Origin of the sequence: Corynebacterium sp. CCM 9203, from assembly GCF_041357675.1 — a bacterium.
In the GTDB taxonomy this organism is placed as follows: Bacteria; Actinomycetota; Actinomycetes; order Mycobacteriales; family Mycobacteriaceae; genus Corynebacterium.
In genome coordinates, this window is record NZ_JAUERY010000003.1 from 460,638 (window position 1) to 518,308 (window position 57,671).

At 63.4% G+C, this 57,671-nt stretch carries 45 protein-coding genes and 1 tRNA gene (2 of these 46 cut by a window edge); 24 read left to right on the forward strand and 22 right to left on the reverse strand.

The genetic code is table 11. From position 1 onward, the window contains the following. Positions 1-1,012: the start of a UvrD-helicase domain-containing protein gene (locus QWU44_RS08805; RefSeq protein ID WP_370915299.1), read on the reverse strand. It extends 1,487 nt beyond the left edge of the window; only the first 1,012 of its 2,499 coding nucleotides appear in the window; its start codon is at positions 1,010-1,012; the stop codon falls past the left edge of the window. Between the two features lie 123 nt (positions 1,013-1,135). Between QWU44_RS08805 and QWU44_RS08810 the strand changes: the two genes are divergently transcribed. Continuing rightward, positions 1,136-1,441: a chorismate mutase gene (locus QWU44_RS08810; RefSeq protein WP_370915300.1), complete on the forward strand. Its 306-nt coding sequence runs from the start codon at positions 1,136-1,138 to the stop codon at positions 1,439-1,441. Between the two features lie 27 nt (positions 1,442-1,468). On the opposite strand, the gene QWU44_RS08815 is transcribed toward QWU44_RS08810, so the two are convergent. After that, positions 1,469-1,741, reverse strand: coding sequence for a hypothetical protein (locus tag QWU44_RS08815; RefSeq protein WP_370915301.1), 273 nt, complete (start codon positions 1,739-1,741; stop codon positions 1,469-1,471). A 573-nt stretch (positions 1,742-2,314) separates the two neighbouring features. Here QWU44_RS08815 and QWU44_RS08820 point away from each other — a divergent pair. Next, entirely contained in the window at positions 2,315-3,088 is a 774-nt protein-coding gene (locus tag QWU44_RS08820) for a YsnF/AvaK domain-containing protein (RefSeq protein WP_370915303.1), read from the forward strand. Between the two features lie 103 nt (positions 3,089-3,191). On the opposite strand, the gene QWU44_RS08825 is transcribed toward QWU44_RS08820, so the two are convergent. Beyond that, positions 3,192-4,673, reverse strand: a complete 1,482-nt coding sequence (locus QWU44_RS08825) for an NAD-dependent succinate-semialdehyde dehydrogenase (protein ID WP_370915304.1) — start codon at positions 4,671-4,673, stop codon at positions 3,192-3,194. Positions 4,674-4,954: 281 nt separating this feature from the next. On the opposite strand from QWU44_RS08825, the gene pgi reads away from it, so the two are divergent. Beyond that, positions 4,955-6,595 (forward strand): glucose-6-phosphate isomerase, encoded by a 1,641-nt coding sequence (gene pgi / locus QWU44_RS08830; protein WP_370915305.1) that lies wholly within the window; start codon positions 4,955-4,957, stop codon positions 6,593-6,595. Between the two features lie 147 nt (positions 6,596-6,742). Here the strand turns inward: pgi and QWU44_RS08835 are convergent, their stop codons facing one another. The 4 genes from QWU44_RS08835 to QWU44_RS08850 all read right to left on the reverse strand — a co-directional run bounded on the left by QWU44_RS08835 (position 6,743) and on the right by QWU44_RS08850 (position 18,557). After that, positions 6,743-16,120, reverse strand: coding sequence for a fatty acid synthase subunit beta domain-containing protein (locus QWU44_RS08835; RefSeq protein WP_370915306.1), 9,378 nt, complete (start codon positions 16,118-16,120; stop codon positions 6,743-6,745). Positions 16,121-16,419: 299 nt separating this feature from the next. Continuing rightward, positions 16,420-17,130 carry a TetR/AcrR family transcriptional regulator gene (locus QWU44_RS08840; RefSeq protein WP_370915307.1) on the reverse strand — a complete coding sequence of 237 codons (711 nt, stop codon included), beginning with the start codon at positions 17,128-17,130 and terminating at the stop codon, positions 16,420-16,422. Between the two features lie 102 nt (positions 17,131-17,232). Next, entirely contained in the window at positions 17,233-17,646 is a 414-nt protein-coding gene (locus QWU44_RS08845; RefSeq protein ID WP_370915308.1) for a YccF domain-containing protein, read from the reverse strand. Between the two features lie 62 nt (positions 17,647-17,708). Then, on the reverse strand, positions 17,709-18,557 hold the full coding sequence (locus QWU44_RS08850; RefSeq protein WP_370915309.1) for a DNA-formamidopyrimidine glycosylase family protein: 849 nt from the start codon (positions 18,555-18,557) through the stop codon (positions 17,709-17,711). Between the two features lie 935 nt (positions 18,558-19,492). Between QWU44_RS08850 and QWU44_RS08855 the strand changes: the two genes are divergently transcribed. Next, positions 19,493-19,660: a hypothetical protein gene (locus QWU44_RS08855; protein ID WP_267173503.1), complete on the forward strand. Its 168-nt coding sequence runs from the start codon at positions 19,493-19,495 to the stop codon at positions 19,658-19,660. 76 nt (positions 19,661-19,736) lie between these two features. Here QWU44_RS08855 and QWU44_RS08860 read toward each other — a convergent pair whose 3' ends face one another. Then, a complete protein-coding gene (locus QWU44_RS08860) occupies positions 19,737-24,665 on the reverse strand; it encodes a DEAD/DEAH box helicase (RefSeq protein WP_370915310.1) in 4,929 nt (1,642 codons plus the stop codon). A gap of 143 nt (positions 24,666-24,808) precedes the next feature. Between QWU44_RS08860 and QWU44_RS08865 the strand changes: the two genes are divergently transcribed. The 4 genes from QWU44_RS08865 (at position 24,809) to QWU44_RS08880 (ending at position 27,277) form a co-directional block, all read left to right on the forward strand. Beyond that, positions 24,809-25,570 (forward strand): 3'(2'),5'-bisphosphate nucleotidase CysQ, encoded by a 762-nt coding sequence (locus QWU44_RS08865; protein WP_370915311.1) that lies wholly within the window; start codon positions 24,809-24,811, stop codon positions 25,568-25,570. A gap of 70 nt (positions 25,571-25,640) precedes the next feature. After that, positions 25,641-26,450, forward strand: coding sequence for a thymidylate synthase (locus QWU44_RS08870; RefSeq protein WP_370915312.1), 810 nt, complete (start codon positions 25,641-25,643; stop codon positions 26,448-26,450). A 3-nt stretch (positions 26,451-26,453) separates the two neighbouring features. After that, the gene (locus QWU44_RS08875; RefSeq protein ID WP_370915313.1) at positions 26,454-26,993 is read left to right on the forward strand and encodes a dihydrofolate reductase; all 540 of its coding nucleotides are present in this window, start codon (positions 26,454-26,456) and stop codon (positions 26,991-26,993) included. 29 nt (positions 26,994-27,022) lie between these two features. Then, complete coding sequence (locus QWU44_RS08880) at positions 27,023-27,277, forward strand: mycoredoxin (RefSeq protein ID WP_370915314.1); 255 nt, start codon at positions 27,023-27,025, stop codon at positions 27,275-27,277. Positions 27,278-27,352: 75 nt separating this feature from the next. Here the strand turns inward: QWU44_RS08880 and QWU44_RS08885 are convergent, their stop codons facing one another. From QWU44_RS08885 to QWU44_RS08895, 3 genes are all read right to left on the reverse strand, one after another. Next, entirely contained in the window at positions 27,353-27,736 is a 384-nt protein-coding gene (locus QWU44_RS08885; protein ID WP_370915315.1) for a hypothetical protein, read from the reverse strand. A 125-nt stretch (positions 27,737-27,861) separates the two neighbouring features. After that, positions 27,862-28,620 carry a precorrin-6A synthase (deacetylating) gene (gene cobF / locus QWU44_RS08890; RefSeq protein ID WP_370915316.1) on the reverse strand — a complete coding sequence of 253 codons (759 nt, stop codon included), beginning with the start codon at positions 28,618-28,620 and terminating at the stop codon, positions 27,862-27,864. Between the two features lie 74 nt (positions 28,621-28,694). Further along, positions 28,695-28,964, reverse strand: coding sequence for a hypothetical protein (locus tag QWU44_RS08895; protein WP_370915317.1), 270 nt, complete (start codon positions 28,962-28,964; stop codon positions 28,695-28,697). Positions 28,965-29,176: 212 nt separating this feature from the next. Between QWU44_RS08895 and QWU44_RS08900 the strand changes: the two genes are divergently transcribed. From QWU44_RS08900 to QWU44_RS08910, 3 genes are all read left to right on the forward strand, one after another. Beyond that, positions 29,177-29,252 (forward strand) — tRNA-Arg (locus tag QWU44_RS08900). A gap of 151 nt (positions 29,253-29,403) precedes the next feature. Continuing rightward, positions 29,404-30,225 (forward strand): alpha/beta fold hydrolase, encoded by an 822-nt coding sequence (locus QWU44_RS08905; protein ID WP_370915318.1) that lies wholly within the window; start codon positions 29,404-29,406, stop codon positions 30,223-30,225. A gap of 102 nt (positions 30,226-30,327) precedes the next feature. Then, positions 30,328-31,194 (forward strand): DUF1906 domain-containing protein, encoded by an 867-nt coding sequence (locus QWU44_RS08910; RefSeq protein WP_370915319.1) that lies wholly within the window; start codon positions 30,328-30,330, stop codon positions 31,192-31,194. A gap of 15 nt (positions 31,195-31,209) precedes the next feature. Here the strand turns inward: QWU44_RS08910 and QWU44_RS08915 are convergent, their stop codons facing one another. From QWU44_RS08915 to QWU44_RS08940, 6 genes are all read right to left on the reverse strand, one after another. Beyond that, entirely contained in the window at positions 31,210-32,610 is a 1,401-nt protein-coding gene (locus QWU44_RS08915) for a cation:proton antiporter (RefSeq protein ID WP_370915320.1), read from the reverse strand. 87 nt (positions 32,611-32,697) lie between these two features. Then, complete coding sequence (locus QWU44_RS08920) at positions 32,698-33,600, reverse strand: hypothetical protein (protein ID WP_370915321.1); 903 nt, start codon at positions 33,598-33,600, stop codon at positions 32,698-32,700. Positions 33,601-33,754: 154 nt separating this feature from the next. After that, positions 33,755-35,407 carry a cation acetate symporter gene (locus tag QWU44_RS08925; protein ID WP_370915322.1) on the reverse strand — a complete coding sequence of 551 codons (1,653 nt, stop codon included), beginning with the start codon at positions 35,405-35,407 and terminating at the stop codon, positions 33,755-33,757. Positions 35,408-35,415: 8 nt separating this feature from the next. Then, positions 35,416-35,760, reverse strand: a complete 345-nt coding sequence (locus QWU44_RS08930; protein ID WP_370915323.1) for a DUF485 domain-containing protein — start codon at positions 35,758-35,760, stop codon at positions 35,416-35,418. Positions 35,761-36,152: 392 nt separating this feature from the next. Continuing rightward, positions 36,153-38,576, reverse strand: a complete 2,424-nt coding sequence (locus QWU44_RS08935) for an HAD-IC family P-type ATPase (RefSeq protein ID WP_370915324.1) — start codon at positions 38,574-38,576, stop codon at positions 36,153-36,155. 246 nt (positions 38,577-38,822) lie between these two features. Next, the gene (locus QWU44_RS08940; protein WP_370915325.1) at positions 38,823-39,683 is read right to left on the reverse strand and encodes an aldo/keto reductase; all 861 of its coding nucleotides are present in this window, start codon (positions 39,681-39,683) and stop codon (positions 38,823-38,825) included. A 136-nt stretch (positions 39,684-39,819) separates the two neighbouring features. Here QWU44_RS08940 and QWU44_RS08945 point away from each other — a divergent pair, with 136 nt between their 5' ends. Genes QWU44_RS08945 through QWU44_RS08970 form a run of 6 tightly spaced genes read left to right on the forward strand, consistent with a single transcriptional unit; the run spans position 39,820 to position 44,861 of the window. Beyond that, the gene (locus QWU44_RS08945; RefSeq protein WP_370915326.1) at positions 39,820-40,089 is read left to right on the forward strand and encodes a helix-turn-helix transcriptional regulator; all 270 of its coding nucleotides are present in this window, start codon (positions 39,820-39,822) and stop codon (positions 40,087-40,089) included. Positions 40,090-40,111: 22 nt separating this feature from the next. After that, the gene (locus QWU44_RS08950; protein ID WP_370915327.1) at positions 40,112-40,558 is read left to right on the forward strand and encodes a hypothetical protein; all 447 of its coding nucleotides are present in this window, start codon (positions 40,112-40,114) and stop codon (positions 40,556-40,558) included. Next, on the forward strand, positions 40,555-41,136 hold the full coding sequence (locus QWU44_RS08955) for a hypothetical protein (protein WP_370915328.1): 582 nt from the start codon (positions 40,555-40,557) through the stop codon (positions 41,134-41,136). Before QWU44_RS08950 ends, QWU44_RS08955 begins: the two co-directional genes overlap by 4 nt. Before the next feature lie 21 nt (positions 41,137-41,157). Beyond that, on the forward strand, positions 41,158-42,066 hold the full coding sequence (locus QWU44_RS08960; protein WP_370915329.1) for an ABC transporter ATP-binding protein: 909 nt from the start codon (positions 41,158-41,160) through the stop codon (positions 42,064-42,066). Beyond that, complete coding sequence (locus QWU44_RS08965) at positions 42,063-43,307, forward strand: ABC transporter permease (RefSeq protein WP_370915330.1); 1,245 nt, start codon at positions 42,063-42,065, stop codon at positions 43,305-43,307. Before QWU44_RS08960 ends, QWU44_RS08965 begins: the two co-directional genes overlap by 4 nt. A 51-nt stretch (positions 43,308-43,358) precedes the next feature. Continuing rightward, entirely contained in the window at positions 43,359-44,861 is a 1,503-nt protein-coding gene (locus QWU44_RS08970; RefSeq protein WP_370915331.1) for a carboxyl transferase domain-containing protein, read from the forward strand. Between the two features lie 71 nt (positions 44,862-44,932). Here QWU44_RS08970 and fkpA read toward each other — a convergent pair whose 3' ends face one another. Both fkpA and QWU44_RS08980 read right to left on the reverse strand, forming a co-directional pair. Then, positions 44,933-45,292, reverse strand: a complete 360-nt coding sequence (gene fkpA, locus QWU44_RS08975; RefSeq protein ID WP_370915332.1) for an FKBP-type peptidyl-prolyl cis-trans isomerase FkpA — start codon at positions 45,290-45,292, stop codon at positions 44,933-44,935. A gap of 203 nt (positions 45,293-45,495) precedes the next feature. Continuing rightward, positions 45,496-46,791 carry a citrate synthase gene (locus QWU44_RS08980; RefSeq protein WP_370915333.1) on the reverse strand — a complete coding sequence of 432 codons (1,296 nt, stop codon included), beginning with the start codon at positions 46,789-46,791 and terminating at the stop codon, positions 45,496-45,498. Positions 46,792-47,570: 779 nt separating this feature from the next. Between QWU44_RS08980 and serC the strand changes: the two genes are divergently transcribed. From serC to QWU44_RS08995, 3 genes are all read left to right on the forward strand, one after another. Beyond that, the gene (gene serC / locus QWU44_RS08985; protein WP_370915371.1) at positions 47,571-48,704 is read left to right on the forward strand and encodes a phosphoserine transaminase; all 1,134 of its coding nucleotides are present in this window, start codon (positions 47,571-47,573) and stop codon (positions 48,702-48,704) included. A gap of 167 nt (positions 48,705-48,871) precedes the next feature. Continuing rightward, positions 48,872-49,807 carry a septation protein SepH gene (gene sepH / locus QWU44_RS08990; protein ID WP_370915334.1) on the forward strand — a complete coding sequence of 312 codons (936 nt, stop codon included), beginning with the start codon at positions 48,872-48,874 and terminating at the stop codon, positions 49,805-49,807. A gap of 8 nt (positions 49,808-49,815) precedes the next feature. After that, a complete protein-coding gene (locus QWU44_RS08995; protein ID WP_370915335.1) occupies positions 49,816-50,706 on the forward strand; it encodes a hypothetical protein in 891 nt (296 codons plus the stop codon). Between the two features lie 7 nt (positions 50,707-50,713). Here QWU44_RS08995 and QWU44_RS09000 read toward each other — a convergent pair whose 3' ends face one another. Further along, the gene (locus QWU44_RS09000) at positions 50,714-51,565 is read right to left on the reverse strand and encodes a TrmH family RNA methyltransferase (RefSeq protein WP_370915336.1); all 852 of its coding nucleotides are present in this window, start codon (positions 51,563-51,565) and stop codon (positions 50,714-50,716) included. Positions 51,566-51,666: 101 nt separating this feature from the next. Then, a complete protein-coding gene (locus QWU44_RS09005; RefSeq protein WP_370915337.1) occupies positions 51,667-53,154 on the reverse strand; it encodes an NCS2 family permease in 1,488 nt (495 codons plus the stop codon). A gap of 220 nt (positions 53,155-53,374) precedes the next feature. On the opposite strand from QWU44_RS09005, the gene QWU44_RS09010 reads away from it, so the two are divergent. Further along, complete coding sequence (locus QWU44_RS09010; RefSeq protein ID WP_370915338.1) at positions 53,375-55,324, forward strand: chorismate-binding protein; 1,950 nt, start codon at positions 53,375-53,377, stop codon at positions 55,322-55,324. A gap of 110 nt (positions 55,325-55,434) precedes the next feature. Next, positions 55,435-56,025, forward strand: a complete 591-nt coding sequence (locus QWU44_RS09015; protein ID WP_370915339.1) for an aminotransferase class IV — start codon at positions 55,435-55,437, stop codon at positions 56,023-56,025. On the opposite strand, the gene QWU44_RS09020 is transcribed toward QWU44_RS09015, so the two are convergent. Next, a complete protein-coding gene (locus tag QWU44_RS09020) occupies positions 56,022-56,816 on the reverse strand; it encodes a DUF3027 domain-containing protein (protein ID WP_370915340.1) in 795 nt (264 codons plus the stop codon). The genes QWU44_RS09015 and QWU44_RS09020 overlap by 4 nt on opposite strands. A gap of 9 nt (positions 56,817-56,825) precedes the next feature. Here QWU44_RS09020 and QWU44_RS09025 point away from each other — a divergent pair, with 9 nt between their 5' ends. Together QWU44_RS09025 and QWU44_RS09030 are read left to right on the forward strand one after the other, a co-directional pair. Then, on the forward strand, positions 56,826-57,653 hold the full coding sequence (locus QWU44_RS09025) for a glutaminyl-peptide cyclotransferase (protein WP_370915341.1): 828 nt from the start codon (positions 56,826-56,828) through the stop codon (positions 57,651-57,653). Positions 57,654-57,662: 9 nt separating this feature from the next. Then, positions 57,663-57,671 carry the 5' end (the start) of a DUF2771 domain-containing protein gene (locus QWU44_RS09030; RefSeq protein WP_370915342.1) on the forward strand. 525 nt of this gene lie beyond the right edge of the window, so the window shows 9 of its 534 coding nt (coding positions 1-9); it begins with the start codon at positions 57,663-57,665; its stop codon lies off the right edge, out of view.

The following is a 57,671-nucleotide window of genomic DNA, read 5'->3' on the forward strand; positions in this document are numbered from 1 at the left end:
AGTTCTGCTCGAGAAGGATTGTCCGGGCCTCCGGATAGTCCCGCTCAAATTCCTCGATATTCCGGATCGTGGCCCCACGGAAGGCGTAGATGGACTGGTCCGCGTCACCGACGACGCACAGTTCACTCGGTGGAACCGAATGAGGCCCTTCCGCTTCCACCCGCCCGACAAGCTCGGAGACCAAGCGATACTGAGCATGGTTGGTGTCCTGGTACTCATCGATGAGCACGTGACGGAAGCGCCGACGGTAGTACTCGGCGACCTCCGGATGACTTGCGAGAAGCCCCACGACTTCACCGATGAGATCATCAAAATCAACGGCATTGGAGCGACGCAGCCGCGCCTGATACTCGGCATACACCTCTGCAACGGTCATACCGAAGCGATCAGCCGACTGTGACGCCTCTGCCGCGGCATCCGCAGGATCGACGAGTTCGTTCTTCAGACTGGAGATGGCGTTGGCCAGGGCGCGCGGGGCGAATTTTTTGGCGTCCAGACTCATGTCCTTCGCGATCATTCCGAGGAGCCTGCGAGAATCATCCGAATCGTAGATGCTGAAGTTGGTGTTGAGTCCGTCCACCAACGCCGCCTGCTGACGCAGGATACGCACACAGGTGGAATGGAACGTGGACACCCACATCCGCTCCGCGGAAGGCCCGACCAGTGCCCGGACACGCTCACGCATCTCGGTCGCAGCCTTGTTGGTGAAGGTGATGGCGAGGATCTGCCCCGGGTGCACCCCCCGATGGGCTAGGAGGTAGGCGATGCGTCGTGTGAGCACCGCGGTCTTCCCCGACCCTGCCCCCGCCACGATCAGTAACGGCGCCCCGACGTGCTCGACGGCGGCGCGCTGCTGATCGTTGAGACCTTCAACGAGATCCGTCGGTGAGCCGAAGGCATCGGCACCACTTCGACCGGAATGATGCCCCGGATCATCGCTGCCGGAGGCCGGTACCCCGGCACCGGAGTGAAACGGGGATAAGGACTGGGTTCCATCGGACTGGGTGCTCATAATTCCTCCAACTTACAGTCCGTACCGGACATCCCCGGAGACACCTCCACGACCGCCCTCCCGGACTCTCTCAGCGGCGGTGAAAAAGAACCCTTCCGGGAACCACGTGGCAGAATACGCACCATGAACACTGATGCCGAACGTTTCGAGATCCGCAGCCCCTCCGGGACCGACGACCCGCTCTCCGATGCCGAGATCCAGCGCTACCGGCAGGAAATCGACAGACTCGACAGCGAGATTATCGCGGCGGTGAAACGCCGCCGCGAAATCTCCCAGGCAATCGGCAAGACCAGGATGGGTTCAGGCGGAACCAGACTCGTGCACCGCCGCGAGGTCGCCATCATCAACCAGTTCCGCGATGAGATCGGTGAAGAAGGGCCCGCCCTCGCGGGAATTCTCCTGCGGATGGGGCGCGGAAAACTCGGCTGATCCCCTCCAGAACCAATCCGGAGGGGATCATGTCCCTTCCGTGGCGAGCTGGGGATCCTCATCCTCTCCACCACGTGCCCGGCGATGCAGGAAGTCGAGCTGCTCACGCCACGACGTAAAGTCACGGTCCCCGTCTCCGGAGCGGAAACGAAGTTCCGCGACTCGTTCGAGTCGCACATATTCGCGGAGAACATGTTCGATCAGTGAACCGACCTCGGCGTTATGTCGCCGTGCACACTCTCGGAGCTCATCCAGAAGCTCCGTATCGAGGCGTACCTGGTTCTCGCGTCCTTCACTCATATCCCTCACTCTTCCGGCCCCACACACCGCTGTCAATGCTTGCCCTGTCCGATACCGCGACGGGGGAAGTACCCGGGAATGCACACCCGACCGCCAAGATCACACATAAATGCATAAATGCAGTTCTGTGAATACTATCTCATCATTAGACGAGGTGGAGCCCACCCGTCATGAACACAAACCGTGAACAAGCCGTGCATTCCCATATGTACCATTGAGCATACGACAATAGCTTCGACACAATAAGTCAAACATGCACATGAGACAGCACCAACATGCCCGATCCAAGAATCACAGGATCGCCGCAACCAAACACACCTCATCGAAGGTGATATCAAACTGATACATTTCGGAGACGTCGCTGGTTATGGTGTTTTTATTCGACAAAAACAGCACGTCAGACACCCTTAGTGAACGACATTAACCCAACTTTATGTGCAAAACCTCAGCTACAGTGGCGAACGTGACCGAACTTCAGAGCCTGATTTTTAAGCATTAATATGCCATCCACAGATCTGAAGAATATTCACGCACCTCACGTTCAGTAGCCACTACCCAAGGAGTACATCCAGTATGGACAAGACCTTTATTGATGCAGTTCTCAACGCCACCGCGTTCGACAGCACCGGCGAAAAGGTCGGAAGCGTCAGCCAGATGTTCGTGGACGATCAGACCAAAGAGCCCACCTTCGTGGCCGTCAACACCGGCCTGTTCGGGATGAGCAGCTCATTGGTTCCGCTCGAGGGTGCACGTCTGAACGGTGAAGAACTACACCTCGCCCACACCAAGGACGCCATCAGCGATGCCCCGAACATCGACGATTCCGACGAAGGACTCACCCCCGAACAGGAGAACACCCTGTTTCGCCACTACGGTCTGACATCCGGCGCCACCACGGGCGAAAGCGCCGACGCCGATAATCATCGTGCCGCGGCTGCCGAGGCCCGCACCGCCACCACCGATGTCGACGAACACATCGTCCGCTCCGAAGAGCAGCTCAACGTGCGCAAGCACTCCGAGGAAGCAGGTCGAGTCCGTCTGCGCAAGTACGTCGTCACCGACACCGAGAACATTGAAGTTCCCGTGTCCCGTGAAGAGGTGCGCATCGAGCGTGAGCCCATCTCCGCAGAGGAAGCCGCACGCCTCGGTGATTCCCGGATCAACGAGCAGGAAGCCGAGCTCATCCTCCACCAGGAGCGCGTCACCGTCGACAAGGACGTCGTCCCGGTGGAGAAGATCTCCCTGAACAAGGAGACCGTGACCGACACCCACGTCGTGTCCGAGGAAGTCCGCGAAGAACGCATCGACGTCGACACCGACGGTGATGTCGAGAAGCGCCACCAGTAGGATCCCCTCGACCTACTGTCTCTAATGGGAACGTAGCGGTCCAGAACCGATGATCCCCACCACCTCACCAGGAGGTGGTGGGGATCATCGTCTGCCGCGCATATCAGTTGGGCAGGGAAATCAGTTTCGTCTCCAGAAACTCATCGATCCCCTCGAAACCGCCCTCACGTCCCAGCCCCGACTGTTTGACCCCTCCGAAGGGGGCGGCCGGATCTGAGAGTGCCCCCTTGTTGACGGCAACCATTCCTGCCTGGATCTTCTCCGCTGCATTCAGCGCACGGGCGAGATTCTCCGAGAACACGTAAGCCGCCAGACCGAAGGGTGTGTCGTTGGCCAGCCGGATAGCTTCCTCATCCGAGTCGAAGGAAATCACTGAGACAACGGGACCGAATATTTCCGCCGAACGGATCTCCGCGGATTCCGGGGCGTCGGTGAGCACGGTCGGCGGATAAAAACTCCCTCCCTCGGGCACATCGTGGAGCACGGAGCGATCTCCACCGAGAAGCACATTCGCACCCTTTGCTTTGGCGTCCTCGACGAGGCAGGTCACCGTCTCCACCTGGTCATCCCCGGACAACGGTCCGACCGTGGTCTCCGGATCGGTTCCGCGGCCCACGGTGAATCCCCTCATCTTCTCGACGACGCCGGCGACAAAATCATCCTTCACCGCAGAATGAACGAGGAACCGGTTCGCGGCGATGCAGACCTGTCCCGCACCACGCATCTTCGCCGTTGCCACGGCCTCGACAGCCGTGTCCAAGTCGGCATCATCGAACACCACATAGGGGGCATTCCCGCCGAGTTCCAGAGAAACCCGCATCGTGTTTTCCGCGGCCTTCGCCGCCAGCATCTGCCCCACGTCCGTGGAACCGGTAAACGTCAGTTTGCGCAGGCGCGGATCCTCCAGAAGCGCAGACACATTGGACGCCTTCGCCGTGGGTAACACTGAGACAACCCCATCCGGGACACCGGCCTCCGACAACAGCTTCGCCAGGTACAGCATCGTCAATGGGGTCTTCGAAGCAGGCTTGATGATCATCGTGCACCCGGCTGCCAGAGCCGGTCCCAGCTTCCGGGTTCCCATCGCGAGCGGAAAGTTCCATGGCGTGACCGCGAGGCTCGGTCCTACAGGCTGCCGGGTGACCAGTATTCGCGCGTTCCCGGACGGACTGTGCCGGTAGTCCCCCGTGATCCTCACAGCTTCCTCCGCAAACCAACGGAAAAATTCCGCGCCGTAGGCTACTTCACCACGAGAATCAGGCAGAGCACGGCCGAGTTCAGCGGACTGGAGGTACGCGAGCTCCTCGGTGTGGTCCAGTACGAGCCTGTTGGCTCGGTAGAGGATCTCGGAACGCTCCCGGGCAGGTGTCGCAGCCCAGTCATCCTGGACGGCAACCGCCGAGTCCAATGCCCGGCGCGCATCATCCTTCGACGCGGAAGCCACCGTCGCCAGAGTGGAACCGTCGGATGGGTTAGTCACATCGAAAGTCCCGCCATCGGAGGAATCAACGAATGCTCCGTCGATGAATAGTCTCCTGGGAGCTTGAGCGATGAGGTTTTCTATGTTCATTCCGGAATCAGACATGCCCCCACTATGCCCGTTTTTCCACTATTGCGTAGTAGCTTTTCCCCGACTCGGGGTTCCTGGCGAACGGTTTCCAAACCCCCTGTTGCGGGTATTGCATTCCCACCCGAAATCCGGCGGCGTCCCGCTCGAGAACAGTACTGCCTCACCAGCCCGATAACGACTAACGTGGGGGTGTAAAGACGACACCGGGACCGGCCCACGGGCACACCCCGTCACTGAGAGTGGACGGGGTGCCCGACACCGACCCCGGCGACCGACATCCCTGTAAGGAGACGTCCATGGCCAACGACATCACCACCACCCCCCAATGGAAGGCACTCGCCGAACACTACCGGAACTTCGCCGGCACCAACCTCCGGAACCTGTTCGCCGAGAATCCCGAGCGGGCCGAGACATACACCATCGACGCCGCCGGACTGCACGTCGACCTGTCGAAGAACCTCGTCTCCGACGAGACCGTCGACCTTCTGGTGGAACTCGCCGATGCAGCCGACCTCAAGGGGCGCACGGAGGCGATGTTCACCGGTGAGCACATCAACAACACCGAGGACCGCGCGGTGCTCCACACGGCTCTGCGCATGCCCGTCGAGGATGATCTCATCGTCGACGATCAGGACGTCGCCGCTGACGTCCACGAGGTACTCGGACGAATGCGGGATTTCTGTCACGCACTGCGTTCCGGTGAATGGCTCGGGCATACCGGCCACACCATAAAGACCGTCGTCAACATCGGCATCGGCGGTTCCGATCTCGGCCCCGCCATGGCTGTCAAGGCGCTACGCACCTACGCCACCGCAGGTATCAGCGCGCGGTTCGTCTCCAACGTCGATCCCGCCGACATGAGCGCCACCCTTGAAGATCTCGACCCCGGCTCCACCCTGTTCATTGTGGCCTCCAAGACCTTCACCACCCAGGAAACCCTCGCCAACGCACACGCCGCGAAGCGTTGGCTCCTCGATGCCTTCGACGGTGACGAGTCGGCCGTCGCCAAGCACTTCGTCGCCGTATCCACCAACGCGGAGAAGGTCGCCGAATTCGGCATCGACACGAACAACATGTTCGGTTTCTGGGATTGGGTCGGAGGCCGCTACTCCGTCGATTCCGCCATCGGATTGTCCCTCATGGCGGTCATCGGCCCGATGGACTTCATGCGCTTCCTCGAGGGGTTCCATGACATGGACGTACACTTCCGCACCGCACCGGTCCGGGAGAACATCCCCGCACTCATGGGCCTATTCGGTGTCTGGTACGGCGACTTCCACCGGGCGAGCACGCACGCCGTCTTGCCCTACGCGGAGGACATGTCCCGATTCCCGGCATATCTACAGCAACTGACGATGGAGTCCAACGGCAAATCCGTCCGCATCGACGGAGCAACCGTGAACTGCCCCACCGGTGAGATCTACTGGGGCGAACCCGGAACCAACGGACAACACGCCTTCTACCAGCTCATGCACCAGGGCACCCGCATCGTACCTGCGGACTTCATCGGTTTCGCCCACCCGAAGCAGGATCTTCCGACCGCAGACGGCACGGGCAGCATGCACGACCTACTGATGAGCAACTTCTTCGCCCAGACCAAGGTTCTGGCCTTCGGCAAGAACAAAGAGGAGATCGCGGCGGAGGGAGTTCCGGACCATCTGATCACCCACAAAGTTATGCCCGGTAACCGCCCCTCCACGACGATCCTCGCCGAGGAACTGACCCCCTACATCCTCGGTTCCCTCATTGCCCTCTACGAGCACATCACCTTCACCCAGGGCGTGATCTGGGGCATCAACAGCTTCGACCAGTGGGGCGTCGAGCTGGGGAAGAAGCAGGCCGGTGACCTGCTTCCCGCTGTCACCGGTGCCGAAAAATCGGAATCCGGTGACTCCTCCACAGACTCACTAATCGACTGGTACCGCTCGAAGAAGTAGCGGCTCCACGCTGCTCCACCGCTTGACGACGCCGCCCCTCCCGGATATCTACGGGAGGGGCGGCGCTTGTGTCTGCCTCCCTACACCCGAGACACGTGATGGACCCCGGCCAAAAGCCGGGGTCCATCACGTCAGCAGGTCACAGCATCAGGACTGCGGGAACACTCCGTCCGCACCGAGACGCACGCTCGGATCGAGGATCAGGTTGATCTCCGCCTCATGTCCGCCCTTCTCCGGAAGTCGGCGCCCGACGGGTACCTCGTAGAGCGGTGCCCGGCCGATCATGCCGGCCTCCAGCCTGCGGACACCGGCCTGCAGGCGGGTGCTTGCGCGCTGGCGCCACTCGTCCACGTCATAGCCGGCATTGGCAAGCGCTTTCTCGAAGCAGGTCGGGTGCGCGAGTACCACGACGGCGGAGACGTGCCCGAAGCCGAGTGAAGTGAGCACCCCGGCCTTCACTCCCCCGACCCCGAGGTCGAGTGGCTGGCGCAGCCACACCAAGTTCGTGGCCTTTGGAGCGATCGCGGGGTCGACGCAGTCGAGGGCCGCATTGGCGGGCAGCTTACCGGTCGCCAGGATGTGGGTCAGTCCACCGATCTGGAAGAGCGCCGCACCACCCTTTGCGTGACCGGTGAGCGTCTTCTGGGAGACCACGAACATGGGGTTGTCCGTGCCTCGGCCGAGAGCCGCCCACAACTGGGAGTGCAGTTCGGACTCGTTGGGATCGTTGGCGTTGGTGGAGGTGTCATGCTTGGACACCACGCGCACATCGTCCGGCGTGAGGCCGATGCCCTGGAGGTTGCGGGCCAGGGCGGAACGTTCCCCGCCCCGGGCGGCGCCGAGCGCACCGAGCCCGGGTGCCGGGATCGAGGTGTGCGCACCGTCGGCGTAGCTCTGTGCGTGGGCGACGACGGCAAGCACGGGCAGGCCGAGCTTCGCCGCAACGTCACCGCGCGCGATGATGACGGTACCGCCGCCCTCGGCCTCGACGAAGCCGCCGCGGCGACGGTCGTTGGCGCGGGAGTAGAAGCGCTCGTCGATGCCCTTGTCGGCCATCGCCTGGGAACGGGCGGTGGCGTTCATGTCGCCGAAGCCGGTGAGCGATTCGACGCTGATGTCGTCGATACCGCCGGTGACGACGACCTCCGCCTTGCCGACGCGAATCTTGTCCACGCCCTCCTCCAAGGAGACCGCTGCGGTGGCGCAGGCGGCGACGGGGTGGATCATGGCACCATACCCACCGACCCATGACTGCATGACGTGGGCTGCGACGACGTTGGGCAGGGCCTCCTGCAGGATGTCGCTGGGCCGGTCCTCGCCGAGGAAGCGGGAGACGAACACCTTGTGCAGGGATTCCATGCCGCCGATGCCGGTGCCCTGGGTGCAGGCAACGTCACCGGGGTGCACGGCGGTGAGCAGTTCGGCCGGGGTGAACCCGCTGGTGAGGAACGCGTCAACGGCGGTGACGAGGTTCCAGCAGGCGATCCGGTCGAGGCCGTCGATCATGGAGGCGGGGATACCCCAGTGGGCGGGGTCGAAGCCGGTGGGCATCTGGCCGCCGACGGTGCGGGTGAGGCACGCCCGGCGCGGGATCGAGGCACGTGCGCCCTTCGACTTGTGTACCGTCCATTCGCCGTCGTCGTTGACGGAGATTCGGGTGGTGGCGGGATCGGCGTCGAGGTAGTCGCGGGCCTCGGATTCACTTGCGACGGTGAATTCGATGTCGCGGTCGAGGTAGACGGTCGCGAGGTCGACAGAACCCTGATCGACGAGGGTGAAGTCATCGACGAAGGTACGGATACCGGAGCGCGCGACCACTTCGTCGCGGAAGCGGTCGTAGATATCCTCTTCGGCGACGGCCGCACCGGAATCGTCGTACCAGCCGGGGGTGGGGTCCTCGGCCCAGGTGATGAGTCCCATCATCCACGCGAGTTCCATGACACCGGCGGCGGTCAGATCGACGCTGCCGTCACGGTGGATCCCGTACTCGGCTTCGGTGCGGGTACGGCCCGAACCCCAGGAGGAGACTTCCCCGACGCCGACGATGACGATGAGGTCCTCGAGGTCGGTGGTCACCTCGCCGATGTCGACCGGCTGCGGCTGGGCGCGGCGGGCCGGGGTGGGCAGGGCACGGATCGTGGCGACCGTGTCCGCCCCGTCATCGGCGCCGGCTGCTGCGGCGGCGAGAGCATCGCGGTCGATGCTGCGGGCGAGTTCGGGCAGGGATACCTCGGCGTCGGCGAGACCGCCGGTGAGATCGATGTCGAGCGGTGCGCGGGTGGCGCGCTCGCGGGCGTCGGAGGTCGCGAGTGCAAGCAGGTCGCCGGTGATCTCGTCGGGCGTGTAGACGTGGATACCGGCCTTCTCCGCGGCGGGCACGAGGAGGTCATTGCCGCCCATGAGATTGGTTCCGGAGACCCAACCGATGCGTGCCTGCGCGAGACTGATGTACTCGGGCCAGCCGGTTTCAGACTGCCACTTGGCGAGGATCGCGTCGAAGGCGGCCTTGACCTCACCGTATGCTCCGTCACCGCCGAAGGTGCCCCGGTTCGGGGAACCGGGCAGCACGACGTGGGCGCGGGTGCCGACGGAGCCGGTCGCCGCGAGTCGGGCGAGCCCGGCGATGGTGCGTTCGACGGACCAGAGCAGCAGTCGGGCCTGATTCTCGGCGGCGCCTCCGGCATCGGCGAGCGATCCGGAGACCCTGGGGGCGGCGAACGGGAATGCGAGCGTCGGGATGAGCGCGGGTTTGGTCACGGTGACCTTCTCGCCGACGGTGACCTTCTCCTCGGTGCCGATCCAGTCGATCAGGGAATCGACGTCACGGAAGGAGGACATGTTGGCGGGAACCAGCCAGAGCCGGGCACCGGCGGTGGCGTGCTCGGCGTAGAGGCTACGCGCGTATTCCTTACGATCCTGGGAGGCGCGGGATGCGGTCATGATGACCGTTGCGCCGCGCTCCAGGAGACCGGCGACGATGGAGCCGGCGATGGAACCGGGAGCGGCACCGGTGACCAGTGCAACCTCCCCGTCGAATTCCGGCGTGGAATCCCCGGTGGCTGCCTCGGCGATGCGGGTGAGCAGGTCACGTCGTGACGCATCATCGGTGTGCTCCGCCCACCAGCGGGCCTGCCCGGCGACGGTCTTCCCGGTTCCGGTGAAACGGGCGAGGATTCCCGCGCTGTCGGCGGTGTCGACGGCTGCGGCACCCACCGCGATGCGGGCGAGCTCCTCGCGGGCAACGGCCCAGCGGTCGTCGAAGAGCACCGCGCGGGTCGCGTCGAAGGCGGGGGTGACGAGTTTCAGCCACTGCGGGCCGAGTTCCGCTTCCACCGCTTCGAGCAGAGAGCCGTCCGCCGTCTCGGCGTCAGGTGCCTCCGGCTGCGGGGTGAGTCCGAGCTTGTCGAGGATCGCACGGGCGGTCTCTGCGAGAACACCCTCGGGCCCGGTGACGGTATCGGCGTACGCGTCGAGTGCCGCGGAGTCGACCACTCCGCCGCCGCCGGATGCGGAACCACCTCCGAGAGAGACCTCCACGCCGTTGGCTGCGGCGACTGCGCGGACGGCAGCGTCGATGAGCGTGTCGAAGTCGGCTGCAGAGGTCGGCTGGGAGCCGGGCAGGGTTCCCAGTTCACCGCCCCGCACCGATTCCTCGGTACGGGTTCCCAGAACGAGTTCGACCTCGACGGGGGCAACCCAGGTGGCGGGGAGGCTCCAGGTTCCGGTAACCCGGTCGCCGATGCGGGATGCCTTGGAACCGGCCTGCGCCGCGAGGGTGCGCAGTCGGGCACCGGTCAGTTCGGAGAGCACCGGACCGAAGGGCGTGTAACCGGGGGCCGCGGTGGTGACGCGGGATTTCAGCGTCGTGACATCGGCTTCAGCGGCACCGTCGATGGTGGGGACGCCGAGTTCGGCGGCCATGTCCATCAGGAGCTGGTTCCGGCGGGAGGACACCCCGTTGGTAAGGGTTTCGGTGGTGTCGGTTCCGGTGATCTGCTCGGGGCGGAGCTTGTTCTGCGCGGCGAACAGCGTGATGATGGCGTCGGCGGCGGTGAAGGTCAGCTCCGGTGCGGGACCAGCCGCCGGTTGGCCTCCCGCCGGTGCGGGGCTCGCCGCAACGGCCGCGACTTCAGCGGTGGCCGGTACAGTGTCCGGGGTAGCGGCTTCGGTACCGGGGGCCACGCCCGCGGGTTCATCCGTACCGGCGTCAACCTCGTCATCATCGGCGGTATCGGTCGCGGGAGCGTCCTGCTGATCAGTCAGGTAGACCGTCGGCTCGTCACGCTCCAGGTTGTACACCGAGGTGTTCGCGGTGGCGAACTGCGGCAGTTCAAGGGTGCGGGCCAGGAGATTCGCCAGTGTCGGGGAGGACGCCAGTCCCACTTCGACGACACGCTCAACGCCGTTCTTTCCGAGGAGCAGGGCCTGGGTCTCGATCCATCGGACCGGGGAGGCGAACTGCCAGGACAGAAGCTCGATGAGCAGCAGTCGGGCGAGCGCTTTCGGATCGGTGTCAGCGAGGCCCTCGAATGCGCCGTCCTGTCCGAGCAGTTCCCGGAGCGGTTCTGCGGGAACGACCTCCAGGATGGACTCCGCGAAGTCGCGGGTCAGTTCGAAGGGACGCGCCACGAGGTTCGGGATGTAGCGGCCCACGAGCGCGTCAATGTCGAGATCGGTGGGGAGCAGGGCGTCGAGTTTCTCCGCGAATGCGGCGACACCGGGGCGGAGTACCGAGGAATGGAAGGGTACGTCGATACCGGGAATCGGGATGAACGCCCGGCGTCCACCCGCGGCCTCGGCACGGGCGGAGGAGTCCGCCTCCAGTGCCTTCAGTCCCGCGAGGGTTCCGGCCACGGCGTACTGCTGGCCGGCGACGTTGAAGTTCACGATCTCCAGGAACTCACCCGAGGCATCAGCGATGGAACGCACGTAGTCGATGACCGCGTCATCGTCCACGCCGAACTGGTTGGGGCGCAGCGCACCGAGACCATAGTTGGAACGGCCCCGCTCGTCGCGGGGGACGAGGGAGTGCATGGCGGAACCGCGGGAGAAGACGATGTCGATGACGCCCTCGAGCTCGAAGATCCCGGCGGTCGATGCCAGCGAGGTGTACTCGCCGAGGGAATGCCCGGCGTACATAGAACCGGGAACGAGCAGACCTTCGTGACGCAGCCGCTCGGTCTGTCCGTACGCCACGACAGCGAGAGCAACCTGGGTAAACTGTGTGAGATAGAGCACACCCTTGGGGTGTCGGTAGACGGTCTCCCCCACCTTCAACTCGACGGGATTGTCGTCAACGACCTGGATGATGGAGAACCCGAGTGCAGCGCGGGTGTGCTCGTCGGCCCGCTGCCACACGGCACGGGACGCGGCAGAGGCGGCACGGTCCGCGCTAGCCATTCCCTTGGCCTGGATGCCTTGGCCGGGATAGACGTAGGCGGTGGTCGGGGCGTCGAGAAGAGCCTGACCACGAGAGACCACCACACCATCAATGCGGCAGGTCACCTCCAGTGCTGGGTTCGGGCCGCTGCGTCCAACCCGCTCGACAGTGATTTCCACGACATCGTCGAGTTGCACCATGCCATACATCGAGTACGTCCAACCAATCAGGCGCGCGGGACGAGAACCCGGCTCGGTGGCAGTAGCGAGATGTTGGGCGGTGGCCGAGAGCCACATCCCGTGCACGAGCGGTGCATCGAGGCCGACGAGACGGGCCGCGTTGGTGGAGGTATGGATCGGGTTGTAGTCGCCGGAAACCACGGCGAACGGAGTCATATCCCCTGGTGCAGTCACCGTAGCGCGGCGGACGAAGCTGCGCGGAGTGTCTGTGATCGCCACTTCGACCCCACCGAAGTCCGGGGCCGCCGGTGCAGGATCGGTGGTGGTCACACGCCCGCGGATGGCGAAGCGCTCGATCATCGTCGCGATGACGGTCTCGCCGTGACGGAGAACGAGGTCGACGGTGACGATACGGCCGGATGCGGACTCATCGAAGGGACGGGTGCGTGCCTCGACGTGGATGTTCCGGTCGGTGCCGTCACGAAGCTCGGACAATGGTACCCGGAGATCCACGCAGTGATCGAGGTGCACCGCGTTGAGCAGCCCCTCGATGACGGGGTATCCGTCAGAGAGCTTGCCGGAGCCGAGGGCGGTGTAGATCGCGGGCCAGCAGGGACCGACGAGGGCGTCCGCGGTACCGGGCGCGGTACGGACACCGGTGAGCGCTGCACCGGTGACCGCGGTATGCGCGGTGAACAGATGCGCGGGCAGTGTGAAGGAGTCCCGGACGACACCGAATGCCGAACCCTCATCCTCATGAACTCGGGGAAGATCGGTGATGTCGTCACCGGCCGCGGAGGTTGAACCGACACCGGCGACACCGGCGAGCAGAGCATAGACGCTGTCGGGGAGGTGCTCCCGGGAGACCACGGGGACCGCACCGGTGGCGCATGAGTCACCGAGCAGCACAGGGATGTCGACGTATTCGATGACGAAGGGGTGCTCGCCCTCGAGCCCGTCCCAGTAGGAGTCGCAGAGGATGCGGATCGTCCAGGGGTCACCGTCGGTGTCCGGTTCAATCAGTTCGAAAGCATCGGAGTCGAGGACGTGAGCGGGATTGTCGATGAGGTGACCGTGCCACACGATGTGCGGGGCCGCCAATAGAAAATCGCGTGCGGTCTCGGCGGATGCCAGCCGGGAGAACACCTCGTGCACGGGAGCGTCCTGCTCACGCAGGTTTTCCACACAGGCGGCCTCAAAGCGGCCGAGGAGTTCGGCGACGGGCTCGTCGACACGGTCGATGCCCGCGACGGAAACCGGTCCCGGGATGCAGCGGACCTTGTCGGCGTCGTAGCGCGGGTCCTGCGCCTGCCACAGAGTGTCGAGACCCCACCAGCGGGCGATGTCGGCATCGATGGCCGGTACCCACGGCATCGGCTTGTGGTGCTTGCGGTTGAGTCCGATGAACCAGGCTGCGTCGCGGGCACCGACGATGGTGTCCGTGGCCTCCGGGTAGCGGGCCAGGAGCTTCTCGACGGCTGCGGGACCGTCGGTGATGGAGTCCAGGTCCGGGAAGAGGGTGGGGATGTCACCGTGGTCGGTGGGTGCGAGGCGGGCTTCGATGCGGTGCACGAGATCGAGGAACCGATCAGACCAGGTCGGATCGGTCCACGGCCAGGCCAACTCCACGAAACGGTGCAGCCACTGCGCGTAGGTCATGTCGGAGACGTCACCGAAGTACGGCTTCGCTGTGGCGTCGAGTGCCTCGATGATCTCATCACGGCGGGCCGCGACAGCCTCGTCGGAGGAGGTGTCAAGGGAACTCAGAAGCCGGGAGCAGCGGGCGGATGAGTTGTCCACCTCATACATGTCTGCGTGGAGGTGGGACAATCCCGAGGTGACCCCACCGCGGGATTGTCCACGGCCGACCCAGCCGCCGGCGTCATCCGGATCGACGCCGGGGGTGTCCACCAGAAGTTGCTTGACCTGGGGCGAGGTGATGGCCTCTTTGGTGGTCATCGCGGCGGTACCGACGAGAACACCATCGACGGGCATCGCGGGCATTCCGTGTTTGGTCGCCCAGGATCCGGTGATCCACTGGGCCGCCTTGTCCGGGGTTCCGATCCCGCCACCGACGAGGACAGCGACGTTGTCGTGGGAACGGATTTCGGCGTAGGTGGCAAGTAACAGATCGTCGAGGTTCACCCACGAGTGGTGACCACCGGCGTGACCGTCCTCGATCTGCATGATGACCGGGCTGTCAGGATTCGCTCGTGCGATATCCAGACAGGCACGGATCTGCTCGACGGTACCGGGTTTGAAGCAGATGTAGGGGAAACCATCGGCGTTGAGGGTGGTGATGAGCTCGGTCGCTTCCTCCACCTCGGGGATACCCGCAGAGATGGTCACGCCGTTCAGGGCCACGCCCGTGGCCCTGGCTCGGGAGACGATGCGCTGGGCACCGAACTGGAGGTTCCACATGTAGCGGTCGAAGAACATGGAGTTGAACTGCGCCGACCGGCCCGGTTCAAGCTTCTCGACGAGGCCGTCACGGTTGCTGGCGAAGACCTCCTCCGAGTACTGGCCGCCACCGGCCATCTCCGCCCAGAAACCGGCGTTCGCGGCGGCTGCGACGATACCGGGATCGACGGTGGTGGGCGTCATACCGGCGAGAATGACCGGCGAGTTACCGGTCAGCGTCGTGAACTTCGTCTCGACACTCATCGATCCGTCACTCAACCGGAGCAGCTTCGGCGCGAAACGGGAAAAATCACTGACCTGAGGGAGTTCTGTACCCGGAGTCGCCAACTGATCGCGGGCGGCGACAGTGGAAGCATCGACAACCGCGATGCCACGTCCCTGCAGCAGCGGACGGGTCATCCGGTCGAGCGCCCCACCCGGATCAACGACCAGCAGGTGGGAGCAGTGGTCCAGGCACTCGGAGAGTTCCGTGGCCCAGTCATGGTGCTCCACCAGAATCCCCCGGGCGAGATCGCCCGCCTCGATATCACCCAGATCGCAGCGCTCGGACATCCCGATCGCGCGTTCGACGGCCGGAGCCATCGAGGAGTGGTGGAAGGGAGCCGCAACTTCGAGAACATTAAAAACGGGCTCGATCAGCGAACCACCCCGCTTCTTCTCGATGATCCCCTCATTGTGACGCTCAGATGCGGCGAGGAGAGCACCACGCGCCCGTGACAGTCCTTCAGATGTACCCGCGAGAACGAAATGTCGCGGGCTGTTGCACAGTGCCACCTCAACCCCTGAATCAGCGATGTCGGCAAGTGCATCATCGATTCCTTCACGGCAGAAGCCTCGAACGCTCAACATGCATGACTCATCGGATGCAATGTCGAGATCCCGCGCCCGGGCGGAGGTCACAGCACCGAGGATGAGGGCGAAGGCAACCACGTCGACCAGACGACCACGGTCACCGGCTGCAATGGCCTTGGCCGCAGCGACACCGATGCTTCCCTGGGAATGCCCGGCGAAGCGCCAGGAGGACAGATCCACTCCGGAATCCGCAAGCTGATGAAGCGCTCCGATCTGTGCCAGGGTGATGCCCGCCACGGAAACCGCCGGTTCCCGGTCGAGGGGAAGGCGCGCCGGACTCGCCCCACCGATAAGGGAATGCAGACGTTCCCGCGCACCGGGCACGATGATCGAGATGTCCCGGGCAACCGGCGCGCAGCGGTGCCACGCAGCGTCCAGAAGTTCATCCAGGAGACGTGCGGTGGAGGAGTCCGTCACACTGTCAGCGAGTGCCTCGACCCACTGTGATGCTTGCCCCGCGAACAGAATTCCGGGATCCGAGATCTGATGCAGTGGGGTCTCACCGGCTGTGAAGCTGGTGATGTCATGGGTGTCGGCGTGCGTGGTGGTCACTGATGGAACTCCTCGGGGGAAAACGTCGGCGGTGGGGTGGACGGTACCGATCGCGAACCCCGGAAATCCGGGGCCATGGGAGCTGGTTTTTCGGTCGCGTTCGCCCGCCGCCGTACTCGGATTGACGGTGCTGGCTTTCATTCGGCGGGCCACCTCCATGCTCACCATCGATGACCGAGAAGTCACCAAGGCATGCGGAAAGAGGACGGACCGCGTCTACCTGGAGCGTAAGACAGTTAGGTTAGCCTGTCGAATACATTTCTGTATCAAAGCGATACATTTGTGTATCGCACCCGCTCACAGCCACACCAGCCGACGATGTGTTCTTGTTCGCATCCGTGGTGAAGAAGAGGATCTGCCGACACTCCGGTCGCGTGAACGGTTGCCCCCGCTGATGTGAACCACAAGCATGAAGCGACACAAACGAGGTGCCGACGGAGTCATTCCCCGTTCGTAGATCCCTCGGGGATCATCTCTTCCACCGGCCGCGACGAAGCAACCAGAAGGGTGAGCACCAGATCCAGGATGTCATCCAGTTCGAGCATCGTCCCCCGACGATGATGCTCCGCTTCCGCGTCCTCCAGCCGGTCCCGCCACACAGCCACCCCGGTGTAACGCATCGTGATTCCAATCACCGCCTGGGCGATCGCCTCAGTACGCTTCACCGGAACCCTGTTGACCTCGGCCAGCATCAACTCGAGAGCACGCCCGACCCCGACCACGAAATCACGGTTGAGCTCCATGAACTGTAATGCCCAATCCGGCTCCCGCGCCGCACGAGCAAGCAATTCATTGTGCAGAATCAGGAAACTGCGATCCAGTCCCAGTCGCTCGCGGGTTCGGACCAGAGCGTCGGACAACTGCGCCACAGCGGTCTCCTCAGAGCACCCCACGAGTCGATTAACCGGCCGGAACCCGGCGACCCACTCGCGGGTCACGGCGTCGAGAAGCTCAATGACCCGCGAGTACTCGCCCCTCACGACCAACGTGAACAGATCATCCTTGTCGGTGAAGTTCGAATAGAACGCCCCCCGGGTGAAGCCGGCAGCCCGACAGATCCGCTCCAGCGTGCAACCCTCGAAGCCATGGGCGACGATGACCCCACGAGTGGCTTCGACCAGTTTCGCCTGGGTCTCCGGATTACTGCGCACAGTAGCTCACCTCCTCGGAGGATTCACCCCCACCATCGACGGGCCGACTATCGGGCCGTTTGTCCAGAATACAGCCCACTCCGCCACCGATCATTCAGCCACTCACATCTGCACCATCGGGCGGTACCCGACCGGGATCCGGTCGTTGTCGACGATCTGCTTACCGAAGGGGAAACAGGTCACCGGGATCATCTTCAGGTTCGCCAGTGCGAGCGGGATACCGATGATGGTCACCGCCTGGGTCACCGCCGTGGTCAGGTGCCCGAGTGCCAACCAGAAACCAGCGACGACGAACCAGATGACGTTACTGACGGTATTGAGCCCACTGACCCCGGTGTCGGGGACAATAACGGAACGACCAAATGGCCACAGCGCGTAGTTGGCCATCCGGAAGGAGGCGACGCCCGCGGGAATCGTGACGATGAAGATGCACGCGACGACCCCGAAGATCACGTAGGCCAGAGCCAGCCACACGCCGCCGAAGACGAACCAGATGATGTTCAGGATGAGTTTCATGCCCTCATTCTATGGCCGTCCCCTGTACGTTTACTGTGTCTTACCCTTGAGAACAGCATGGGTCACCGACCGCCGCCGACCCAGCCCTCCGGAACCGGCTGGCAGTGCGGGCACCACCAGATGACCCGCTCCAGCTCTCCGTCGTCCCCACGCCGGTCCACGCCACCGAGGAAACTCTGCTCAATCGGGGTCCCGCACCTGCGGCACGGGCGGTGGTTCCGTCCGAACACGTAGGCCGTCTCCCCTGAACGTTTCACACCTGTGGTCACCCGCACCGGTTCACTGCGATTCGCCCACATCAACCGGCGGGTCACATCGAGAACCCGGTCCACGTCCACCTCCGACACGGGCGTCGCGGGGTGGACACCGCACAGGAAACAGATCTCCGCGCGGTACTCGTTGCCTACCCCGGCCAGATTCCTCTGGTCGAGCAGTGCGGCACCGATGGCCCGGTCCGGGCGGACCAAAATGCGGCGCCGCGCCTCATCCCGTCCCCATTCAGTCCAGTCCTCGTAGAGCACGTCCGGCCCGAGATACCCCATCCGCTCCCGGTACTCGGACGCGGAGAACACCTGCACGAGGCCCAGGTCGAAGCCGACGACCTCGATCGGCGCACAGTCGGGGCCGTCACTGAGCCGGAGCACCACCCGCGCCGCGTGCCCGGGTTTCCGCCACCGGGCCCCCTTCCGGTGCACGGACCAGGTGCCCTCCATCTTCAAGTGCGTGTGCAGGATCCGGTCGCCGAAAGACATGAACAGGTGCTTGCCCAGCGGCCACACCGCCCCGACCGTCTCCCCGGTGAAGGAGACGGTGGCGTACCGGGGCACGCGTATCGACGTCGAGGTCACCTCGCGTCCGCACATGAACTGCATCCGCGCGGACAGTTGGTAGACGGAATCACCCTCGGGCACGGGGCTCCTTTCAGGATCACGGGGGCGCCTGATCAACCTGTGGGTGCAGGTGATCCTCGAGTACCGGGTAGGAGCGCCTTAGAAGCGAGACACGACGCTCCACACGATCACCAGCTACATGTCCCGGTGCCGGGTCCGTGGTAGTCCAGTCGGGCTGAACCAGAGTCTTCTCCCTGTACCCAGCGGTGTCACCGCCAGAATGCCACGGCCATCCTTCCGTAAGGTTCACCCGGCCACTACACCGGATCGACGATGGTGGTCATGCACCCACCGTAGACCCTTCCCTGATATCGACGGGTTCGACTACCGTCGCCACACCGACATCCATTGTGCGGAACCGCGATTGTTCAGGTGATTCGCCTGGCGGAATAACCCCACATCACTGTGTACAAGTTGTACACAGTGATGTGGCATCCGTAACGCTGTCCCAGTTCACAATCAGAGCGACTACATCGCTGCCGCACAGAATGAGCCGGTAGAGATCACGTCCCGAGGTATCGGAACGCCGAGCCGTCGTTATCTCGCCCGAGTTCTTCGACCGGGCGGTGCTGGCGATGGAAGAGCTGGCGGAGATCCCCGCAGCCGACAAGTCACAAAAGGAGACCGGAAGGGTCTCCCACGAGAAACTTGAACGCGAACTCGGGCTCTGATCCAGGCTCATGCCCCACACGATCAGTTACGTTCCATCAGCCGCGAAAGCCCTACGCAAACTGGACAGAACCACTGCCCGTCGGTTGCTCACCGTAATCCGGGTAGGCGTCAGACCCACACGAGGGTGTGTCCAGCTCAAAAGGGGCAGATGGGAGGATGAAATCCCCTACCACGGGCGGGAAACTCCACACATTCACGAACAACGTTATCCTCGGCGGCACATCCGTTGGAGCTCCACGCGCGGATCACAATAACTACGGACACGGTAAACAGGGAGAATAGTGATGATTCTCAGAACAGTCGTCACGCTCATCGGAACAGCCGCGATTTTCTTCGTCTTTTTCGGTGTACTGCAGAACTGGGACATGAATTCTGCGGCGACGAGCATCTTCGCTCTGCTGTTTAGCGCGGTGTTCGCGTATCTCATCTTCCGCACTCCCCGGAAGAAATAAACGCAGGAGCTCTCGACCGAATTGTGCCGACACCACACTGGACCGGTCCCCGTTCCCACTCGGGCCGGGGCTCCCCTCAGCACCCCGGCTGCCTGGGCCTGCGGAATCCGCCACCGGGCGGCGGATCGTCGAAGGTGAGGTCAATGTCGGCGGCATCCGCATCGGCTGCGGCCTCGGCCAGCGAGCGCCCCGGTTGTGTACGCGCCACCCGGGGAGTGACGGTGCCGGAGGTTCCGGCCAGCCGCAGTCCCTTCGGGGTGATCGCGGCACCCGCCGAGCGGAAGGCCCCGACCAGTGGAGATTCGAGGGCCGGTTCCCCGCCGATCTTCTCCACGGTGAACCGGGACATCCGCCCCGCCGCGACCGCATCCACCAGGGCGGCGACCACGAGGGCGACCATCTCCGCCGCCCCGCCGGGGCAGATTCCGGGGAACAGGGTGAGGCTGCGGCCACCCCGGGTGAGGTACGCCAGCGCCAGCCCATCGGCCAGGACCACCACAGCACCGGCGCTACGGGTCGGACGCGCCCCGGGGCAGTCGGGCCACGGTAGAGCGGCTCCGTAGGGGTTCGCCGGATCAGCGGCTGCGAGCAGGACCACCTCCGGATCGGTGGTTCCCGACGGCCAGCCCTCGACGTCCGGGGTGTCGGCCAGTCCCCGAAGCCGGTCGATGACGGCCGTCGTGGAGAACTGTGCGGCGCCGAGGCCGTCGATGACGTAGCCGCGCATCGCCTTGCCGGTCTCCTCGAAGGAAGACAGCACCTTGTACGCGAGCGCGAACCCGCCGGTGACGTCCTCGGCGACGACACTGCCCCGGGTGACCACGCCGTACCGATCCAGCCACGCCTCGCCGTGCGCGACGGAGCGGGTCGTCGGGTCTGTGGCCGGGGTCACGGCGGCGGCCCACCGGCCCACCATGTCCGGTGGGCCGGATACCGCCGTCGCGTTCGCCCGTTCGGCCTGCGCGAAGCGGGTGCGCCCCATGCGCAGACGGTTGCGGGTGGGCCTGCGTTTCGCACGGTGTGCCGTGGCGCCGGAGGTCGTGCCCGCGAGGCGGGCCCGCAGCGGCACGAAGCTGTCCGGGCTGACCAGTCCCAGCTCGACGAGCTCCCAGAGGGAGTCCGCTAGATCACGGGCCTCGACGCCGCGCGGCACGGCGATGTCGAGATCATCCTGCGCGAGGGTGGACACCTCCCCGAGCAGCTCGGCGAAGTGGAAACCGCCGCCGCGGCGCAGCACGGTGAGTACCGCCTCCTGCAGTCCGGTGAGCGTGGGAGGCTCGGTCCGCGGGGCGAGCTGCGCGGCGTAGTCGGCGGGCAGCAGCATGATCCACGGGTCCCGGGTACCGGCGGAGCCTGCGCCCAGGATGAGCACCTCTCCGGTGGCGGTCAGCTCGTCGAGCAGGCGCGGGGTGTAGTCGCCGACGCGGGCCGGCAGGACGAGGGTCTCCCAGGCACTCGCGGGCAGGCGGACACCGGCGAGCTGTTCGATGACCGTGTACACACCGTCCGCACCGCGTAACACGGGCCGCCTGCCGACGCCGGCGATCTGGTGCCAGTCGGTGAGGAAACGCGCGAAGGTCGAACCACTGACTGGCTCGGCCTGGGATCGGGCGAGCGCCAGCGACCTACTGCGGATGGTGCGCAGGACCTCGACGGCGCAGTACTCGGGCCCCTCGACCCCGGCACGGTAGTGGCCCTCGATGACGGTTCCGTCGGTGACGGCCTGGCGGAGCGCGGTGTGTGCGGCGGCGGGCGCGAGCCCGAAGGTGTCCGCCAGATCCGCGAGGGTGAAGGGGCCGCGGGTGCGGGCGAAGCGGTTCACGAGCTGGGCCAGTGCATCAGTGACGGTGGCCGGTTGCGCCGCCACACCTGCGGGTACCGGGACACCGAGGGCGTCGCGGAGCAGCGGGGTGTCGAGGGACTGCGCCAGGTGCTCGGTTCCGGCGATGCGCACGAGCATGACCCGGTCGCGGAGGTGGTCGAGGGCGAGGTCGACGACGGTGCTGGGCTCACCGAAGGTGCAGTGCTCGTGGACCCTGGTGACGGGGACGGGGCCGATGATGCGCAGCACGTCGGCGAGTTCCTCCGGGCTCCGTGCCCGACGCCCGTCGGCAGTACGCTGTAGTTGGTCGTGAACCTCAGCGATGATCCCGGCGTCGAGGAGTTCCCTGAGCTCCACGGTTCCGAGCAGTTTCGCCAGGAGCGCGGGGTCGAGGGCGAGAGCCGCCGCGCGTTTCTCCGCCAGCGGGGTGTCGCCCTCGTACATGAACGCACCGGTGTAGGTGAACAGCAGCGAGGAGGCGAAGGGGCTGGGTTGGTCGGTGGTGATCTCCGCGATGCGGACACGACGTGCACCGAGATCGGCGCACAGATGTTTCAACGCCGGGAGGTCGTAGACGTCCTGCAGGCACTCGCGCACCGTCTCCAGGATGATGGGGAACGACGGGTATTTCCGGGCGACGTCGAGGAGCTGCGCCGAACGCTGGCGCTGCTGCCACAGCGGCGCCCGTTTGCCGGGGGCGCGGCGCGGCAGGAGCAGCGCGCGGGCAGCGCACTCCCGGAACCGGGAGGCGAACAACGCCGAGTTTCCGACCTCCCGGGTGACCAGGTCCTCGATGTCGTCGGCGTCGAAGGTGAACAGGTCGGCGCCGGGTTCACCGTCCATGTCGGGCAGGCGGAGGACGATGCCGTCGTCGCCGGCGACCACCTGGGCGTCCATGCCGGTGTTCTCCGCGATCCGCGCACCGACGGCGAGCGCCCACGCCGCATTCACCCCGCGTCCGTAGGGGGTGTGCAGGATGATGCGCCAGTCCCCCAGCTCGTCGGTGAAGCGTTCCAGCAGCAGCGTCTTCTCGTCCGGGACGATTCCGGTGGCGTCGGCCTGCTCCGCGAGATAGCGCGTGAGATTCTCGTGCGCCCAGGTGTCCAGGCCGAGGCCCGCGGCGCGCGCCGGATCGGCGGCGACCTCGCGGCGAAATGCACCGAGTGCGGCTCCGAGTTCTGCGGGGCGGCCCGCCTGGTCCCCGATCCAGAACGGCAATCTGCCGGTGTGCCCGGGTGCCGGGGTGACGATGACCTGGTCGCGGGTGATCTCCTCAACCCGCCAGCTCGATGCCCCGAGGGTGAATACATCGCCCACCCGGGTCTCGTAGACCATCTCCTCGTCCAGCTCACCGACCCGGCGGGGCGCCCCACCACCCTCGCCGGTGGTGCCCGCGAGGAACACGCCGAACATGCCCCGGTCCGGGATCGTGCCACCGGAGGTGACGGCCACCCGCTGCGCGCCGGGCCGGGTGGTGAGCATTCCCGTGACCCGGTCGTAGACGACGCGGGGCCGCAGTTCCGCGAAGTCGGTGGACGGGTACACGCCGGAGGCCAGGTCGATGACGGCGTCGAACACCTCGCGCGCGAGGGTGGCGTACGGGTGGGCACGGCGCACAGCCTCGTACCACTCGTCGACGTGGATGTCACGGGCGGCGACGGTGGCGACGGTCTGCTGGGTCAGCACGTCGAGGGGGTTGCGGGGCACGGTCAGTTCCTCGATCGCGCCGGCCCGCATCCGTTCGACGGTGACCGCGCTCTGCACGAGATCAGAACGGTGTTGGGGATAGAACGAGCCCCTGGAGACAGCGCCGACGGTGTGCCCGGCGCGGCCGACGCGCTGCAGTCCGGCGGCGACGGACGGTGGTGAGGCAACCTGGATGACGAGGTCGACGGCACCCATGTCGATGCCGAGTTCCAGGGATGAGGTGGCCACGACGCAGGTGAGTTCCCCTGATTTGAGCTGCTCCTCGATGCGGGCGCGTTCCTCCTTGCTCACGGAGCCGTGGTGGGCGCGGGCGAGGATCGTGTCGGCTTTCCCGGCGACGTCGACGGACTTCATCACCTGAGCCGGTGGCCTGCGGGTCGGTGCGGAGAGCGCCCCCGGGTCGTGTTTCTCGGCGTGGATCTCGTTGAGTCTGCTGGTCAGTCTTTCCGCGGTGCGGCGTGAGTTGACGAAGACGAGGGTGGAGCGTGCCCGGGTGATCTCCGCGTAGAGCTCGGTCTCGATGAACGGCCAGATGGAGCCCGCGGTGGGCAACGCCGATTCCTGCGGAGTACCTGTCGACGCCGCCGGTTCGGGGTCGCTGGTTGCGTCCAGTGGTTCAGTCAGGCCGTCGGGATCGTCGATGACGGCGTCCCCGATGGTGGAGGCGTGTTCCGGGGTGGGTAGATCGGACATGTCGGGCACGGGGACGTGGACGTCGAGTTCCCACCGTTTCTCGCTGCCCGGCGCGATGATCGCGACGTCGCGGTTGGTTCCACCGAGGAACGCGGCGACCCGTTCGAGGGGTCGGACGGTGGCGGACAGCCCGATGCGCTGCACCGGCCGCTCGGTGAGCAATTCCAGGCGTTCGAGGGACAGCGCGAGGTGCACGCCGCGTTTCGTGCCCGCGAGGGCGTGGATCTCGTCAATGATGACGGTGCGCACACCGGTGAGCGTGCCCGCTGCCTTCGAGGTGAGCATGAGGTACAGCGACTCGGGCGTGGTGATGAGGATGTCCGGTGGGTTGCGCTGCTGACGGGCTCGTTCCTTCGCTGGGGTGTCCCCGGAGCGCACACCGACGGTGATGGTCGGCGCCACGACACCGAGGCGGTCTGCGGCACGGGCAATCCCGGTCAGCGGGGCACGGAGGTTGTTCTCCACGTCGACACCGAGTGCCTTGAGCGGGGAGATGTAGAGAACCTTCACCCCGGAGCCGTCGGTGCCTGTGGATACGGGCATCGTGTCGGCATCCTCCGATATGGGAAGGAGTGCCTGTCTGGGACGTCCGGTCAATGAGTTCAGCGCCCACAGGAAAGCGGCGAGGGTCTTGCCGGATCCGGTGGGGGCGACCACGAGTGCATGCCCGCCGGTGGAAATCTCGGCCCACGCCTGTTCCTGCACTGCGGTGGGCCGGGCGAAGACGTCCGTGAACCAGGTCCTGACCTCCGGACGGAAGCGGTCGAGTGGGGACGTCGGCATGCTTCCCATTCAATCAAATGTTCGTATCGACGGGATCTCCACCTAGGATGAGTCGGCCGGTTTCCGAACATGCCCGACCGTGTGACCGGTATGACCCTGCATGCCCCCAGCAGATGCCCGTTCCAACAACTAGAGTGGGGACCATGACCGCGAACATTGATGATGCCATCCTCACCACTCGACTTGCCCAGGGAACCGGCGACATCCTGAAAGGGGTACGTGATGTCGGGGCGTTGCGGGGTCGTGGCCTCGGTGACGCCGGTGATGAGCTGGCCCAGAGCTGGATCTCCCGGGTATTGGAGCAGCACCGCCCGGATGACGGCGTACTCAGTGAGGAAGCCGCCGACAATCCGGCGCGCCTCGGCAAGGACCGTGTCTGGATCATCGATCCTCTCGACGGCACCCGCGAGTTCGCAACCGGCCGCCAGGACTGGGCCGTGCACATCGCTCTCGTTGAAAACGGAAGGCCCCTGTCCGCTGCTGTCGCTCTACCCGACCTGGGTGTAGTTTTCAGTTCCCATGACGCCCGCGCAGTGAACGGCCCATTCGCCCGGAAGATCGTCATGTCCCACAACCGTCCCCCGAAGGTGGCCTTCCACGTCGCGGAAAAACTTGGTTTCGAGCCGATGGACATGGGCTCCGCAGGAGCGAAGGCGATGCATGTTCTCCTCGGTGATGCCGACGCCTACGTCCATGCGGGAGGCCAGTACGAGTGGGATTCCGCTGCGCCCGTCGGAGTGTGTCAGGCCGCTGGACTGCACTGCTCCCGGTTGGACGGTAGCGAGCTGACCTACAACAACAAGGACACGTACCTCCCGGATCTGTTGATCTGCCGCAAGGATCTCGCGGATCAGATCCTTGCGGCCGCCGCGGAGTTCCTGGAGGAACACGGCTCCTACACCTAGTCCCCACCCTTTTCCGGAACACAGCCCCGTCGATCAGACTGAGGGGCTGTGTTCCGTTAGTCTGGACGCCATGAGCGCCACCGCAATCCCCACCCCCTACGAGGATCTTCTCGCGCAGATCATGCGTGAAGGAAACCACAAAAACGACCGTACAGGCACGGGAACCACCAGCCTGTTTGGCCGCCAGATGCGGTTCGAACTCACCGAGTCCTTTCCTTTGATCACCACGAAGAAGGTGTACATGAAGGGGATCGTCGGTGAGCTGCTGTGGTTCCTGCGGGGTGAGTCGAACATCGGATTCCTGAAAGAGCACGGTATCAGGATCTGGGACGAGTGGGCGTCCTCTGAAGGTGAACTCGGGCCTATCTATGGGGTGCAGTGGCGCAGTTGGCCGACACCGGACGGCCACCACATCGACCAGATCTCCCAGGTAATCGACCAGTTACGGAACGACCCGGATTCCCGCCGAATGATCGTCTCCGCGTGGAATGTCTCGGAGCTCGACCAGATGGCACTCCCCCCGTGTCATCTGCTGTTCCAGATGTATGTCGCAGACGGGCGACTGTCCTGCCAGCTTTACCAGCGTAGTGCCGACATGTTCCTCGGAGTGCCGTTCAACATCGCCTCCTACGCACTCCTCACGCACATGTTCGCGCAGCAGGCTGATCTTGAGGTCGGTGAGTTCATTTGGACGGGCGGAGACTGCCATGTTTACGACAACCATCGGGAACAGGTTGAACTGCAACTGTCCCGCGAGGCGCGCCCCTACCCGCAGCTCCAGTTACGCAAGGCGTCCTCGATGTTCGACTACACCTTCGATGACATCTCCATCACCGGGTATGATCCGCACCCGGTGATACGCGGGAAGGTGGCGGTCTGAGGCATGGGCTACCGGGCAATCTGGGCTCAGTCCGTCGACGGGGTCATCGGCGATGGTACGGACATGCCGTGGCACATTCCGGAGGATCTGGCGTATTTCAGGAGGATGACACTCGGATCTCCTGTTCTGATGGGGCGGAGGACCTGGGAGACGATTCCGGAGCGGTTCCGCCCACTTCCGGGGCGGGAGAACTATGTGCTGGCATCGGGATGCCCCGGCGCCTGGTCACGCGGCGCCCGGGTCATCAGCGACCTGTCGCAGGCTCCGGAAGACGTGTGGATCATGGGCGGTGGGCGTGTCTACGCCGATACCCTCCCGAGGGTCGACGAGGTTCGGGTGACGCTCATCGACGCCGAGCTGCGCGATGTGCTGGGACCAGTCGCGGTCCTCGCCCCGGAACTCGGTGAAGCGTTCACGTGCACGGATGAGACGGACTGGTTGGAATCGGAGAAGGGACGGCTGGCCGGCACCGCTGCAGTAGCTCAGCCGGAGGGGCCACTCCGTTTCCGGATCCGGACATATCTCCGTACCCCGGTGGAATAACCCGGTCAGGTCTTGGCGTTGAAGCCGGTATGAGCGACAATCACATCACAGTGTTCCTGACCGACTGGTGCCCCTACTGCAAGCGTCTGGTGAAGGCGCTCAACAGTACGGAGACACCATTCACCGCAATCAACGTCGACGATGACGTCGAGGCTGCCGCATGGGTCGAGTCGGTGAACGACGGTAATCGTATCGTCCCTACCGTGAAATACTCCGATGGGACGCATGCCACGAACCCCCCGGCTTCGGATGTACGTCGTAAGCTGGAGGAGCTGCAGGGCTGATCTCTCACCCCAACCCCATGGAAAACCGCCGCCCCGACATCCTGTGTGTCCGGGGCCGCTTTCATGGACGGGCTTTTACTCGTCGCCGCCACGCCAGAGATGCAGCCCTCGTCCCGTACGACGGGGAGCCGAGAACCTGAGCAGGACGATGACCAGCCAAGGAACGCCGATGAATAGCTCGAAAATGAACCACCAGGTGAATGTCGCGGCCACTACCCCGGAGAGGATCAGCGCAACTGGGCACGCCAGGCCTGCTAACGAGCGTAGCTCGGAGATCATCGTCACACCGGCGGCGGTCATGACACTGAGAAACGCGCTGACTCCAAAACCCCAGGTCAGCGCATGACCTTCAACACGATAGGCGAACACCGCGAAAATCGCCCAGACGGCCGCAAGTATCCACACAACAGTGATCCACGGACTGAACGGCACCTTCTGCTTCTTCCGTGATGCAGGCACCCGGACGTCACCTCTCTTTCGTTTCCCGATCCATCGGCATCCTGTGCTCCGGGAACGGACTTCACACCAAAGTCACAACCTACCTGTGCCCGGAGAACCCACCAACCGGTGGTCTTCAGGAGTTCTCATTCACCATCGAGTTCCCGGAGTAGATAGGTGTCCATGATCCATCCATGACGTTCCCGGAGGGTGTATTTCAGGGCGGCGATCTCATCACCGATGTTCTCGACATATCCGGAGCGGAGAATCTGGTCCGGTGTCCCAAGGTACGCACCCCAGTAGATGTATGTGCCGGACCCGAACACCTCGTTCCAGGCGGCCCCGCTGTCGAGCATGACAAAACAGTTCCGGCGGGCCGCTGCTGCGGTATACGGAAGCAGGCGTCCGGTGGTGACGTGAATCGACTCACCGACGCGGTTGGCGGTGATGGCGTGCGCGGCGGTTAGGGCCTGAAGCGCGGTGATTCCGGGGATCACCTGCACAGCACAATCAAGACCCGCTTCCTCCCGCATGCGCTCGATGATCCGGAGCGTCGAGTCGTAGAGTGACGGGTCACCCCAGACAAGGAACGCGACGGCACCGTCCGGACCACTGGCGCGGATAATTGCATCGGAGAGGATGCCTGCCCTTTCGTGATGCCAACGACGGACCTCTGCATGGTAATCAGCCGGGTTCCGGTCACGGACAGCATCAGGGACCGTGACCACGGGCACATTAGGCGCATGAGTCTCAACGATCCTTCGACGGGCGCGCAGGAGATCAGCTTTCTGTTCTCCCTTGTCAATCGCGATGACCGCGTCGGACGAGCGGAGTGCATCGATCGCACCGAGCGTAAGGTGCGTGGGATCTCCAGCCCCGATGCCAATGACCAGCAGTGTCCGCATCTTGGGCTACCTCCCCTTCCGGGTCCGGTGGGAACAACCTGTCGATGCCCGATACTACCGGCGGAAAGCGGCAATCAGTCGTCGCCGTGGATCTCCTGATGATCTTTCACCGACAACCCGGAGGTGAAGCCCTCGAAGTTCGCGATGAACGACTCTCCAAGGTACTTCGTACAGGCCTCAGAGAGCTGCTTTGCATCGTAGACGTTCAGGAGCAGGAGACTGGTCAGGGTACCGTCTTCCTCAACCTTGTCGAGCGAGAGCACCGGGCCGCGTTCTCCACTGACTATGTTGGCGACGACCGGGACGCGGCGGACATCGGTGAAAAGTGGTTTCTTCGGGAACATGAAGCACCTTCCTTTATTTAGGGGCGGAGTTTCCTTTACCTCGCAGGTATTACCGACAGCCTATGTTCCTTCCGCGGTCATTGACACGAAGGTCACGGTATTGCCTTTGTTTTACCCGTTTCAACCACCCCCGACGCCCATCAGTGGGCTGGTTTCCGTCACAGACCCAGGATGGGTTAATCTTGCACGGTCCGGTAGTGTGATCGGAACAGGCCCTAGTAGCTCAGTGGATAGAGCACGGCTCTCCTAAAGCCGGTGTCGGAGGTTCGATTCCTCTCTGGGGCACCACGAAGAACACCCCGCGAACTGTGCTGAAGCCGGTTTGTGGGGTGTTTTTTCATGTTCAGTCGGTAACTGTCTCAGTCCGGACGCGGCGAGAAGGTATGTCAGACGCCAGGGAAATATCGTATTACTGTCCCCAACCGCAGAAGGAAACACCATGCCCTCTTCCCCCCTCGCCAGGTACACGCTCCCCTCCAGGAATAATGCCCGGACATTCATCAGCTTTCACGGGATCACCGACAGCAGTGTCGCCAATTCTGATCTCGGGCACAGGATGTCGTCTGATTTCCGAGTGATACTCCCCGATGCCCGAGGCCATGGCATGTCTCCAGATTTCAGCGCGAAACAGCTCCTACACCCATTCGACACCCTCCTCGAAGATGCACTGAATCTGGTTAAAGAGGAGATATCACGAGACACTCGGCGACGTCCGGTGGTTTTGCACGGGCATTCAATGGGCGGAGCTACGGCTGCCGCGGTTGCCCGTCATCATCCTGAACTCGTCGCCGCTCTGATTCTCGAGGATCCGGCGTTGTTTACGGTGGAACAGCGTGCACGATTCGCGGCGACTGCTGAACCCCGGATCAGAAGCTCTGAACGGGCATGTTCCGAACCGGAGGTAGTGCTGGGGGAGCTCCGGCAGGTCTTCCCGGGATGGTCGGTGACGGATTCCGCGGGATGGCTGTTCTCCCAGGCCAGGGCACGGGAAGCTTTCCTGCGGATGGCTACCGTGGACAGTGGTGAACCGCGAGGTCTGGTGTTGTCTGCGCTCAAGGTTCCGACACTTCTGGTCACGGGCGACCGCGACTGCCTGTTCGGACCGGAGGGTTTACGTGAGGTCTCGCATCTGGGGAATCGTCATCTCCGAACCGCTCTCGTTCCCGGGGCGCGACACAGTGTCCGGCGAGATGATCCGGAGGAGTTCCATGCCGCAGTTTCAGGGTTTCTCAGGGACGTCGTTGGCGATGTGCAGCCCTGACCCGGTGGACAGACGTCACTGAAGCCACGGAAATGTTGCTACTGTTACGCATGTGACCCCTGTTGCCGCCGGGGTCTGCCGCATCTCCACAGGAAGACAACAATGACGCCGCAGCAGCCCATCGTTCAACGTCGCGTGCTTCTCAAAGCCGCCGCTCTCGCCATCGCAGGTGGTTCCATCGCGACTACCGCCGGAGTTCTGCCACGGGCACACGCAACCCGGCCGGTACTCGGCACCGTACTCGATTACGCCGCAGGCGTACCCGATGCCCGCGCCATCGCCGCAGCCGGCCACCTCGGAGCGGTCCGATACGTCTCACAACGCCGTCCGGGCGCGGAGAACTGGATGCTGGGCAAACCCGTCACCGCCGCGGAGACCCTCGCGTTCAACGCCGTCGGGCTCAATACCGCCAGCGTCTACCAGTTCGGGCGCGCCGATACCGCCGACTGGCTCCGAGGTGCCGCTGGTGCCGCAGTCCACGCGCCCCATGCGATCGCACTGCATGCTGCGGCGGGTGGCCCCATGGGGCGTCCGATCTACGTCGCCATCGACGACAATCCGACCCGCACCCAGTACAACAATCAGATCCGTCCCTACCTCACAGCGTTCAAGACTGCTCTTGAGGCCGCAGGACTCCGGCTGGCGGTGTACGGCAACTACAACGTGATCGCCTGGGCACTGGCCGACCAGCTCGGTGAGTTCTTCTGGCAGCACGACTGGGGTTCCGGGGGAAGACTCCACCCCCGGGCGGACCTGCACCAGCGGGCGAAGCGGACAGCGTGGATCTCCGGTGTCGAGGTAGACGTGAATGATGTCTACTCCCCCGACTGGGGCCAGTGGAAGGCCACGTTCCCCGGCACCGGGGTGCCTGGCCCGGCTGAGTTTCCCGCCCCGTTGTCTCCCGCACCAGAAGATCCGTTGAAGGCTCTCAGCCAGCTCCTGAATCACCTGAACGGACTGTCAGGCTGATCCCACGGAGAAACCTCAATCCAGCTCTGAGTCGATGGTGATCTCATCGTCGGAAACCGTACTGCTCTTCGGCCGTGGTTTCGAGTTCACGGTGGGACGCCCGGTGGAGGCGGAGGTTTCACTCCGGTATTCGGCCGCTTCCGCCACCACCTCACTCTCCGTCCTGCGTCGCACCTCTTCATCATCCGAACCATCGGGTGCGGGAATATACGAGTGCACGTTTGCGGCGAGCATCGGGAACAGCAGTACCGTCGCGGCGCCTGTCGCAACCATCACCGACGCGTGACCTTCCCCGAGCAGCCCGCGGTCGACGGCGATCTCCGTGACCGCCACGATGATCGGGAGCCCGGTCGCGGAATAGAGCGAGAGTTCCACCTGATCCCGGAATCCCCGGATTTCCGAGCCGGTGTCAGTGAAGCACTCCGCCAGAAGAATCGGCAGGCCTCGGGCGATGTAGATGACTGAGATCCCGACGATAACCGCCCACGGAGAATGCAGTACCTCCCGTACGTTGATCGACATGCCGGAAGTGATGAAGAACACCGGTATCAGCAGGCCGTACCCCATGACGTCAAGACGTGCCTCCACCGTCTTACGTGCCCGGACCGGAACCAACGCCCGGAGAATGATACCTGCGGCGAACGCCCCGAGAACGACATCGAGCTCAAAGACCGCAGCCATCGCCATCAACGTCGTCAACAATACGATGACCATGCGCATCACGGTCTGACTCGTGTGGCTCGCACCATCTCGCACCGCGTGACCGACCCACGGGACCAGCCTGGAGACGGTCCTCGGAACGAACGCCACCATCATCGCTCCCCCCATGAAGAGAGCGAGGATGACCAGGGTAAGAGACGTGTTTCTCGTGGAGAGCAGCAGCGCCATCGCGAACACCGGTCCGAGTTCCCCCACAGCACCGTGAACGAGGACACCACGCCCCACGGGAGAATCCGCACGTCCGGAATTCTTGATCACCGGAAGCAACGTCCCCATGGCCGTGGATGACACCGCGATGGCAAGCACAATACTGCGCAGTAGATCAGCCGTACCGAACAGGAGCAGCGCCGCACAGACGGCGAGTCCCAGACTGAGCAGCCAGGTTCCGGTCGCCCGACGCCCTTGCCGCCCCTTCATCACTTCGGGGTCGATCTCCCAGCCCGCGAGCAGGAACAGCATACCGAGACCGAGTTCCCGGAGCAGCGCATTCGAGCCATCCAGATGGGCGAGATCGAGTACCTCCGGCCCGATGACCACCCCCAGGAGAAGCATGAAGACGACGCCGGGAACCCGTTTCCCCGTGATGAACGACAACAACGGTGAAGCGAGAGCCGCGATGGCTATCCACATCATCGAGACGATGACACCGGGCGCCACGGAAGCCCCGGAAGCGAGTACAGCGGTGGAACTCAACATCTACCTTCATTTCCTGGAGGATAAACCCACACGGGAACGATTGCCGTACCCATGGCGATCCCCCATGATAAGCCACTGCAAGGGCACCTAGGAGTCCGGTGTCGTCGACAGCTCCGTTGCCGACAACCGGTGCCCGGAACTTCCCGCAGAGTTTTTGGCCCCGTTACGGGCAAGGGCATACAACTGTCTCTCCACCAGTGCAGTGAGATCCTCAGCGGATCCGGCCACGGCCGCCGCCGCGACGAAATCATCTCCGAAGGTCACGGATGAATGCAGGGAGTAGTCGTTCGACCACCCCCACTTCGTCCCCGTCGCACCGGGCAACACCGCCGTCCCGAAGTCCTGCGGATAACCATCAGCGGCGATCTCGTCGGATTGGCTCATCGCAGTCAGGATGGGCGACATCCGGTCATTCTCCAACTTTTGCCGGATAAAGGAGACGACATCATAGGTGGAGGTGACGCTGTATCCCCATTGCTCGTCGGATCTGGTCGACAACAGGCCATAGTCCCTTGCTGTCACATCTATGGCCCGCGGGTACCGTTCCCAGAGTTCATCCGCGAGGTAGTCATCGGAAGACCGGATCATCTCCACTGCGTCGAGCTTGTCCGCGGGATTACCGTATCGGAGGACATAATCTGCGATGTAGAGCTTGATCAGGCTGAGCGCCGGTCGGGCGTACCGCTCCGTAGCAGTACCCGTGTGCCAACCGTCTGAGAGCCGGGTGAATGACACCTGCGAACCTGTCGCGTTTTCGGTGAAGCCACCGAGATCTTCCCGGGAGAGCTTAACGTTGGAGCTTTCCCGCCCCACGACAGTAGTGGATCTGTTTGCCGCATCTGAATCCACCCCAGGGCCATCAGCAGGGAAAAACGGTAGGGAAAAGAGACAACCGACAGCGACGAATACCGGCACCATGCGCCCGATTCGTCGCTGTCGGTTGCTCCATCCACCCGGATCGCTCACGGATCCGGCGGGACGATCAACCATGTCAGACACGATACCGGCGGCCCCCTCCACCCCCCAACTTCTCGGGTTCAGGTGGACGGGGCCGCCGTTGTGTTCTCGCGCAGTGGTGGCGTTGTTTTTCGGTCACCCGCCGTCTCGGGCGACCGAGCAGCATGCGAAGTGGGGACGAAATTAACTAGTGATCGACCGCGGCTTCCACACCGACACCAGTCAGCGAGCGGACCTCCATTTCCGCCTGGAGGTCGTCCAGGTTGTCCGGCTTACCGAAGATCGTGCCGAGGTAGCCTGCGAGGAACGCCGCCGGAATGGAGACGAGACCCGGGTTACGCAGAGGGAACCACGCCCAGTCCGAATTGGGGATCATCGCGCTCGGATCACCGGACACAGCCGGGGAGAACACGATGAGCACCAGTGCCAGGATGAGGCCGGTGTACATGGAGCACAGGGCACCGGTGGTGTTGAACTTCTTCCAGTACAGCGAGTACAGGATGGTCGGCAGGTTCGCCGAGGCTGCGATGGCGAAGGCCAGGGCAACGAGGAAGGCGACGTTCTGGCTCATCGCCAGGATACCGAGGACAATCGCGATGACACCGATCACAACCACCGTGATTCGGGAAACCCGGACCTGCTCAGCTTCGGTGGACTCACCGTTACGGATGATCGAGTGGTAAATGTCGTGCGCAACGGATGCGGACGCCGTGATCGCTAGGCCTGCGACGACCGCGAGAACAGTGGCGAAGGCGACAGCGGAGATGGCCGCCATGAAGATCGAACCGCCGAGTTCCAGTGCGAGTAGCGGCGCAGCGGCATTCTGGCCACCGGGGGCGCCGAGGATACGGTCCGGTCCGACGAGCGCGGCAGCCGCGTAACCGAGCATGAGGGTCATGAGGTAGAAGGCACCGATGAGGACGATCGCCCAGGTGACGGAGCGACGGGCTTCGCGCGCCGTCGGAACCGTGTAGAAGCGCATCAGGACGTGCGGGAGACCTGCAGTACCGAGCACGAGTGTCAGGCCGAGGGAGATGAAGTCAATCTTGGTGATGTTGTCCTTGCCGAACTTCAGGCCCGGCTCCAGGATCGCGTGGGCATCGTAGCCCTTGCCTGCGAGATAGTCGGACTCGGCGTGCTTCTGCACGGCCGCATCAAGCAGGTGAGGGAAGGATCCGACCTTGATGAAAATCAGCGCGGTCATGATACCCACCCCGCCGACGAGGAGGACTGCCTTGATCATCTGGACGTAGGTCGTGCCCTTCATGCCCCCGAGCAGCACGTAAGCAATCATGATGACGCCGACCACGACAACCACGAGTGCCTGCTTGGACTCCTCGTGGACGTTGAGCAGCACGGCGACAAGGGAACCCGCACCGGCCATCTGCGCGATGAGGTAGAAGAGCGAAACGAAGAGCGTGCCCAGTGCAGCCGCCATACGGACGGGCTTCTGCTTCAACCGGAACGACAGCACGTCGGCCATTGTGAACTTACCGGTGTTACGGAGCGGCTCGGCAACGAGCAGTAGTGCGACCAGCCAGGCCACGAAGAAGCCGATGGAATAGAGGAAGCCGTCATATCCCGCGAGTGCGACGGCGCCGACGATACCGAGGAAGGAAGCCGCTGAAAGGTAGTCACCCGCGATGGCCAGACCGTTCTGCTTACCGGAGAACTTCGCGCCACCGGTGTAGAAGTCAGATGCCTCGCTGGTGGACTTGCCCACCTTGATGACGACGCCCATGGTGACGACGATGAACAGGATGAAGACTGCGATGTTCAGGATCGGATTACCGGCCTGCGCGCCCACTTCCTGAGCGGAGTACGTGGTGAGATTATTCATGAGGGTGATCAGCCTTCCATTCTCTCACGGATCGCGGCCGCCTTGGGCTCGATCTTCTTGTTGGCGAAGTTGATGTAGATCCAGGTGATGGCGAAGGTGGTCACGAACTGCAGTAGTCCCATGATCACGCCCCAGTTGACGTTGCCGAACACCGGAGTGCTCATCCAGTCCTTCGCGTACACCGCGAGGAGGACGTAGAACATGTACCAGAGGAAGAACGCGATGCTCATGGGGAAGGCGAATCCACGGAATGTCTTCTTGAGGTCTAGGAATTCAGGGTCCTTCTGCATCTCCCGGAACTCTGCGGGGCCGGGTTCACGGCGCCGCGCCGGGGCGGACGAATCTGCACTCATGTGAGGATCATCTCGCTTTCTGTTAGTCAGTCTGACGGAGTAACTGCTGCGGTGGAGCGGCACTCACAGTGTGAGCCGCCACCCCTCCACTTCGCACACCCCTGCCGGAGGGCCGGTGACAGTGACGGATCAGATCCATCGGGCATCAATGTGCACGCCATCACAAGACAAGGTGTAGATGTGAAGTTACCTAGCTCACGTTGCAATGTGAAAGCTAAACACCTGAATTACCGCTTTAGCATTCTTCACACCACCCCCATAAACAGACCTGACCATCTGTTTCTTTTTCTGACCACAACCCCCCGTCGCGCGAGTGTTCGGACGTTGTTAAGTTTGCGAAGCCCCCTCTTCCTGTGACTCTAAGGAACGCCCCCCCCCCCGGAGCAGTCACCTCATTCCCTGAACGCGAAGACCCGCGGAGCCATCCCCGCCCGCCGCTGGCCGATCCACCATGCCACCTCAATCAACGAGGCCCCTACACCGCCGACAGCCAACGCGTGAAGCAGAAGCTGGTGATTCGAGGTATCGAGAAGCAGCAGATGCGCCAGCGGAGCGATGGCAAAGATCGTGACATACGCCACGGCTGCCCCGACGATCAACGCGATCCGCCACCACTGATAGGGGCGGGCAACCACGGCAAGCACCCAGAGCGCCATGACGAGGGTCACCGTGAGAGTGGCCGTCCCCGCCTGTCGGATCATCGGTTCAGGGGCCTGTGCCCCCGGATTCACCAGAATCCAGAACACAACGGTGAACACGCCGATCAACAGCCCCGAGGGCAATGCGAGCCGCAGTACCCGGGACACGAAACCAGATCGGGCTCTCTCGTGATTCGGTGCGAGCGAGAGCACGAAAGCCGGTATACCGATGGTGAACCAGCCGATCATCGTGACGTGGATCGGCTGGAATGGGAAGGTGATGCCGAAAAGTCCGACCACCAACGCCAGGACGATAGAGTAAATGGTCTTCGTGAGAAACAGATTGGCCACCCGTTCAATGTTTCCGATCACCCGACGTCCCTCCGCCACAACGTGGGGCAGTGTGGCGAAACGGTTGTCCAGGAGAACAACCTGCGCCACAGACCTGGTGGCCGGCGAACCTGAACCCATCGCGACCCCGATTGAGGCATCCTTCAACGCCAGCACATCGTTGACACCGTCACCGGTCATCGCGACGGTGTCTCCCGCAGACTGCAACGCCCCCACCATGTCCCGCTTCTGCTCCGGGGTCACGCGGCCGAACACCGTCCCTTCGGAGACCTGACGGACGAAATCCGGGTCGTCAGCGGCCGGCAGGTTCCGGGCATCAACCACCTTGCCCTCCAGTCCCAGTGACGCGGCAACAGCACCAACGGATACGGCATTGTCTCCCGAGATCACCTTGACCTCGACCCCTTCACGGGCGAAGTAATCGAGTGTCTCCCCAGCATCATCCCGGACCTTCTGCCGCAACACCACCAGCGCACACGGAGTCAGTGAAGAGCACCCCGGAGAAGCCGGGGACGCCTCAACCGCGCCGAGTTCCGTGGCCCGGCAGAGCAACAGGACCCGCAACCCCTGATCCGTGTACGGCGCTGCGGCGGTGAGCGCATCGGAACCATCAACCGCGAGAACATCCGGCGCTCCGAGCACCCAATCCCCCAGCCCTTCGAGGGAGGCTCCCGACCACTTTCGCGCCGAGTCGAAGGATACCGTCGAAACCACCTCGGAGACCGTTTCCGTGGAGACGCCTTCCGCGATGGCTTCCATCGTGTCATTACGGTGATTGTCCGATGCAGCGATGGAGGCGAGGACCCTCCGCGCCTCATCAGTTCCGTCACCACCATCAATCATCACGATGTCATCGAGTTCCATCCGGTTCTCCGTCAACGTTCCCGTCTTGTCGGCGCAGACGATGTTCACCCGGGCAAGGCCCTCAATGGCCGGCAGCTCGTTAACCAGTGCCTTTCTCTGCCCCAGACGCACAACTCCCACGGCGAAAGCAATGGAGGTCATCAGCACGAGACCCTCCGGCACCATCGGGACAAGGGCGGCGACCATCGAGAGCACGGCCTCCTTCCAGGGCGCGCCAGTCCGTCCGAGCTGGGTCCACACGGTGAGAATTCCGGTGGGAATCAGCAACCAGGTGATCATCCTCAAAATCTGGTTGATGCCATCCATGAGTTGTGAGTCAGTCAGCGTGAAGCGACCAGCTTCGGCAATCAGCTTCGCCTGATAGGAGTCACCTCCAATGGCGGTGGCCTGGAAGGTTCCGGAGCCGGAGGTGACAAAGGACCCCGAACGGATGGGATCACCCTCGGACTTACCCACTGCATCGGATTCTCCGGTGAGCATCGATTCATCGACTTCCAGACTCTCAGCAGAACGCACATACCCGTCCACGACGATCTGATCGCCGGGGCCGATGTCGATGAGGTCATCGAGAACGATCTCATCCCTGACGATTTCGGTGGCCACTCCGTCCCGGATGACCCGTGGTTGAGACTCTCCGAGAATCGTCAGTTTGTCCAGGGTTCGCTTCGCCCGGAGCTCCTGGATGATGCCGATGGATGAGTTCGCGATGATGAGGAGACCGAAGGCCGCGTTGATGACCGACCCGGTGGACAGGACGATCACCAGCAACACACCGAGAATGGCGTTGATGCGTGTGAAAACGTTGCTTCGGATGATGTCGGAGACACGTCGTCCCGTTCGACGGACCGCATGATTGATCAGACCGGCCTGCACCCGTTCCCTAACGGACGCGGAATCGAGCCCCCCGGGGCCCGTGATATAGCCAGTGGTTGCAACGGCGGACGCCGTGGGATCCATGTTCATGGCGCCAACTCTAACCCCGGGTACCGCAACCGACACCATTCACAGAGCACGACACAACGATGTGGAGCGCCACCATGGAAAGGTAAGCGGGCCAGTAGCCGATCCGATCTACAGCAAACCAACCGCACATACCTTCCCGCTCCCGCGAAGCCAAACCACCTACTGGTGACACCCATACCGGGAGGCCGGTTCGCCGGAGATCTCATCCCGGTTCCTCTACAGTTGGCCGACCGGCCGACCGGCTGCTCAGTCTTCGGGGAACACCAGCGGATCAGGGCCGATACGTCCCGCAATGGCGGAATCATCCAGCGCGGTGATGCTCTCAACATCACGTTCAGCAAGGTGGAAGTCGAAGATATCGAAGTTCTCACTGATACGCTTCGGGTTCGCGGACTTCGGGATGACGATGTTGCCCAGTTGGAGGTGCCAGCGCAACATGACCTGTGCCGGAGTTCTGTCCTGTTCCGCCGCGATCCGCGTGATCACCGGATGATCGAGCCCTCTCCCCCGACCGATCGGGGACCACGCTTCGGTGGCGATTCCCCGTTCCCGGTTGACTCCACGAAGTTCCGGTTGGGAGAAACCGGGATGCAGTTCAATCTGGTTGAGCACCGGGGTAATCCCAGTGGCGGAGATGATTTCGTCAAGGGTTTCGGCGTAGAAGTTCGAGACACCGATCGACCGGATACCCCCGAGCCCCTGGATCTTCGCCATCTCCCGGAAGGTGTCCACCGCAAGCCCCTGCCGAGGACAGGGCCAGTGGACGAGATAGCAGTCGACGTAATCAAGGCCGAGCCGCGACAGTGACTCCTGGAAGGCGCGGGCCGTTTCATCCGCCCCGTGACGGTCGTTCCACACCTTGGTGGTGATGAACAACTCTTCACGGGTGACATCACCGGCGGCGACAGCGTCACGAATGGCGTTGCCGACCTGTTCCTCGTTGCCGTAAATGGCGGCGGTGTCGATGTGCCGGTAGCCCACATCGATGGCGTGCCGGACCGCCCTGACACAGTCATCGTCCTTGAGCTTGTAAACGCCGAATCCGAGCTGCGGTATCTCATTGCCGTCGTTCAGGGTCACGGTCGTGGGAAAGGTCTTCTCAGTCATGGCCCCCATTGAACACCCATGGCCGGAGACGCGCACGAGGTACGCGAGCACGGGGGCAGTCGGCCGGCATCCACGCCATCCAACGTTACACAGTAGAATATTGACAATTCATTGTGTTTATACAACACTTTATTTTATGTCCCCATCGAAAAAGCCGACGCGCCCAATCTACAACCGCGTCAAGGTTCTGCGCACGGAGCACGGGATGTCACGTGCCGATCTCGCGGCGGTCATCGAGGTCAATCCACAGACCGTCGGAGCGCTCGAACGCGGAGACCACTACCCCAGCCTCGACCTGGCGATGCGCATCGCCGAAACCTTCCGACTACCGGTCGAGGCAGTGTTCTCCCGCGAGGAGTTCAGCCCCATGTCCCACGACCTCTACCCCACACCAGTGACACGGTGAGCACACGGAAAGGAACACGACAGTGACCACACCCCGCATAATCGCACCGACCGTCTCCCTGAGTAGGCGTCGTCTTCTCGTCGGGGGCTTCACCGCAGTCACCGCCGTCGCGGCCCTGGTCGGGATCGGAATCAGCACTGGCGTGGTGCCCGTCTACCTGTTCGCCGCCATCTGCGTCCTTCTCGCTGTACTATCCAACCGACTCGGCACGGCAACCGGAATGAACGACCGGTCCCGCGAACTGGACGAATACGAGCACGCACAGAGGTCACACCGTCGTGAGCAGGCTCTGTGGATGCTGTCAGCCTGTGCCGGAGTCTGTGCGCTGGTCATCGGGATCTCCGCGGAATCCGGTTCGGTGGATCTGATCCGGGCCACCACCGCGTTCCTCCTCCTGGGGGTCCTGTTTTCCCTGGCCTGGCCGAACCTCGTGACCGCGTGGACCACACCGGACACGGAGGAAGCATGACCGGCCACACTCCCTCCCCGAGGACCCGCTACCGGCAGCACCGTCTGGACAGTTTCGAACGTCGACGGGACGTCCTGGACTCTCGGTTCCACCGGTGGCGGAATCTCCGCCACCGGCGGGTCCTGGTTCTCCTGTTCTGCGGGGTCTACCTCACCGGGGTGACACTCAGCGTCGCGGCGGTACTCCGTGAACAGGCGACCCTGCTCGCCATGACCGCGGCCCTGTGTCTGGCGTCCTGTGCCATCTGGTCCATGATCCGCACGCTGATCCGACTGGAGGACATGGCGCCGCCGGAGTTCCTCGACGAATACGAGCTGGAGAGACAGCTCCGACTACGCGCCACGACAACCCACTTCTACTACATGATCGGTCTGGTCTACGCCGGAATCATCACCTTCGGATCGGTCTGGGCGCTGGACAAAGGGTGGGCGATGCGCGATCTGTACGACCTGACGTACACGACCGGCATGACGATGTTCCTCATCATCGGTCTGATCGGCGCCATCCCCGGACTCGTCCTCGCGTGGACCTTACCCGACCCCACCGACCCCGATCTGCTGTTCCCCGACGCGGACTGAAAACCAGTAAGGAAGAAAACCATGACACGCTCACCATCCCCGCTCGTCATCGACGGGATATCCAAGAGATACGGCGATCTCACGGCACTCGACGGCATGAGTTTCACCGTGCACCCCGGCGAGATTTACGGCTTCGTCGGATCCAACGGGGCCGGCAAGTCGACCACCATGCGTATCGCACTCGGGGTCATCGCAGCCGACTCCGGCGAGGTCCGGCTCGGCGACGAACCGCTCACCGAATCCTCCCGCCGCCGCATCGGTTACATGCCGGAGGAACGGGGACTGTACCCGAAGGAGAAGATCGGCGCACAGATGATCTACCTGGCACGGTTGCATGGTGTCGACAAGCGCTCAGCCGAGAACCGCACCACCGACCTCCTTGAGCAGCTCGGGCTCAGCGGCCGAGCCGACGACCAGCTCGAGTCACTCTCCCTCGGAAACCAGCAGCGCGTGCAGCTGGCCGCCGCCCTCGTCCACGACCCGGATGTCCTCGTCCTGGATGAACCGTTCTCGGGCCTCGACCCCGTGGCGGTGAACGTGATGAGCGACATCCTCGTCGAGCGGGCGCAGGCGGGGGTCCCGGTCCTGTTCTCCTCGCACCAGCTCGACCTCGTCCAACGTCTCTGCCACCGCGTCGGGATCATCGCCGCTGGCCAGATGCGCGCGGAAGGCACCGTCGACGAGCTCCGGGACACCGGTGAGGACACTTACGAGGTACATGTCGGTACCCCCGGGGACTGGTGGCGGGCGGTACCCGGGGCCACCGCAGTCAGCGGTGGCGACACCGTGACACTACTCACCCTCGATCCCGGATGCCCGACCACTGACCAGGACATCCTGCGCGCCGCGATGGCCGCCGGTCCGGTTCACCATTTCACCCGTCGCCGTCCCGACCTGTCCGATCTTTTCCAGGAAGTAGTCAAACCATGAGCCACCCGACCGACACCTATTCTTCGACTGCGGCGATCCGGCTGATCGCCGCCCGTGAGGCACGCGCCGTCCTCACTCGGAAATCCGTCTGGGTGACCCTCGTCATCATGCTCGTCGCCGTCCTTGGTGGTCTCGGCTGGGGCGCTTGGCAGGGTTCGAAGGAGAGCGCACCACAGGTCATCGGTTACATCGAAACAGAACCTGCAGCACTCGCGGCCGTGACCCGGGACAGTGGGGACAGTCCGATCATCGAATCGATCGCCTACCCGGATCAGGCTGCCGCACTGGAAGCACTCTCCGACGGGGACGTCGATGCCATCTACCGTCCTGCGGAATCCGGGGCGGGTTGGGAGCTGGTCACCGAATCCTCCGGTGACACAGACATCCTCACCGCACTCCGGGCCGCACAGAGCACGATCGCACAGGACGAATTGCTCGCCGAGATCGGGATCAGCAGTGCACAGCTCTCCGCTATCACCGCAACCGGAACCGTGTCCGCAGTCCACGTGGGCGACGAATCGGGCGGTGGTGCCTTCGGTGATCCGCGGATCGCAGGAACCGTCATGATCACGCTGATAGGCATCGGTGTACTGGTCATGTCGGTAATGATGTTCGCCATCACCATCGGTTCTGCGGTCATCGAGGAAAAGTCCTCTCGCGTCGTCGAACTCATGGTTTCCACTGTCCGGCCGCTCGATCTCCTGTGGGGCAAGATCATCGGAGTCGGTGGAGTTGGATTGGTGTTCGTCGCCGCCCTGTTCGCGGTCGCGGCTGCGGGAATCGGGTTCACCGGGATCGGCGAGCGTTTCGACGTCGAGATAGATCTCACGGTTCTGCCTGTCCTGCTACTGTTCTACATCCTCGGGTATCTCTTCTTCTCGGTGCTCTATGCGGCGGCCGGCTCGCTGGTGTCCAGGATGGAGGACTTCCAGGGCGTGCAGACACCGGTGATTCTGCTTCTCATGGGAGTGATGTATCTGCCGTTCTTCGGTCTGTCTCAGGTGGATTCGACCTTTATGCGCACCGCCGCCTGGGTGCCACCGTTCTCATCCTCGACGATCCCGTTGCAGTACGCGGTCGGCAATGTCGGGGTCGGAGGCGTCCTGGGCGCCGCGGCGATCCTCACCCTGTCCACTGCCGTGATCATCTTGCTCGCCGCCCGGATCTACCGCTCGTCGATTCTGCACACCGGCTCCCCCGTGGGCTGGCTGAAGGCACTGCACCGAGCGCAGCGGGGCTGACCTGTACCGGATCGCCCCGGCTGGCGGCTCACCGTGGTTACAGTGACAGCCATGACGAACACCACCTCCCGCGATCTCATCGATCAGGTTCTCGATCCCGGTTCCTTCATATCCTGGGACAACCCACCCGTGTACGGGAACATCAGTGACGGGTATCGGGAGACTCTCGAACGCGCCCGGGAAAGGTCCGGCGTCGATGAAGCGGTGATCACCGGCGAAGGGACAGTGAGCGGTACCCGGGTGGCATTCGTCCTGAGTGAGTTCGGTTTCCTCGGCGGATCCATCGGAGCGGCGACAGCCCGCCGCATCATCGACGGAATCCACAAAGCCACAGAGAGTGGACTTCCCCTGTTGATCTCTCCGGCGTCAGGCGGCACCCGGATGCAGGAGGGAACCCCCGCCTTCGCATTGATGGTGTCCATCACCACAGCCGTCTACCGGCACAAGGACGCCCGACTCCCCTTCCTCGCGTATCTCCGTAATCCCACCACCGGCGGCGTGATGGCGTCCTGGGGATCCGCCGGACATTTCACCTTCGCGGAACCCGGCGCACTGCTCGGTTTCCTCGGACCCCGCGTCGTCGAGCTCACCACCGGCATCCCGATGCCGGACGGGGTGCAACGGGCCGAGAACCTCGCCGCCCGAGGTGTGATCGACGGTGTCGTCTCCCCGGGCCAACTGCGGGAATCGGTGGTGAAGATCGTCGATGTCCTCCGAACTCCGACCACGGGCGTGCACACGATCGACGTGATGGTATCTCCGGAAACACCCCGTATAGACGTGTGGGATGCGATCACCGCGACACGCCGTACCGACCGCCCGGGACTGCGGAATCTCGTCGAATGCCTTTCCGATCACCTCATCCAACTGTCGGGCACCGGAGACGGTCGGATCTCCCCGGCTGTCATCGTGGCCCTCACCCGGATCAAGGGGCAACCGTGTGTGCTCATCGGGCAGGACCGGCACGCCCAGCCGCCGCACGCGGCGACGGAACTCGGCCCGGCGTCGCTACGCTTCGCCCGGCGTGGTGTGGCGCTGGCGCAGGGCCTTGGTCTGCCGCTGGTCAGTGTCATCGACACCCCGGGGGCTGAGTTGTCGGTCGCAGCCGAGGAAGCGGGCATGGCGGGTTCCATCGCGCGGACCCTCGGTGAACTCGTCGACGTAGACGTTCCGACGGTCTCGGTGATCCTCGGGCAGGGCTGCGGAGGCGGGGCGCTGGCGATGCTGCCCGCAGATACGGTTCTCGCCGCCGAACATGCCTGGCTCTCCCCACTGCCCCCGGAGGGCGCATCGGCGATCATCCACCGGGATACGGACCATGCCCCGGAGATGATGCGGGAGCAGCGGGTCTCCGCCTTCGCCCTGCGGGATACCGGTATCGTCGATGCACTCATCCCGGAGGAACCCGACGCTGCCGAGGAACCGGATGCGTTCATCTCGCGGGTTCTGAACGCAATTGCCGGGGCGCTCAACGAATTGGCGTCAGCCCCCGAGACAATCGGGCGCGAACACCGCTTCCGACACTACGAGCGGTGGGCCGTGGAACGGAACTGACACCTGAGACGCGAGGAAACCACCGCCCCGATTGGGCGGTGGTTTCCTCGTTGGGAATCTGCTGCTCTACATCAGCCGACGCTGATCAGGTCAATGACGAAGACAAGGGTCCGGCCGGAGAGCGGATGCCCGCCACCCGCAGGCCCGTAGGCGGCTTCCGGGGGAATGGTGAGCTGGCGGCGCCCACCCACCTTCATCCCCGGGATACCCTCCTGCCAGCCTGCGATGAGGCCGGAGAGGGGAAATTCGATGGTCTGTCCACGATCCCAGGAAGAGTCGAACTCTTCGCCCGATTCGAAGTCGACGCCGACGTAGTGCACCTCCACGAGTCCATTGGGCTGAGCAGCCGGCCCGTCACCTTCAATGAGGTCGACGATGACGATGTCCTCTGGGGCGGGGCCGGTCTGTGCTTCGATCGTGGGCTTGTCCATGAACGCTCCTTTGGGCTGTAGACGTGATGTTCACTGGCGATGGTATGCGATGTTGCCCCGCTCACGACCGGGCGAGGGTGGCGTGCCACCACAACGGAGCCACTGTACGCGATTTTCTTTCAAGGAAAAAATACCGGCGACCCTCGACAAGGAAGAACCCGCGGTGTACCGCGGGTTCTTCCGCATCTCGATCAGCGATACATTCAGCGCTGCGGGCGCGGAACGAACTCGCGGAGAGTCTCACCCGTGTAGATCTGACGCGGGCGATAGATCTTGGAGGCGGGGTTCTCGATGAGCTCACGGTACTGGGCGATCCAGCCCGGAAGACGGCCCATGGCGAAAAGCACCGTAAAGAAGTCCGTCGGGAAGCCCATCGCCCGGTAGATGAGACCGGTGTAGAAGTCAACGTTCGGGTAGAGCTTGCGGGAAATGAAGTAGTCGTCCGCCAGGGCGATCTCCTCCAGGTTCAAGGCGAGATCGAGCAGCTCGTCACCACCCATCTTCTCCAACACCTCGTGCGCAGTGGACTTGATGATTGCCGCACGCGGATCGTAATTCTTGTACACGCGGTGACCGAAGCCCATGAGACGGACACCGGCCTCCTTGTTCTTCACCCTGGTCATAAAGTCGGTCGCGTCGCCGCCGTTGGCCTTGATCTCATCAAGCATCTCGAGAACAGCCTGGTTAGCGCCACCATGGAGCGGGCCAGACAGGGCGTTGATGCCCGCAGCAATGGAGACGAACATGTTCGCCTGCGCGGAAGCGACCATACGCACCGTCGAGGTGGAGCAGTTCTGCTCGTGATCGGCATGCAGAATGAGCAACTGATCGAGGGCCTTGGACATGACCGGGTCGACCTCGTAATCCTCGGTCGGGAAACCGAACATCATCCGGAGGAAGTTCTCACGGGCGTTGAGTTTGTTGTCCGGATACATCCACGGTTCCCCGTGGCGGGCACGGTGCGCCATCGCAGCCAGCATCGGAACCTTGGCCATCAGGCGGACAGTGGCCTTGTCACGGTGCTCTGCATTCAGCGGATCCAGGGAATCCTGATAGTAGGTGGAGAGGATGTTCAGGGAGGACGCCAAAACGGACATCGGGTGAGCATCACGGGGGAACACCCGGAACTGGCTCTTGAAATCCTCGTCGATGAGAGTGTGGTGCCGAATCTCGGCATTAAACTTCTCCAACTGCGCCTGCGTCGGCAACTCACCGTGAATAAGCAGATAAGAAACCTCGTTGAAGGTGGCTTTCGCCGCAAGGTCCTCGATCGCGTAACCACGGTAGCGGAGAATCCCCTCGGCACCGTCGATGTAGGTGATCGCAGATTCGGTGGAACCGGTGCTGACATAGCCCGGGTCATAGGTGACGAGTCCGGTCTCGGCGAGCATCTTGCCCAGGACGATGCCGTCCTGACCTTCGGAAGCCCGCATGATGTCCATCTCGAACTCACCACCGGGGTAGTGGAGTACGGCCTTGTCCTTGTTGTCAGTTGCCACAATGTACCTTTCAAGCTTTGTCAAGTGTCACCATCCCAGTTCTGGGACGGCCATTGCACCGAAGCATGGTGCGCCACGCTGAACTGCCACGCCTCACCGGGCGGTGTTGCCCGGAACACAATCCGGATAATCACCTCCACGCTATACGGTTTGTCACGCACAGGCATCCACTCCGGTTGTACCCGTAACATCATGCCCGCTAGATGACCTGAACACATAGAGCCAGGACTCACCGCCCCCGCGTAGCCCTAATGAAACAGCGGCAACAGACAACAGCGGCACGTGACACACCCTGTGAAGTTATCAGTGTTCCATGAGGTGAGGAGCCTTTTCAGAGGATGGACCGAGATGGCCAACGGCACCATTTTTCAAAGGCTCGGTACGTCATGGTTTTACACATACCCCCAAAAACACGGCAGTGGGGTGTGGCACAGTCTAGCAAAGATTGTGATGACCCAGACAGTTAAGTGCACAGTATTCAACCCCAACACACCCGCTACGGGGGGCCCGGGACACAGGTTTACTACCCCCGCCTATTTGGTCTTCCAGGGTCCGCGAACAGAACATGACGTTCGAGCATTCCCCACTGCCCGCGATCTGTCCGGCAGGGCCGGAAGGTTCCTGCATCTCTTCCTCCATCACGTGCCCGAGCCACACCCCCACCATGCGCCCCGGACCAGGCCCGGGGACTAGAGTTATCCGGGTACGGTTTTGTGCTGTACCCGGTCTGCTACCAGACCACAGCCCCAGTACCCAACGAGGAAGACCCCGACACCGCCATGACCGACCAGTACCCCACCCTTCCCGCGAACCTGTTGCCCGCAGACGGCCGCTTCGGCTGTGGTCCGTCTAAGGTGCGTCCCGCTCAGATTCAGGCCATCGTCGACGGCGCCACCGGAATCGTCGGAACGTCCCACCGGCAGGCCGCTGTTCGCGACGTCGTCGGCTCCCTCCGTGAAGGTCTGGCCGAACTGTTCAGCCTTCCGGAAGGCTACGAGATCGTCCTTTCTCTCGGTGGTGCCACCGCCTTCTGGGATGCCGCCACGTACGGATTGATCCGTGATCGCTCCGGTCACCTGACCTTCGGGGAATTCTCCGGAAAATTCGCCGCAGCGGCAAAGAAGGCCCCGTGGCTCGCGGACCCGGCGATCGTCGCCGCGGAACCTGGTTCCGCCCCGCAGCCGCAGGCATTCGAGGGATGTGACGTGATCGCCTGGGCCCACAATGAGACATCCACGGGTGCGATGGTTCCAGTGACCCGACCGGAAGGCTCCGCGGGATCCCTCGTCGTCATCGACGCGACTTCAGGTGCGGGCGGGCTCCCGGTCTCGATGGACCAGGCAGACGTCTACTACTTCTCCCCACAGAAGTGCTTCGCGTCCGATGGCGGGTTGTGGTTCGCGGCAATGAGCCCCGCGGCGATCGAGCGAATCGCCGAGATAAACTCCTCCGACCGTTTCATCCCCGCCTTCCTCAACCTGCAGACGGCCGTCGACAACTCCCGCAAGAACCAGACCTACAACACCCCGGCCGTCGGTACCCTCCTGATGATGAATGACCAGGTGCAGTGGATGAACGCGGCTGGCGGTCTCCCGGGCATGGTCGAAAGAACCACCGCTAATTCACAGGTCCTCTACCGCTGGGCGGATGCCCGCCCCGAGGCACAGTGCTTCGTCTCTGATCCCGCGAACCGGTCACTGGTTGTCGGCACCATCGACTTTGACGATTCGATCGATGCGGCACGAATCGCGAAAATTCTGCGGGCGAACGGGATCGTCGACGTGGAGCCTTACCGCAAGCTCGGCCGTAACCAGCTCCGTGTAGGTATGTTCCCCGCAATCGATGCCGCCGACGTTGAGAAACTCACCGCGTCCATCGATCACATCCTCGACGAGGGGCTTGCCACCGCATAGCCCGGATTCAGCCACAGCCTGGCTTCGTACGGGGAGCATCCGTCACAAAAACACCACCGCGACCGGCGCTTCTGACCGGTACCGCGGTGGTGTGTGCGTTAGAGTGGAGCAAAAGCCGACCCCGGACCCGGGAGATCCGGCCCCATCAGAGCACACAGGGAGATCGTATGCGGGAGCTCAGAATCGTACCCGAGGAATCCACACCCGGGTCCCTGGTGCTCCACCTCGTCGATCCGGTGTCGGGCACCGCGGAGGATGAACAGTTCTTCCTCACGGTCGATGATCGACTCCGCGGCATCATCACCGGCGACGCGGCCACCCCCGCAGCAGAATCTGCCATGTCGACAGATACCGACGGGGATCCCGCCGCATCCCGCACATCGCGGGAACCAGACCCCAGGCTCTCTGCACCGCTCACCATGAGTCCCAAGGAGATCCAGGCGAGAATCCGTGGCGGCGCAGAAATCAGCGAACTGGCCACAGAATGCGGTGTCCCGGAGAGTCGCATCGAGCCATTCGCACACCCGGTCCTCCTGGAACGCGGACGTATCGCCGACATGGCGAAACAGGCACATCCCGTCCGAGACGACGGGCCCGCACCACTCACCCTCTGGGAGGTCCTCGCGACGGCGCTAGCCGCCCGTGGATACGATCTCGACAGCAGTGAATGGGACTCCTACCGTGAGTCCGGTGGCCAGTGGGTCATTTTGGTCACCTGGTTGGAGGGGCAAACCAGAACCACCTCTGAGTGGTCCTACCACCGCCAGGGCGTCAGCAATGCCACCGCGGTCGCCCGGAACTCGGTCGCGGCAGCCCTCCTCGACCCCAACTTCGGACGCCCCAAGCGTATCCTCAGCCCGGTCTGGGCGGGGACCGACACCGCCCAGGACGATGACAGGACCGGGGAGCACGGTTCATCCCACACGGCCCCCGGAGACTCCGGCCACGATGCCGAGGACCATCTCGGGGATGGAGGTGACCGGGATTTTCTCCGTCATCCCGATGATGAGCAGTCCAAACGTCCCCGCCGCAGAGCCATCACCCCGCACTGGGAGGATGTCCTTCTGGGGGTCCGCACGAACACCAAACGACCGAAGAACTGAGTCTCCAGGTGAACAATCCGACCCACACCAGCGCCGTCATCACGATCTGGTTCGTCAACACAACCGACCCAGCCGCCGTCATAGCCAGTGAACCACGCTCCGACCGTGGTTTCGGACGTAAGTATCTTGCCCAGTTGAACCCGGCATGGCCCATCACTCCCATCGGTCAGTTCGCTCTGAACCGGAGTGTTCCGGCGTCAACCGACGAGTACTACATCGCGGGATATCCCGGTGTCACCCTCGTGCAGACCGTCATCGACGACATCCATCGACTCTCCGACCTCGATCCCCGTCTCCTCTCTTCCCTGCCCGCCCAGGACATCTACGTCTTCGCGATGGATCCTGCGACCGACTTCGGTGGATTCGCCCACTTCCATGACGGTACGGTGGTGCGTTCGCTCTGCGCCCGGCGTGACCGCCTCTATGAGGACATCGGCCTACCTGACCCCTTTGAGCTGCCGTTCTGGGCCGGTGAGCACGATGACGGCACGGGCGGTGGCATTGACCTTCCGTTCCATCCCGTTGACCTGGTTCCGGCCGCGCAGCAAGCCTGGTTGGGCTTCGACATCACATCTGATGGCCCGGACATCCACGTCACGGCCTTCGCGGTCGACGGACGCCCGGAGCCCCGTTTTCTTGACGGATCCGGACATCACCGGGCACCGGACCTGGATACGGTGGTGGGCAGGGCGTCGTCGAAACTCGGGCTGTCCGTGCGCGACCCGGGGTACGACGATTACGAGACCCACGATGCCGATGATGCGGACGGTGACGAGTTCCGGAGGCTCGCGGAAGCAGGTGCGGCGGCAGCACGCAGGGTCGGCAAGATCATTGTGAGGCGCGGCCGCGCTATGAGGAAGACCATCGGACATCGCCTGCGGCACACCGACCGCCCGTGAGAACCACTCAGCGCAGACTGCGCTGGCGTTCGTAAAATGCAATCGCAGCGGCTGTCGCCAGGTTGAGGGAATCCGTGCCGGAGGCCATCGGTATCCGGGCACGGACATCGGTGGCCCGCATGGCGTGCTCCGACAAGCCGGGCCCCTCCGCTCCGACCAGGAGTGCGAGCCGATTCACAGGGTACCCATCGGCTCCTGTGACGGCATCCGCGAGATGCTCCGCAGCCGGATCCGGTGTGAGTGACAGAAGGGTGAATCCGTCGGCGCGGAGGTCCTCGAGTCCTCGCTGCCACGTCGTCGGTGTTCCGGAAAAATGCGCAAATGGGGTGCGCAGAACATGCCCCATGGAAACCCTCACCACCCGCCGGTACAGTGGATCCGCGCACCCGGCACCGAAAAGGATCGCGTCCACGCCGAGTCCCGCTGCGTTACGGAACAACGAACCGATGTTCTCATGATCCCCCACCCCTTCCAGGACAGCGATGGTGCGCGCACCGTCAACAGCTTCGGTAACGCTCATACCGGGTACTCTGTCGGCGGCGGCGAGCAGTCCACGGTGCATATCGAACCCCACGGTCTCTGCGAGGGTACGACGCTCCACCTCATAAATCGGGATACCCCTGGCCGAGACAGCCCGGACCACCTCGGGATCGGCAAGGAATTCATCCAACCGGTGCCCGAAACCGACGATTGAGCGAACCGGGAACCGGGAGGCCAGGAGTCTCCCGACAACCAGTGCACCTTCGGCGATGACCAGTCCCTTTCCCCCGGGGAGGTCGGGGCGGTTGTCTGAATGGTTGAGGTCCCGGTAGTCGAGGAGCCTGGAATCGTCTGGGGAGGTCACAGGTATGCGCAGCACGGTGTCATCGTAGGACACTGTGCCCGCCGGGACACACAGAGGCGCCGACCTCCGGGGAAACTGGCCGGGGGTCGGCGCCTCGTGGGGTCCGGACGGAGCCGTCACCCGATGGCGTGGATCACCGGATCAATGGTGAAGTAGATCATGAAGAGTACGGAGATCAGCCACAGCAACCAGTGCACCTTCTTCGCGCGGCCGCTGGCGAGGGACATCAGCACGTAGGCGATGAAGCCCACACCGATGCCGTTGGCGATCGAGTAGGTGAACGGCATGATCACGATGGTGAGGAACGCTGGAAGTGCGACGTGGAACTTCGTGAAATCAATGTCCACGACCTGCCCCATCATCATCGCACCAACGACGACGAGCACCGGGGCAGCCGCCTCGATCGGGACGACCTCATACAACGGAGTGAGGAACATCGCGGCAAGAAACAGGACACCGGTGACCACGTTCGCCAGTCCCGTTCGGGCACCGTCAGCGATACCTGCAGCCGAGTCGATGTAGACGGTGTTCGACGATGCTGAGACACCACCACCGACGACGGCGCCGGCGCCCTCGACGATCAGCGCACGCTTCATGTCCGGAAGGTTGCCCTCAGCGTCAACCAGGCGTCCCTGTTTACCCAGCGCGGTCATGGTACCCATCGCATCAAAGAAATTTGCCAGGACCAGGGTAAACACGAGCAGCGATGCGGAGAGCACTCCGATGCGACTGAAGGCGCCGATGAGGTCAACCGCTCCAACCAGCGACAGGTCGGGTGCACTGCCCACGCTGTCGGGGAGCGCTGGAACGGCGAGGGACCAACCTGTGGGAACCGGTTTCCCATCGACGAACGACGGGCCGGAGTCTGTGAGTGCCTCGACGATCATCGCAAGGACCGTGGTGGTGAGGATTCCGATGAACAGACCACCACGGACCCGTCGGGTGACCAGGACACCACAGATGACCAGCCCTGCACAGAACACGAAGGTCGGCCATGACCCAATCGATCCATTGATACCGAGGCCGACAGGTACCGTGGTACCCGCGGCATCCGGGATGCGACGTACGAAGCCCGCATCGACGAGCCCGATGAGCGCGATGAACAGGCCGATACCGACGCCCATCGCGGCCTTCAGGGAGTGCGGTATCGCCTCAAAGACAGCGACGCGGAAACCGGACACCGCCAAGATCACGATGATTATGCCGTCAATAACGACGAGGCCCATGGCTTCGGGCCAGGTCAGACCTTCTGTGGCCACCAAGGTCACCGCGACGAGGGTGTTGATCCCGAGTCCGGTGGCGATACCGAAGGGGTAGCGGGCGATCACGCCGAAGGCGATGGTCATCACACCGGCCGCAAGGGCCGTCACCGCAGCCACCTGTGGGATACCCAGGGTGTCACCGTTGACGTCGGCGGTGGTGCCGATGATCAGTGGGTTCAGGATGATGATGTAGGCCATGGCGAAGAAGGTGACCACGCCGGCCCGGATCTCGGTGCCCACGCTTGACCCGCGGGCGGTGATGTGGAAGAAACGGTCGAGTGCGCCGTCGGACTGGTCCGTCTGCGGCGCGGCAGCGGTGATGCCGCCGGTGCTCTCGGTCATGAGTGTAGGGTGTCTTTCCGTCAGTACGGTCAGGGATGTCACATGCCCTCCCGTCCAACCGGGCAAAGGAAAGCTGTGCCACGGATACAATGGCACCGGCACGCGCCGATGGGCAACCGGACTTCATGCAGTACCGGGCCTGATTCGACGAGATGACCGTATCGGGGTGAGCCGCCCCGGGTGCACATGGCGAGCACGCCCCGACCTTACGGACCTGACTGTGACAACAATTCTGCTGATAGACAACCACGATTCATTCACGCATCTGCTCGGCGACCTCATTCACCGGGCCACCGGTGTAGCTCCCCATATCTTGTCGAACAACTCCCCCCGAGTTACCCCCGAGCTCATCGCGGGAGCTGATGTGGTCGTCATCTCACCGGGCCCCGGATCACCCCATTCACCCGATGATCTCGGTGCGTCCGCCATCGCGATCGGCCAGAACCGAGTCCCCGTAGTCGGAGTCTGTCTGGGGCACCAGGCCATCGCGTTGGCTGCGGGAGCGAACGTCGAACGCGCGATGCATCCCAGACATGGTCTGGTCAGCAGGGTCACTCACGACGGCACAGGAATCTTCACCGGGGTTCCCTCCCCCATTGAGGTTGTGCGCTATCACTCCCTGGATGTGACCGCTCCTCCACCGAATGTGGAGGTGCTGGCCCGCGCCGATGATGGAACGATCATGGCTCTCCGCCGGACCGATGCTCCTCAGTGGGGTGTGCAGTTTCATCCCGAGTCCATCGGCACGGACCACGGTGTCACGTTGCTCCGAAACATGGTCACACTCGCCTTACGGCACGGGACGCCGTCCTCCGGAACTGAGACGCGATGCTGGCGCCGGATACCGGTTCCGCACCCGCCATCCGCCCGCCGGGTCGCGGAATTCTGGCGAAGCCGTTATCCCGTACTCGTGTGGCTCGACGGTGCCGCATCCGAACCTGTGATCGCTGAGACGACCGCCGTTCGGGATCTCCCTGACGATCCCGAAGCCCCAGGCATCGTCGCAGCCGGGCATCACCTGGTCCATCCTTCCGGTATTCCCGACGGGAAACTCACCGAGGATAGTTCCCCCGCTCACCCGGACATCGTTCCCGGCGCGTTCGGGGTTCTAACCTACGAAGCTTCCGGAGGGTGGGACGGTGCGAAGGTAACCGAGGTCGACGGGAGTGAGCAACTGCTCGTACCCGAGGTGCTGTACCAGTGTGGCCCCGGCGGCGCCCATCTGACGGTTCCGGCGGATCTCCCGGAAAGCCACTTCGGGGAACTCATCCCAGCGCACCGTGTCCGCCCCCCAGATCCCCTCCCCCCGGCGCCCACGATCGTGGATGGAATCCGTATGCGCCACAATGCCGCGACATACCGTGAAATGGTTGAACGCTGTCAGCGCTACATCGAGTGCGGCGAGTCCTACGAGCTCTGTCTCACCACCTCCGCATCCGCGGAACTCGCCGATGCCCCGGATCCGTTCGCCTTATTTCTCCGCCTCCGGCGCCTGGCAGCGGCACCGAGGGCCGGAGTACTGATCACACCTGACTTCGCGGTGTTGTCAGTGTCCCCGGAGCGTTTCCTCACCGTCACCGCAGGAGTGATGACTGCATCTCCGATCAAGGGAACCCGTCCACGGGGTGCGACACCGGAGGAAGATACGCGACTGGCCGACGAACTCGCGTCAAGCACGAAGGACCGTGCGGAGAACATGATGATCGTCGATCTGCTCCGAAACGATCTCGCCCGGAGCTGCATCCCCGGTACCATCACCGTTCCTGAACTGTGTGCGGTCCACACCTTCGACAAGGTTCATCAGATGATCTCGACCATCTCCAGCAGGCTCCCCGTCAACGCGAATAGCCTCGATGCTGCGCTAGCGGCGTTTCCTCCGGGGTCAATGACCGGCGCCCCGAAACAGCGCAGCATGGACATTCTCGCGGAGCTGGAAGGCACACCACGGGGTGTGTACTCGGGGTGCATGGGCTGGATCTCCGCAACCGGGGATCTGGATCTGTCCGTACTCATCCGCACGGTGGCCGTCCACGGTCGGAGCCTGAACTACGGGGCCGGTGGCGCGGTGACCCGGTTGTCTGATCCGGCAGCAGAGTGGGAAGAGGTTCTGGTGAAGACCCTACCTTTTCGTCTTCTGCTGGAACACGGCATCTCAGAGGTTGATCTGTGACCTGGCCGGAACGTGTATCGACGTCGTTCCGGATGATAGACGGCCGCGTCCGCTGCTGGCATGCACACATGGAGAGGCTCCGGCCATGGTTGTCGGACGGAGACGAATCCGTGATCCGATCGACTCTGCGAACTGCAGGTTCAGGCGCGTTCAACCCGTTGGTTTCCGTGGGGGTTGGCGGCCCATCGGTGCTGATCCGACCTGATCGGGAGTTCCATGAACTCATCACGGTTGACGCCATCGGACACCGGGATCTACGTACCCAACCGACAATAAAGGGGCCGGACCTGGACTGGCTCGCAGATTGTCTGATGCAATCCCGAGACCGCGGGGCAGATGAGGGATTGTTACATGATGACGCCGGTTTCGTCATCGAAGCCGTCTACTCCACGATCTTGGTACTTGGTCCAGGCCGCGCGACACTGATCCGGCATCCGCGTTCTCTACGTTCGACGACGGCTGACGGGGTGTGCACCCTTCTCCGGGGATCGGGGTGGCCTGTCACGGAGGAAACCCGGATCCGTCCTCGAGAGCTCATGAGGTCCCAGGTATGGCTGCTCAACGCATTCTCCGGGGTTCGCGCGGTCACCGGCTGGGTAACTGAACGTGGGCTGATTCCGGCGCCGGATGCCGTCGAAGCCGGACCGAACGGAATGTCCGGAGTATCGGCACAGCTCTGGTCCACCGCGATCCGGGTCTAGAGTTCAACGGTGTATTCGTCGTCGAAAACTTCGCCTTCCGGGGTTCCGAGGGTATCCGCCGGCGGAGTGTCCGAATGGGCACCACATCCGTAGCCGGAGTGTGCGACACGTCCATCAGCCGCGTACTCGTTGGTGCACACCCCGAAGTTGGCGACGGCATTTTCGGGCAGTGGAATCCAGAAGGCGCAACTGCCGCAGTGCAGCGCCGCACGCTGAGCGAACTCGCTGGTCGGCCCGAAGTCACTCCCCCGCCATCTGTGGAGAGCATCATCGAGTCCACGTCGGGTGAGGCGTTTGTCCGTGCGTTGACACGGAATCGCGGGACGCTCGGAATCCGTAGCCCCGACAAGTTCCGTGGCGTCGACGAGGCGTTCATCGTCGGGCCTCGGCGGCATGACATCCCCTGGGCCAAGGTCGCCGGGGCGAACTCGCTCAGCGTAAGGCACCCAGTCTGGAGCCCGTAGTGCATCTCTGCCTGGCTGCAACGCAACTTCGTTGACGGTAACGTACTCCGAGTTCGGGGCGCAGGCGACGACAGCGACCCATTCCCATCCACCGTAACCGGGCACATCAGCGGCGAACCGATGCGCGGCAGAGTGTGCCCCGATCCGGCTCACACCGAGATGAATTCCAACTCCGCCTTCCCCGAGACCGACAACAGCGTCGCGTGCGACAGCGATAGCTCCGGCTCCGAGCAGGGGGTCACTCTTCCGTTCCCGTGTCCGGTGGGAGGATCGGCTTCGGCGATGATTACTCTTCGGCACCCGACCATTATCCGGTATCTGATGCATGATGGACGAATGTCCCCTCTCATGTGGTCACGAAGCGTCACTGTCACTGCGACGACACTGTGCCTGACCCTCGCCGGTTGCACCCCGGATCCTGCTCCGGTCATTCTCCGGGAACATGGTCTGGACCACTTCGGGGTGGAGACCGTCGCGCAGTACCCGATGGCCGGGGACAGTTTCACCCAAGGGCTGGAGTACGACGGTGAACGACTTCTCGTCGGCACGGGAATCACAGGTGAGTCCCGTGTGTACACATCCGATCTCGATGGCACGGAGATCCGCTCCGTGGACCTGCCACCCGAGTATTTCGGGGAGGGGGTCACCGACACAGGCACGGTGATCTGGCAACTGACCTGGCGGGACGGGACGGCGATCAAGCGCGACCGCGATACCCTCGAGGAAATCGGGCGGACGTCCTACCCTGGCGAGGGGTGGGGTCTCTGCTCCTTCGGCGACACCGTCGTCATGTCCGACGGCACAGACCACCTGCGGCTGCTCGATCCGGACGATCTACGGGAACTCTCACGTATCCCGGTCACGTTGTCGGGTGAACCCATGGATCGGCTCAATGAGCTCGAATGCGTCGAGGCCAATGGACGGAGGTCCGTTCTGGCGAACGTCTGGACGACTACGACCATCGTCCGGGTTGATCTGGACGACGGTGCAGTGACTGCGGTGATAGACGCTTCAGGGCTCAGAGACGCGAACCCGACGGACCCGGATGACGTTCTGAACGGCATCGCACAGGTACCGGGCACCAACCGCCTCCTGCTCACCGGTAAGCGGTGGGGCACCCTCTACGAGGTGACGCTCACGGAGTCACCGACCACGGACCGATAGACTGCGGACATGGCAGAA

What these genes read in the sequence shown, in the direction of transcription:
- QWU44_RS08810 (WP_370915300.1), top strand. Translation starts at nt 1,136, where the DNA reads ATGAACACTGATGCCGAACGTTTCGAGATCCGCAGCCCCTCCGGGACC.
- QWU44_RS08815 (WP_370915301.1), bottom strand. Translation starts at nt 1,741, where the DNA reads ATGAGTGAAGGACGCGAGAACCAGGTACGCCTCGATACGGAGCTTCTG.
- QWU44_RS08820 (WP_370915303.1), top strand. Translation starts at nt 2,315, where the DNA reads ATGGACAAGACCTTTATTGATGCAGTTCTCAACGCCACCGCGTTCGAC.
- QWU44_RS08825 (WP_370915304.1), bottom strand. Translation starts at nt 4,673, where the DNA reads ATGTCTGATTCCGGAATGAACATAGAAAACCTCATCGCTCAAGCTCCC.
- pgi (WP_370915305.1), top strand. Translation starts at nt 4,955, where the DNA reads ATGGCCAACGACATCACCACCACCCCCCAATGGAAGGCACTCGCCGAA.
- QWU44_RS08835 (WP_370915306.1), bottom strand. Translation starts at nt 16,120, where the DNA reads ATGAAAGCCAGCACCGTCAATCCGAGTACGGCGGCGGGCGAACGCGAC.
- QWU44_RS08845 (WP_370915308.1), bottom strand. Translation starts at nt 17,646, where the DNA reads ATGAAACTCATCCTGAACATCATCTGGTTCGTCTTCGGCGGCGTGTGG.
- QWU44_RS08855 (WP_267173503.1), top strand. Translation starts at nt 19,493, where the DNA reads ATGATTCTCAGAACAGTCGTCACGCTCATCGGAACAGCCGCGATTTTC.
- QWU44_RS08860 (WP_370915310.1), bottom strand. Translation starts at nt 24,665, where the DNA reads ATGCCGACGTCCCCACTCGACCGCTTCCGTCCGGAGGTCAGGACCTGG.
- QWU44_RS08865 (WP_370915311.1), top strand. Translation starts at nt 24,809, where the DNA reads ATGACCGCGAACATTGATGATGCCATCCTCACCACTCGACTTGCCCAG.
- QWU44_RS08870 (WP_370915312.1), top strand. Translation starts at nt 25,641, where the DNA reads ATGAGCGCCACCGCAATCCCCACCCCCTACGAGGATCTTCTCGCGCAG.
- QWU44_RS08875 (WP_370915313.1), top strand. Translation starts at nt 26,454, where the DNA reads ATGGGCTACCGGGCAATCTGGGCTCAGTCCGTCGACGGGGTCATCGGC.
- QWU44_RS08880 (WP_370915314.1), top strand. Translation starts at nt 27,023, where the DNA reads ATGAGCGACAATCACATCACAGTGTTCCTGACCGACTGGTGCCCCTAC.
- cobF (WP_370915316.1), bottom strand. Translation starts at nt 28,620, where the DNA reads ATGCGGACACTGCTGGTCATTGGCATCGGGGCTGGAGATCCCACGCAC.
- QWU44_RS08895 (WP_370915317.1), bottom strand. Translation starts at nt 28,964, where the DNA reads ATGTTCCCGAAGAAACCACTTTTCACCGATGTCCGCCGCGTCCCGGTC.
- QWU44_RS08905 (WP_370915318.1), top strand. Translation starts at nt 29,404, where the DNA reads ATGCCCTCTTCCCCCCTCGCCAGGTACACGCTCCCCTCCAGGAATAAT.
- QWU44_RS08910 (WP_370915319.1), top strand. Translation starts at nt 30,328, where the DNA reads ATGACGCCGCAGCAGCCCATCGTTCAACGTCGCGTGCTTCTCAAAGCC.
- QWU44_RS08915 (WP_370915320.1), bottom strand. Translation starts at nt 32,610, where the DNA reads ATGTTGAGTTCCACCGCTGTACTCGCTTCCGGGGCTTCCGTGGCGCCC.
- QWU44_RS08920 (WP_370915321.1), bottom strand. Translation starts at nt 33,600, where the DNA reads ATGGTTGATCGTCCCGCCGGATCCGTGAGCGATCCGGGTGGATGGAGC.
- QWU44_RS08925 (WP_370915322.1), bottom strand. Translation starts at nt 35,407, where the DNA reads ATGAATAATCTCACCACGTACTCCGCTCAGGAAGTGGGCGCGCAGGCC.
- QWU44_RS08930 (WP_370915323.1), bottom strand. Translation starts at nt 35,760, where the DNA reads ATGAGTGCAGATTCGTCCGCCCCGGCGCGGCGCCGTGAACCCGGCCCC.
- QWU44_RS08935 (WP_370915324.1), bottom strand. Translation starts at nt 38,576, where the DNA reads ATGAACATGGATCCCACGGCGTCCGCCGTTGCAACCACTGGCTATATC.
- QWU44_RS08940 (WP_370915325.1), bottom strand. Translation starts at nt 39,683, where the DNA reads ATGACTGAGAAGACCTTTCCCACGACCGTGACCCTGAACGACGGCAAT.
- QWU44_RS08945 (WP_370915326.1), top strand. Translation starts at nt 39,820, where the DNA reads ATGTCCCCATCGAAAAAGCCGACGCGCCCAATCTACAACCGCGTCAAG.
- QWU44_RS08955 (WP_370915328.1), top strand. Translation starts at nt 40,555, where the DNA reads ATGACCGGCCACACTCCCTCCCCGAGGACCCGCTACCGGCAGCACCGT.
- QWU44_RS08960 (WP_370915329.1), top strand. Translation starts at nt 41,158, where the DNA reads ATGACACGCTCACCATCCCCGCTCGTCATCGACGGGATATCCAAGAGA.
- QWU44_RS08965 (WP_370915330.1), top strand. Translation starts at nt 42,063, where the DNA reads ATGAGCCACCCGACCGACACCTATTCTTCGACTGCGGCGATCCGGCTG.
- QWU44_RS08970 (WP_370915331.1), top strand. Translation starts at nt 43,359, where the DNA reads ATGACGAACACCACCTCCCGCGATCTCATCGATCAGGTTCTCGATCCC.
- fkpA (WP_370915332.1), bottom strand. Translation starts at nt 45,292, where the DNA reads ATGGACAAGCCCACGATCGAAGCACAGACCGGCCCCGCCCCAGAGGAC.
- serC (WP_370915371.1), top strand. Translation starts at nt 47,571, where the DNA reads ATGACCGACCAGTACCCCACCCTTCCCGCGAACCTGTTGCCCGCAGAC.
- sepH (WP_370915334.1), top strand. Translation starts at nt 48,872, where the DNA reads ATGCGGGAGCTCAGAATCGTACCCGAGGAATCCACACCCGGGTCCCTG.
- QWU44_RS09005 (WP_370915337.1), bottom strand. Translation starts at nt 53,154, where the DNA reads ATGACCGAGAGCACCGGCGGCATCACCGCTGCCGCGCCGCAGACGGAC.
- QWU44_RS09020 (WP_370915340.1), bottom strand. Translation starts at nt 56,816, where the DNA reads ATGCATCAGATACCGGATAATGGTCGGGTGCCGAAGAGTAATCATCGC.
- QWU44_RS09025 (WP_370915341.1), top strand. Translation starts at nt 56,826, where the DNA reads ATGTCCCCTCTCATGTGGTCACGAAGCGTCACTGTCACTGCGACGACA.